This window comes from Gardnerella sp. KA01000 (assembly GCF_049244035.1).
Taxonomy (GTDB): Bacteria; Actinomycetota; Actinomycetes; order Actinomycetales; family Bifidobacteriaceae; genus Bifidobacterium; species Bifidobacterium leopoldii.
This window is the reverse complement of sequence record NZ_CP058367.1, coordinates 692,055-749,725: the sequence shown is the minus strand read 5'-3', so window position 1 is coordinate 749,725 and position 57,671 is coordinate 692,055. Positions and strand designations below refer to the sequence as shown.

Annotated in this window: 41 protein-coding genes, 5 tRNA genes, 1 pseudogene, 1 CRISPR repeat array and 1 riboswitch (1 of these 49 only partly in view); of the genes and pseudogenes, 38 read left to right on the top strand and 9 right to left on the bottom strand. The window is 38.2% G+C overall.

Annotation, left to right across the window (positions count from 1 at the left end; translation table 11 throughout):
- The 3 genes and pseudogenes from HXT58_RS02795 to HXT58_RS02785 all read right to left on the bottom strand — a co-directional run.
- Window positions 1–1,168: the 5' portion of a hypothetical protein gene (locus HXT58_RS02795; RefSeq protein ID WP_415705951.1), read on the bottom strand. The gene continues 281 nt to the left of window position 1, outside the view; only the first 1,168 of its 1,449 coding nucleotides appear in the window; its start codon is at window positions 1,166–1,168; its stop codon lies beyond the left edge, outside the window.
- Entirely contained in the window at window positions 1,165–2,178 is a 1,014-nt protein-coding gene (locus tag HXT58_RS02790; protein WP_421775654.1) for a hypothetical protein, read from the bottom strand. Before HXT58_RS02790 ends, HXT58_RS02795 begins: the two co-directional genes overlap by 4 nt.
- Before the next feature lie 271 nt (window positions 2,179–2,449).
- Window positions 2,450–3,187: pseudogene (locus tag HXT58_RS02785) on the bottom strand (type IIL restriction-modification enzyme MmeI); the annotation flags it as partial.
- A gap of 33 nt (window positions 3,188–3,220) precedes the next feature.
- Between HXT58_RS02785 and HXT58_RS02780 the strand changes: the two are divergent.
- Complete coding sequence (locus HXT58_RS02780; protein WP_415705955.1) at window positions 3,221–4,477, top strand: hypothetical protein; 1,257 nt, start codon at window positions 3,221–3,223, stop codon at window positions 4,475–4,477.
- 735 nt (window positions 4,478–5,212) lie between these two features.
- Here the strand turns inward: HXT58_RS02780 and HXT58_RS02775 are convergent.
- The 3 genes from HXT58_RS02775 to HXT58_RS02765 are packed head-to-tail and all read right to left on the bottom strand — an operon-like array spanning window position 5,213 to window position 5,828.
- Window positions 5,213–5,404 (bottom strand): type II toxin-antitoxin system death-on-curing family toxin, encoded by a 192-nt coding sequence (locus HXT58_RS02775; protein ID WP_231880199.1) that lies wholly within the window; start codon window positions 5,402–5,404, stop codon window positions 5,213–5,215.
- An 8-nt stretch (window positions 5,405–5,412) separates the two neighbouring features.
- Window positions 5,413–5,589: a Fic family protein gene (locus tag HXT58_RS02770; RefSeq protein ID WP_231880198.1), complete on the bottom strand. Its 177-nt coding sequence runs from the start codon at window positions 5,587–5,589 to the stop codon at window positions 5,413–5,415.
- Window positions 5,586–5,828 (bottom strand): prevent-host-death protein, encoded by a 243-nt coding sequence (locus HXT58_RS02765; RefSeq protein WP_004106718.1) that lies wholly within the window; start codon window positions 5,826–5,828, stop codon window positions 5,586–5,588. The genes HXT58_RS02770 and HXT58_RS02765 overlap by 4 nt, the downstream gene beginning before the upstream one ends.
- A gap of 253 nt (window positions 5,829–6,081) precedes the next feature.
- Here HXT58_RS02765 and HXT58_RS02760 point away from each other — a divergent pair, with 253 nt between their 5' ends.
- Entirely contained in the window at window positions 6,082–6,807 is a 726-nt protein-coding gene (locus tag HXT58_RS02760; RefSeq protein ID WP_004106712.1) for a MerR family transcriptional regulator, read from the top strand.
- A 354-nt stretch (window positions 6,808–7,161) separates the two neighbouring features.
- Here HXT58_RS02760 and HXT58_RS02755 read toward each other — a convergent pair whose 3' ends face one another.
- Window positions 7,162–9,351, bottom strand: coding sequence for a DNA/RNA helicase domain-containing protein (locus HXT58_RS02755; protein WP_174143345.1), 2,190 nt, complete (start codon window positions 9,349–9,351; stop codon window positions 7,162–7,164).
- A 167-nt stretch (window positions 9,352–9,518) separates the two neighbouring features.
- A complete protein-coding gene (locus HXT58_RS02750; RefSeq protein WP_004106708.1) occupies window positions 9,519–10,106 on the bottom strand; it encodes a hypothetical protein in 588 nt (195 codons plus the stop codon).
- Window positions 10,107–10,559: 453 nt separating this feature from the next.
- Here HXT58_RS02750 and HXT58_RS02745 point away from each other — a divergent pair, with 453 nt between their 5' ends.
- From HXT58_RS02745 to HXT58_RS02630, 24 genes are all read left to right on the top strand, one after another.
- The gene (locus HXT58_RS02745) at window positions 10,560–12,824 is read left to right on the top strand and encodes a KAP family P-loop NTPase fold protein (protein WP_415705958.1); all 2,265 of its coding nucleotides are present in this window, start codon (window positions 10,560–10,562) and stop codon (window positions 12,822–12,824) included.
- Window positions 12,825–13,380: 556 nt separating this feature from the next.
- Window positions 13,381–16,218: a CRISPR-associated helicase Cas3' gene (gene cas3, locus HXT58_RS02740; protein WP_410295880.1), complete on the top strand. Its 2,838-nt coding sequence runs from the start codon at window positions 13,381–13,383 to the stop codon at window positions 16,216–16,218.
- Window positions 16,219–16,223: 5 nt separating this feature from the next.
- Window positions 16,224–17,894: a type I-E CRISPR-associated protein Cse1/CasA gene (locus HXT58_RS02735; protein ID WP_410295881.1), complete on the top strand. Its 1,671-nt coding sequence runs from the start codon at window positions 16,224–16,226 to the stop codon at window positions 17,892–17,894.
- Between the two features lie 22 nt (window positions 17,895–17,916).
- Window positions 17,917–18,528, top strand: coding sequence for a type I-E CRISPR-associated protein Cse2/CasB (casB, locus tag HXT58_RS02730; protein WP_004106700.1), 612 nt, complete (start codon window positions 17,917–17,919; stop codon window positions 18,526–18,528).
- 106 nt (window positions 18,529–18,634) lie between these two features.
- A complete protein-coding gene (gene cas7e / locus HXT58_RS02725) occupies window positions 18,635–19,723 on the top strand; it encodes a type I-E CRISPR-associated protein Cas7/Cse4/CasC (RefSeq protein WP_410295882.1) in 1,089 nt (362 codons plus the stop codon).
- Window positions 19,724–19,781: 58 nt separating this feature from the next.
- Window positions 19,782–20,657 (top strand): type I-E CRISPR-associated protein Cas5/CasD, encoded by an 876-nt coding sequence (cas5e, locus tag HXT58_RS02720; protein WP_410295883.1) that lies wholly within the window; start codon window positions 19,782–19,784, stop codon window positions 20,655–20,657.
- Window positions 20,658–21,305, top strand: coding sequence for a type I-E CRISPR-associated protein Cas6/Cse3/CasE (cas6e, locus tag HXT58_RS02715; protein ID WP_174191559.1), 648 nt, complete (start codon window positions 20,658–20,660; stop codon window positions 21,303–21,305).
- A 36-nt stretch (window positions 21,306–21,341) separates the two neighbouring features.
- Window positions 21,342–22,283 (top strand): type I-E CRISPR-associated endonuclease Cas1e, encoded by a 942-nt coding sequence (gene cas1e / locus HXT58_RS02710; protein ID WP_004106692.1) that lies wholly within the window; start codon window positions 21,342–21,344, stop codon window positions 22,281–22,283.
- Between the two features lies 1 nt (window position 22,284).
- Window positions 22,285–23,364 carry a type I-E CRISPR-associated endoribonuclease Cas2e gene (cas2e, locus tag HXT58_RS02705; RefSeq protein ID WP_415705962.1) on the top strand — a complete coding sequence of 360 codons (1,080 nt, stop codon included), beginning with the start codon at window positions 22,285–22,287 and terminating at the stop codon, window positions 23,362–23,364.
- A 102-nt stretch (window positions 23,365–23,466) separates the two neighbouring features.
- Window positions 23,467–24,714: a CRISPR direct-repeat array (repeat unit 28 nt; unit sequence GTCTTTCCCGCATACGCGGGGGTGATCC).
- Window positions 24,715–25,306: 592 nt separating this feature from the next.
- On the top strand, window positions 25,307–25,612 hold the full coding sequence (locus HXT58_RS02700) for a hypothetical protein (protein ID WP_410295849.1): 306 nt from the start codon (window positions 25,307–25,309) through the stop codon (window positions 25,610–25,612).
- A gap of 601 nt (window positions 25,613–26,213) precedes the next feature.
- Window positions 26,214–26,286: transfer RNA gene (locus HXT58_RS02695), tRNA-Gly, on the top strand.
- Window positions 26,287–26,314: 28 nt separating this feature from the next.
- A tRNA-Cys gene (locus HXT58_RS02690) sits at window positions 26,315–26,385 on the top strand.
- 30 nt (window positions 26,386–26,415) lie between these two features.
- Window positions 26,416–26,487 (top strand) — tRNA-Val (locus HXT58_RS02685).
- A gap of 40 nt (window positions 26,488–26,527) precedes the next feature.
- Window positions 26,528–26,600 (top strand) — tRNA-Val (locus HXT58_RS02680).
- Window positions 26,601–26,841: 241 nt separating this feature from the next.
- A riboswitch (TPP riboswitch) is annotated at window positions 26,842–26,931 on the top strand.
- Between the two features lie 196 nt (window positions 26,932–27,127).
- Window positions 27,128–28,369 carry a hydantoinase/carbamoylase family amidase gene (locus HXT58_RS02675; protein ID WP_004574239.1) on the top strand — a complete coding sequence of 414 codons (1,242 nt, stop codon included), beginning with the start codon at window positions 27,128–27,130 and terminating at the stop codon, window positions 28,367–28,369.
- Window positions 28,370–28,682: 313 nt separating this feature from the next.
- Entirely contained in the window at window positions 28,683–30,167 is a 1,485-nt protein-coding gene (gene allW / locus HXT58_RS02670; protein ID WP_004574240.1) for an allantoin permease, read from the top strand.
- 1 nt (window position 30,168) lies between these two features.
- Window positions 30,169–31,545: an allantoinase AllB gene (gene allB, locus HXT58_RS02665; RefSeq protein WP_415685196.1), complete on the top strand. Its 1,377-nt coding sequence runs from the start codon at window positions 30,169–30,171 to the stop codon at window positions 31,543–31,545.
- A gap of 60 nt (window positions 31,546–31,605) precedes the next feature.
- A complete protein-coding gene (thiS, locus tag HXT58_RS02660; protein WP_004106666.1) occupies window positions 31,606–31,803 on the top strand; it encodes a sulfur carrier protein ThiS in 198 nt (65 codons plus the stop codon).
- The gene (gene thiF, locus HXT58_RS02655; protein ID WP_004106663.1) at window positions 31,804–32,427 is read left to right on the top strand and encodes a sulfur carrier protein ThiS adenylyltransferase ThiF; all 624 of its coding nucleotides are present in this window, start codon (window positions 31,804–31,806) and stop codon (window positions 32,425–32,427) included. It abuts the gene before it with no gap.
- The gene (locus tag HXT58_RS02650) at window positions 32,417–33,184 is read left to right on the top strand and encodes a thiazole synthase (RefSeq protein WP_004108959.1); all 768 of its coding nucleotides are present in this window, start codon (window positions 32,417–32,419) and stop codon (window positions 33,182–33,184) included. Before thiF ends, HXT58_RS02650 begins: the two co-directional genes overlap by 11 nt.
- A gap of 143 nt (window positions 33,185–33,327) precedes the next feature.
- A tRNA-Gly gene (locus HXT58_RS02645) sits at window positions 33,328–33,403 on the top strand.
- 174 nt (window positions 33,404–33,577) lie between these two features.
- Window positions 33,578–36,829, top strand: a complete 3,252-nt coding sequence (locus HXT58_RS02640) for a tetratricopeptide repeat protein (protein ID WP_101886048.1) — start codon at window positions 33,578–33,580, stop codon at window positions 36,827–36,829.
- 58 nt (window positions 36,830–36,887) lie between these two features.
- Window positions 36,888–39,656 (top strand): NAD-dependent DNA ligase LigA, encoded by a 2,769-nt coding sequence (gene ligA, locus HXT58_RS02635; protein ID WP_415706176.1) that lies wholly within the window; start codon window positions 36,888–36,890, stop codon window positions 39,654–39,656.
- Window positions 39,657–39,659: 3 nt separating this feature from the next.
- The gene (locus HXT58_RS02630) at window positions 39,660–40,787 is read left to right on the top strand and encodes an Mrp/NBP35 family ATP-binding protein (RefSeq protein ID WP_064340392.1); all 1,128 of its coding nucleotides are present in this window, start codon (window positions 39,660–39,662) and stop codon (window positions 40,785–40,787) included.
- A 91-nt stretch (window positions 40,788–40,878) separates the two neighbouring features.
- Here the strand turns inward: HXT58_RS02630 and HXT58_RS02625 are convergent, their stop codons facing one another.
- Window positions 40,879–42,249, bottom strand: coding sequence for a DUF349 domain-containing protein (locus HXT58_RS02625; RefSeq protein ID WP_004574246.1), 1,371 nt, complete (start codon window positions 42,247–42,249; stop codon window positions 40,879–40,881).
- A gap of 96 nt (window positions 42,250–42,345) precedes the next feature.
- On the opposite strand from HXT58_RS02625, the gene hisS reads away from it, so the two are divergent.
- From hisS to HXT58_RS02565, 12 genes are all read left to right on the top strand, one after another.
- Window positions 42,346–43,746 carry a histidine--tRNA ligase gene (gene hisS / locus HXT58_RS02620; RefSeq protein WP_004106651.1) on the top strand — a complete coding sequence of 467 codons (1,401 nt, stop codon included), beginning with the start codon at window positions 42,346–42,348 and terminating at the stop codon, window positions 43,744–43,746.
- Window positions 43,747–43,837: 91 nt separating this feature from the next.
- Window positions 43,838–45,634 carry an aspartate--tRNA ligase gene (gene aspS / locus HXT58_RS02615; protein ID WP_032842491.1) on the top strand — a complete coding sequence of 599 codons (1,797 nt, stop codon included), beginning with the start codon at window positions 43,838–43,840 and terminating at the stop codon, window positions 45,632–45,634.
- Between the two features lie 146 nt (window positions 45,635–45,780).
- Entirely contained in the window at window positions 45,781–46,593 is an 813-nt protein-coding gene (locus tag HXT58_RS02610) for an amino acid ABC transporter ATP-binding protein (RefSeq protein WP_004106646.1), read from the top strand.
- A 68-nt stretch (window positions 46,594–46,661) separates the two neighbouring features.
- Complete coding sequence (locus tag HXT58_RS02605) at window positions 46,662–47,495, top strand: glutamate ABC transporter substrate-binding protein (RefSeq protein ID WP_064340390.1); 834 nt, start codon at window positions 46,662–46,664, stop codon at window positions 47,493–47,495.
- A 1-nt stretch (window position 47,496) separates the two neighbouring features.
- Window positions 47,497–48,174, top strand: a complete 678-nt coding sequence (locus HXT58_RS02600) for an ABC transporter permease subunit (protein WP_004574250.1) — start codon at window positions 47,497–47,499, stop codon at window positions 48,172–48,174.
- Window positions 48,175–48,179: 5 nt separating this feature from the next.
- Entirely contained in the window at window positions 48,180–49,265 is a 1,086-nt protein-coding gene (locus HXT58_RS02595; RefSeq protein ID WP_004106637.1) for an amino acid ABC transporter permease, read from the top strand.
- A 208-nt stretch (window positions 49,266–49,473) separates the two neighbouring features.
- Window positions 49,474–50,913 carry a UTP--glucose-1-phosphate uridylyltransferase gene (locus tag HXT58_RS02590; protein WP_004106635.1) on the top strand — a complete coding sequence of 480 codons (1,440 nt, stop codon included), beginning with the start codon at window positions 49,474–49,476 and terminating at the stop codon, window positions 50,911–50,913.
- Window positions 50,914–51,205: 292 nt separating this feature from the next.
- Entirely contained in the window at window positions 51,206–53,125 is a 1,920-nt protein-coding gene (locus HXT58_RS02585; RefSeq protein WP_004106631.1) for a helix-turn-helix transcriptional regulator, read from the top strand.
- A gap of 2 nt (window positions 53,126–53,127) precedes the next feature.
- Window positions 53,128–53,469: a hypothetical protein gene (locus HXT58_RS02580; protein WP_032842489.1), complete on the top strand. Its 342-nt coding sequence runs from the start codon at window positions 53,128–53,130 to the stop codon at window positions 53,467–53,469.
- A 27-nt stretch (window positions 53,470–53,496) separates the two neighbouring features.
- Window positions 53,497–56,130, top strand: a complete 2,634-nt coding sequence (locus HXT58_RS02575) for a DEAD/DEAH box helicase (RefSeq protein WP_004106627.1) — start codon at window positions 53,497–53,499, stop codon at window positions 56,128–56,130.
- Window positions 56,131–56,239: 109 nt separating this feature from the next.
- Window positions 56,240–56,587: an RNA polymerase-binding protein RbpA gene (locus tag HXT58_RS02570; protein WP_004106625.1), complete on the top strand. Its 348-nt coding sequence runs from the start codon at window positions 56,240–56,242 to the stop codon at window positions 56,585–56,587.
- Complete coding sequence (locus HXT58_RS02565; protein ID WP_064340295.1) at window positions 56,580–57,314, top strand: HAD hydrolase-like protein; 735 nt, start codon at window positions 56,580–56,582, stop codon at window positions 57,312–57,314. Before HXT58_RS02570 ends, HXT58_RS02565 begins: the two co-directional genes overlap by 8 nt.
- Window positions 57,315–57,671 lie beyond the last annotated feature (357 nt).

Below are 57,671 nucleotides of genomic sequence, written 5' to 3'. Positions count from 1 at the left end.
TAAACAGATATGAATACACAACAGATTCGTTGTCTCCTACACCTAGTTCAGTAACATATTTAATCATGTTAGTATAAAGAGATTTTATAACACTTGTATTAGATTTCGTTTTCCTTGATATTTCATTACGAATGAATTTTAGTGTCTTCTCCAAGCACTTTATTTTTTTATCGACAGCACTAGCATCAATAGGAACAGAAGCAATACGTCTATCAAAAATATCAATCATACTTTCTGATTCGAAAAATGCTAGTTGCTCCGCTTCGTTGTTTTCTTCTTTTTGCAAATTTGCTAATTCATGCATTACAGATCGCAACTCGGAAGAAGTAATTTTACGCTTGGCTAATAGAAAATCTATTGTATCAGAGAGTCCAATGATGCTTTCAGAAGTAACAGGAAATATTGTACCATCTGGCAGCTGAATGATTAGCTTCATTTCAGACACATACTGTTTGACTCGTTTATTATCTGAAATGCTTTTATCAATTCTCCTAAGTTCGTGTTGAAGAGACTTTTGCTGCATCAGCAACTGCGCAATAACAGCCTCAGATTCTTCAGAATATGAATCAGATGCTACTGTGCCACTTTCTGCTATGATTTCTTCACGATATTTAGCTATACTGGACATTTGTCGATATTTTGAAAGTTCCTTAGAAAACTGTATTTCTTTACGAATCAAATCACTGCAATCGCAATCTGATAATCCACGGATCAGTTCTTCGATATTAAATCGAATACTTCCAATGGCAATGCCACGATTGAGAAGAGTCCATCCTTTTTCCTGGTCAGTATAAATTGCTCCAAGAATGTTATTTAGCACATCTGTATTTTCCGTTCCAAATATCATTTTATGCAAATCATGCAATTGGTCAGGCAGTATGTACGTTTTCTTCTCGTTAGCTACAGTTGCTTCGATATAATCGTTAGAGTAGCGAGATAAGATTATGTCGCCAATATTGTCTACCAAGATTTGAGAAACAACCTCGCAATGATCAAATCTCATATTTTTAGTACTAGGTACGTTATATCCCAAAGAGTATAGTACAAAGCGTAATAAGGTTGTTTTTCCTTTACTATTCTCTTCGCTGAAAACGAGATTTACACTATCTATAAAATTAAAAGTGCGCTCAAAGAGACCTTCTTTTATCCTAATAGATTGAATAATCACAGATTTACCCCCTTCTTAATCTTGCCAATGGTAATTCTTCGACGAATCACATTGTATAAAATAATTTTCGTAAGTCCTTCTAATGTTTGTGCATCAATGTTGCCTGACGAAAATTCTGATTTGTAATTTTCCCAATAATGATCTATAAAGTCTTTACACTTTTCCATTGGATTTTTTGTACTTTGAAACTGTATATAGTCATAAAGTATTTTTGTAAAGAACTCAATGCGCTCACAGCTGGAATTAATTATTCCGCTGTATAGATGAGAAATCTCTTCATATATTCCTATTTCAAATTGATTTAAAAAATCATCATCATCACAACGGCTAATATCTGTCTCACGCACCAAGATGGGCCATATAATATCTTTTTTTGACAACTCAATAGATGGATCTTTTTTTGAGCCATTGATGAAAAGGTCATCATGCCATACCTTAAGCAACCAGTTGCCAAGACCAGGTGATAGATTCGAATCAAGGCTACCGATAAAATCATTTACCGCTTGCGTAACTGCTTTATATCGTTCTACATCACCATCGGTCTCGAACGGAAATACTTGTATAGTGAATTTCTGTAAATCAAGAGGATTCTCTATGTTAGCAAGATAATCCTTCACTATTTTCTGTGCAGAGGGTGGCAAAGTAGAAAACGTTCTATGAGTAGAAAAACCACAAAAAATACTACTTGAACCTGAATCGTTGAAAGGATCATGAGAATTGGTTATAAAAATCAACTGCTGTACAGTAGTATTGCTCGCTCCTTCCGAAAGAGAGGTCAATGCCTTTTTAAGGTTTTCTCGGACATGAGAGAAATCACAGCTACTCTTTTCAACAGCCTTTGCTTGAGCGAGAATTTTCTGATTATTAGCTAATTTCAACTCAATATCTTCATTTTTGCTCTCAAGACGAATAGATTGTAACTCCTTGATGTTTTCCAGCATGAGGATAATTGCCGCATTCCTCTGAAAATCGAAGCCAAATAACACTGCATTAGCACGTCTGCTTTTCACTGCTGCAACACCTCCATATCAAATTATTACATATTGCCTATATCACTTGTTAAATAGAAACGAATGGATTTAATGGGTTATATAATAAAAGCTCTAGGTTTTTGCACCTAGAGCTTTTCCACCGACCGAGTACTCCCAATCCATTTGTTCTAATAGTCTATCATCATTAATCAAAAGCGGTTAATAATTTTTAAATTATCACTAAATATAAAGCCTGATTGTAGAAACTACAGATTTGTTTTTAGTTTTATGTGATTTACTTATATTAAATTCATTCCTTAGTCATGCGAATATAGGATTTGAAAAGAATTTCCAAACGCTCATCGTTATTAGAGCAAGGCTTTGTGGCACCAAAAGCAACGTCTACTATTTTATCTAGCTCATCATGAGCTTTGCGCAAATCTTGAGGCATGTATGTTGGGTCATATAAGTCTGCTAGTGATTGGCCTGGGTGATTCGCGCGCACTTTAAGTACGGCTTTGCCTGCTTCAATAACTTTTGCTCGCATATCACTTGTAAGCTCTGGAAGCGGAAGATTATTCCAAACGACTGTGTTGGAGAAGCGATTATCACTTTTTAATCTTCCACCAATTGCATCTTGCCAAGCCATAAACATAGAAGATTCTATAATTGCAAAATTTATACCATCCGAATCAGAGCACACATATATTTGATCTCCAGCAATGATATTTGGCTCATATAAATCGCATGTAGTATATTCTCTGCGATTGGTACATACACGTGGAATAGCTAGATAATTAGTTTGCGGCTGAGCCTGTTGACCAAATAACCATGCAGTTTTTGCCATAGCTTTTGTTGAACTAGCAGTGCTTATTTCACGCATTTGACGAACTTTTTCTATGCGTCGAGAGATGAATTTTGATTCACGCATTTCAGAAGGCTCAGCGTCTACTAGCCATAAACACCATCGTTCAATATTATTAATAAGTTCTTTACCCATGCGGAAAGGTCTCACATATTTAGCAGCAATAGGATCTTTCATTACTTGCACCATAATGATGTTTTGAAACTTTTTTGTACTATGCTGGATAATGCAAAATTTCGCCACGTTTTCTCTGACAATTATCCGTTGATTTTAATTGATGAATACCAAGATTCCTACAAACCGATTATCACACGTTTTATAAACTTTTTTATTGCAGAAGGAATAGGCCCACAATTTGGCTTTTTCGGAGATGCATGGCAAACTATTTACCAAACCAACAACGCTTGCGGTGCGATAGAGCACAGCAAGCTTCAGGAAATTAAAAAGGGTTCAAACTTTAGATCAGCTCCCAGAATTGTGAAGCTTTTAAATGATATTCGCCCAGATTTACCACAACAATCTGCAATAGATAATTTTGAAGGTGAAGTAGTTGTTGTGACTTGCGATGATTTTTCTGGAGAACGTCGAACAGAACGGACATTCAAAGACGATCTCCCCGCAGAAGAACTGAAATCCAGACTGTTCCAGCTTTCAGAACACATCAAGAAAAACGTGTCAAAGGATGAAAATATCAAAATTTTGATGATTACTCATAAGGTTCTTGCCACACAGCAAGGATATGAGCGTCTATTAGCCATTATTGATGATGGACTCCGAGATAAACAAGATCCATTTTTGCTATTCTTCATGAATACCGTTGAACCAATATATGAAGCACTCAGCACATCAAATATGCAACTTCTGTTTGATACGCTTGGAATCAGACGATATCCTATCACGAAAAAAGCTGATAAGATGAAATGGAAAGAGTTTGAGTCGCAGCTAAAGAAAGCTCGTAATGGCAGAGCCATTGATGTTATCAACACTATCGTAGAGACAAAGCTAGTGCCTATTCCATCATTGGTTGATGGATACTACCATCTATATTTCGATGCCCCTGATACAATCTATGGATTGGATGCAACAATCCAGGATGTTTTAGATTTAGATTACAGTCAATTTAAGGCGGCCATTGAATTTCTGTACCCTGAATCAGAGTTTTCGACAGAACATGGTGTTAAGGGCGAAGAATACGATAATGTTGTCTTCGTTATCAGTAAGGGATGGAACCAATATCAATTTGAGACTTATGCACCTATGATAACTGGGAAAGTTCCAATACCAGTAGGTAAAGAGGCATCATATGAACGAAATAGAAATTTGTTTTATGTATGCTGCTCAAGACCAAAGAAAAGATTATTTTTATTTGTTTCAATACCTCTTAATTCCACTTTTAGAAATTTTCTAATCGATATAGTTGGATTAGAAAATATTTATACATTTAATGAATATTTAGATAATAAAGCCAAATAAAATGTTGGTTTGAACAAATCTGAAAAGAAAGTTGTTTCTTTACTTATTGAAGATTCAGCTTCCACTTCAGATGAGCGAGCAATTTAAATTGGTTTAACAAAAAGAACCATAGAGCGAACATTTATTTCTTACAAAATGAAAAAGTCATCGAAAGAATCGGAACAAAACGTGATAGAAGATGGTTTGCAATAAAATAGGAAAATAATCCTCATAGATATATTTTATCTTGATGTTTACATGTGGGAGTTTGGACAAAAGTTCGTATGTCGAGAGTGTCGTATTGATGTCAAAGGCTGACTAGGTGGGTGCAAATTTGCCCTTATGCAGCAAGGCTTAGCGAGGACTATCGTTAAAAGGTTTAATGCGTGGCGGCTTTAAGCTGGGTTCTCGCGGTTTTTGAGCGTGATTTTGCTGTATGAGGGAAGATATCAACGCTCTAGGGTCGAGTGCACAGGATGTTAATGTACTTCGCTTGCGTTGAAAGCACACTGTGCTTTCAACTTTGAGCAAGCTCAGCGAATCGAAGTGCATTCGCGCACATTATGCAGCTCGAAATCATCGACTCGCACGCAGGTTAGCTGCGCTCACGTCTTCGCCACGCAGAAGCAGTGCTTTTGCCTTGAGTGGCTCAGCGCTCTGAATTACCTTTTCGCGCTACGCTCTAAGCGAAAAGGTAGGCTTTGCAGGTCAGACAGACTCTGACAAGTTCTAAAAATGCTCTCGAATGTGGGAGCATTATTCTTGGTGGTTTTCTATCCACTGATAAAGATCGCTTTCATTGGCTTGATTAGATGCGACTTTGAGGATGATATCGATCAAATCTTCATCATTGTAAGAAAGCGTGATGCCATTTAGAGCTAGAAAGATTAGCATGGTGTGGGTGCCAATACGCTTATTGCCATCAATAAAAGGGTGGTTTTTGATCAAACCAAAGGTTAGTCATGTGGATTTATCCAGTAGTGAAGGAAAAGTTCACTTTTATCAAAAGTCTGTAGTGGAGTCTTTAATGCAGAATCAAGCATTCCCTCATCACGAATACCTGAGGAACCACCGCTTGTTTCAATCAGAGCCTGGTGAAGTTTAATCACCTGTTCTCGTGTTAAATACTTCATTTAGCTAATTCCTCATAGACTTTTGTATTCTTTTTGATGAACATATCCGATAAAGCCATGACCTCATCATCAGCTGGAGCAGAAACCTCATCGGCTTTAGGGAACTCTAAAATCACATAGCGCGGAGAGTTGTTTTTTAGTATTACAGCCGAGCCGTATTTATCGACAAGACGAGCAACCTTTGAGAAGTTTTGATTGGCTTCAGAAATTGAAATCAGCGTATCTGTATTTACATTCATAACGATAGCCTCCTTTTAAGGGGATTGTGCCCTATATTTTAGGATGAATCAATCCTAAGTATTTCAAATCTACATCATAACTATTAACTCAGAAAAGATGTGATAGGTGTCAATCGGAACTCATGGTTTGCCGATTGAAGCTGTATAAATACAACAGTCTTAGGTTGAGCATTAGACGGCAACGCTAGCAAAAAATACTTGACTATGACATTGCGTAATACTTTATTCTAGTGATAAGTAAGGAGGTGAAATAGTGAAAACAGTGAATGAAGTCAGCAAGATAGCAGGAATTAGTATTCGTACTCTTCAGTATTACGACAAAATCGGTTTGTTAAAACCGTCTGCTTATTCGGAGTCAGGATATAGGTTGTATGGTGATGAGGATCTAAAGGTACTACAATCCATTTTGCTGTTTAAAGCTTTGGAATTTCCGCTCAAAGAAATTAAAGAAATAATAACCAGTGAGCATTTCGACAAAGATTTAGCGCTGGAACAACAAATCAAATTATTAATCCTGAAAAAAGAGCATTTGGAAAATTTAATTCTTTTTGCAAAGGGATTAAAAGCATTAGGAGGTAACTATATGAACTTTACAGCATTTGACACAAGCAAAATTGATGAGTATGCCAAACAGGCAAAAGAGTATTGGGGAGATACACCGGAATTCAAGGAATTTGAAGCTAAAGAAAAAAGGAGAAACAGCGAGGAAACAAAAATGCTCCATCAACAACTCATGCTGATTTTTGCAGAATTTGGCAAGGTAAAATCACAACCCAGCGATTCAGTTGAAGTTCAGGCTTTGGTAAAGAAACTGCAGGACTTTATTACAGCTAATTTCTATAAGTGCTCGAATGAGATTTTATCCGGACTTGGCAAGATGTATGCTTCCGGTGGTGATTTTACGAAAAATATAGATGCGTTTGCAGGCGAAGGGACATCAGTATTTGTCAACAAGGCAATCGAATATTATTGCAAGTAAGTTTTATAATCGAGTTATCGATTAAAAACACCTAATTAACTAATGTAGTGCTCCCAAAAGTTGGACCAAAAATCTAACTTTTGGGATCATTACAAAAAGGTGCTTTAATTTTCTACCAGAATAAAAAATTGTTTTGTAGAAAATAGATTCTCAAACCTTTTAACGATAGCTTTTCCTATCGTTAAAAAGTGTACCCAATATCCATAGTGTGCACTAAAGAGTGTAGTTTTGCAATACAGAATATCCAGGCGTAACTTTATACACTTTTTGCTTACCTACACACACAAACATTTTTCCAGGCAATTGTGGATAAAAGTTGCCAGAAGATTCTGTTACATAAGCAGGTAGCCCAAATTAATTTAATGAATTACGCTTGCAGTGAGCCTCTAATAACGCTTTTTCTAATTCCATATCGACAGCAAAAATGTAGAGTCCATTAACTCCGCGTTTAAGCAGCACATTAAGCTCATTTCTAAGATTATCAATTGAATAATCTAGCGCAATTTTCTTATTTGCTGATAAATCTTTAATGTGCCTCTTATTAGTTGCTTTATCGTTTCGACTATTTTCTGGGCAAAAAACAACTTTACCATTACGATATTGCACTGATGGACCAATTATTACACCAGCATAATTTAAATCAAATCCTTGAATAGTAAATGTGGATCCAATCTCATTTATAGTATGAGACTGTTCTGCCCATGATTTTTTTGATTCTTTTATTGAACGCGAATGCTTCGCGTGGTTTTGCGATGACAATTGATAATTCCAAGGATGGCTAAAAACCTTACCTTCTTTTTCCAAAATTTCCAACTCGTAACTACTAGCATTAGCATATTGACCAAGTCCAATATGCCATTTTCCATTGTTATCGCAATACAAATCTACATTCCAAGTACCATTTACCGAATTAGGATTATTCTTATTGCTCTTATACTCCCAATCGTATGTTGCAACAAGACGTGATAATCCGTGTCCATCACACCCCGAAGCTTTTTCTTCAGATTTAGACTTAATAGCATTAAATAGCTTAATGGGCGAATCAAATACTTTGAAATCAAAAGGTTTATTGTCAGTATTTGAATCTTCTTTTTTTGTTTCATAATTACGACATACTGGAAGAGTATCAATACAACCATTGTATACAAAATTTTTAATCCATTCGAGAACATTTTCATTAGCTCTCATACGCATCTGATTTTCAAGAATGAAACGACGGACACTCACACTTATTGAATCATTTAATAATAATTCTCCACAATCATCATCATTATTTTTGAAAGAATTCTTATCCTTGTAATCTGTTCCCAATAATTTTTCTAAATCTTCGGAATTCCAACGCTGGTTGCTTTGTAAAATTTGATTAGGATCAAAAGCTGCAATAACAACTCGAGACCTACATAAAATATCAGACAACATATTTGAACCAGAGTAAGCCTGATTAGCTTGTGTATTCAGCAAATGAGCCTCATCAATAAGAGCTACATCACAGCAACGTTTTGGTCTGTCAATAATGCCACGTCCTTGTTCTGTTTGTTCGCTAAAACGATTAATAAACTGGGAAGGCAGCATAACAAGTTCATCATTATTTTTTTGTAAACGTAATTTTGTTGCTATTTGATTGTATACATTCACTTGTTCTTTATGATTTACAATTATGCAAGCAGTTTTCCTACTATTAATAGTTGAAAATTGCTTATATTCATAATCATAATCTTCTTCGTCGTTTCCTTCTTCAATATCCTCATAATTGTATTGGAGTGATTGGTTTTTTATTTTGCTTAGCTTGTTACAAATTTTATAGAACAAATCACTAAGTAAAACTGTTTTTCCGGTACCAGCATCACCCTCTAATAAAATAAGCGTAGATGAATCAGAGTTACACTTATTTTTTGATTGTAGAGCTTCATTAACTATATCTATAACTTTGCTTTCAATACTCTTCTGTTCAGTAGTCAATTTATGAAACGGCGACGCTTTAAATAAAGCTGAGTCGCGAATAATTCCTTCTTCTGGGAATAAATCTGGATCCATGTCATGAAGCTGAACCCATATTCCAGAAAAAATACGTTCAAACTCTTCTTCAGGATAATATTCACCCTGAGGATTGGTTCTACGATTAGTAACTTCATTAATTGAATCGACGCTTAACAAGTACTGCATAAAGCGATTTTCAACATCTAGAGTAAGTGATTTATTAAAATGCTCATTAGCAATAATATACTGTTTTACTTTACCTTCAGACAGTTTCTCCCAATCATCTCTGATTTTAGTATCAGCATTCAGATGCTGTTTTGTTCTCTCCTCAATATTGTTAGTTTCACCAACATAGACTGTATATTTCTCGTATTCTTTTTTATGAACAATATAAACAGTTGGAAATTTCAGCAAGTAATGCTTCAAAACCTGAATAGTTTGGTTATCAAGATCACTTCTTTTATACTTTAGATTTTCATTAATGCTATGCTCTAGTTCATTATCTTTGAAAACCTTATAAGGTAAATCAACAATTATGGACTTAGGTGGAACAATAGCTTTCATCATGATTCAATGATAGCTATTTGACAAGAAATATTCCATTAATAAAAAACTACTAAGAGTGGCAAATTTACAAATGTTTTTTCGAATTGAATACTTTTATTTTAGCAGTATGAATTTTTGACTATAAAATTTAATTGTCGTATCAAAACTGTTTCCTTAACGCAACAATTTTAGCCATTGTATTTTTTCTTGTCTTTTAACACTGCACTCTTTATCCATCTTGGACATTTGCATTTATTACTAGCAATATTGAGTTTATGTTTATCTTTTATAAAATGGGGATTGATTTGAATAAAGTTGTCACCTCGTGGGCTAGTTGGAATTATTAAAGTCCAAAAATACATTCCTGAAATATTTGAGTATTGAAGAAGAAAACAATATTCATGAACAGTTAAACAATCATCTGGAATATATTGAATATCTTCTTTTTGGTTTTTAATTAAATTGGGTAAACTATCAATATACTTTAATTGGATGTAATCAAAGTTATTATCTAGAGAAAAATCTATTTTAAATAGCTGAATATCGGTTGCAGATTCCAGTCCTATATTTCGCACATACTGATTGTCTAGATTAAATTCAACATATGGAATTTTACTACTTTTAGATAATAAATATTGTTTTATTCTATCTAAACCCAAAAAACACAAAACAAAAGACATTAATGCAACAAATATATAGGATACTACTGAAGAAATAATATTACTTACCAAATTATCTAAGTTAACATTAATACATAATGACTGAATACTATTCAAAATATTCTCTCAATTCTTTAAAGTCTCATTTTATTTATATTACAATCTAAAATATTGATATTGCAATGAAGGCTGTAAAAGTACTTGATTAAGTTACGTAAACTATAAACCTATTGCTTTTATCATAGGAAAGATAGAAGTATTATAATATCGAAATGAATGGCGGTTAATATCTTCTGAACTCACATAGAAGAATCTGGAACGTCACTTTCTTCTTTTTATTGGCAGTATTGTAAAGCCATAACATAACACCCTTTATTTATTGATTTTCAATCCGCAATGCTATATCTTCCAGTTTGCGTTTTAAGGATAGCATTTTCAAAATCTTTGGCTTGTATCTCAATTTTTGAAACGCGTAATATGTAAGGATTAGCTAAAGAATAACTTGCATAAATAATTAGAATATAAATGGTTCTACGATATACTGCATTAAATAAGCAGAGGAGAAAGTATATGAGCTACGTTGCAGATAAACCTATTGAAAAAGCTGATGAAGATTTGTTGGGAAGATCTGATTTTGTGAAACAATTTGGAAAATCGATTTGTGAATATGATAGCAAAGATGGTCTTGTAATTGGCTTGTATGGAAAGTGGGGTAGCGGCAAGACATCTATTATTAATATGGCAATATCTGAGATTCCAGTAGATAAATCAGAGAAGAAAAAATGGTATTCAAAAGTATACAAAAGGATCAAAAAAATTTTTACTTCACAAAAAACTGAAGAAGAAGATCAATGTCATTATCCAATAATTATAAGATTTTCGCCATGGAATTATTCAGACAAGAACAATTTGATTAGTTTATTTTTCCATGAATTGAAGAATAAATTAGGTGTTGCTAAGGGAGAAGAGAATAAAGGGAAAATCGGAAAGGCTATAAGTCAATATTCCGATATTATTGACGTTTCATTACTTATTCCAGTAGTTGGGCCTGCAATCGCTCCTATATTGAAAACTACATTCAAAGCAGCAGGAGCTAAATTGATGGAAACTCCTAGTTTGAATGATGCTAAAGAAAAATTGTGTGAGGCGCTAGAAGATTTTAACCACAAAATAATTGTTTTTATCGATGATATAGATAGATTAACTACTCCTCAAATTAAAGATATTTTCCAATTGGTTAAGCAAGTAGGCGATTTTCCAAACATAATTTATGTCCTTACAATGGATAGGGAAATTGTTTGCAATGCTTTGTCTGAATATCACAATATTGACGGAGATGAATATTTAAAGAAAATTGTTCAAGTTTCTTTTGAAGTTCCTGAAATTGATAAGACAACAGTGCATGAAATATTAAGAGATCGCCTTAATGATATTGTTCATAAAAACAAAGATGAAGAAAAATTTGAAAATAACGAATATTTTGAAACAGTACTTGAAAACTGTGTAAATCCATATGTAAATAATATAAGGGATGTAAATAGATTACTTAATGCTTTCCGATTCAAATATGGCGCTTTATGGAAAGAAACATCATTTGTTGATTTATTAGCTATTACTGCAATTGAAATTTTCGAGCCTAAGCTATATGAATGGATTATTGATAATTCAATCTATGTATGTGGACCACAATCATATAACGATTTAAATAAATATGAAAAAAGAACTTATGAATACTATAAAAATGAATTCAAACAGTTAGGATTAAATTCAGAGTCATCTATACGAATGCTCAAATCGATGTTCCCTCATTTTGCTAGGTCTATTCATTACATTGGCGAATATTCTCATTCAGATGATTTGCAACTTTTAAGAGATAATCGCATCGCATCTGTTGAAAAATTTAGTTTATATTTTATGTTCGATATAGATAGAATTAAGGTTTCAAGAGAGGAAATTTATGATTGCTTGTATAAATATGATAAAAATCTTTTAATTAGTACTGTTACAAATATTAATTCACAAGGCAACCTTGACTATTTGTTAAGAAACATGGAGTCATTGTTTGATAAAGAACATTATGAGCGTTTTAAGTTCGTTGTATTTACGCTTATAAATTTGTATGGAGAATTTGTAAATAAAGCAACGGAAAGAAATATGATAGATAATATTTCTGATTCAGTAACTGAATTTGTACTCTATTTTATTCAAACATTAGACTCTGAATATAAACGTTATGAAATAATTTATTCTATTCTTAAAAATTCCAATAAATCTAATCTTGGACTTATTGCAACTATTCTTAATCAAGAAGAAATGGCATTTGGGAGATTTAATAATAAAACCGAGCGTAAGGATTTGCAATTAGTTAACTTAAAGCATTTAGAATATCTAGAAAAAATCTATATTGATAAAATTAAACTCATTGCAAAATCTGAAAATATGTTAAATACAGGAGTATTTAACATAGTATTTTATTTGTGGAAAAATCTTGATAAAGAAGGAGCTGAAAATTATGTTAAAAAACTATTTAACGATAAAGTGAGTAAACTTAAATTTATATGCACTAAAGCATATTTCTTCCGTGATTTGAATGGTTATGGATGGGATTTTAATTTAAAAAGTTACTCAAATTATATTTCTAGAGAAAATCTTTACAATGAAATTAAAGATTTCGCTAAAAATCATTTGTGCGAATTTACTAAAGAAGAGCAAATAAAATTAGCGTCGTTCGTATTGAATTATGAAAATAATAGTGACGACTTTAACCATGCGACTGAGCAAGAAGCATTGCAACTCATAGAAAAGTGGAAATCTGAAAGCAGCTTAGCAAAGTAATAAATCATATTGGGCACTAGCACACTGCAGTAGCACCCAATATTTTTTGTCGCTATCAACTAACCGGGAAATATTTAAAAAACACCTATACGCAAATATCAAAACTGTTTCCTTAACGCAACAATTTTGATACGCCTGTGTTTCTATTTTTGTGAATGACACTCTTCTTACGCATTAAACATCTACATCTACATCTGCTTTACTTTTGCAAGAGTTATACCACTTTGAACAATTTTAAATTTATACTACAAACGGATTAACTGAATGCGTACAAGATCTAGATTCAAGGAATCACAATAACAATGTTGTTGATGTATAATCGCTTTTGATAGAGTTTCCCGCATGCGCGGGTGTGATCCTTCTATGTTTCGTGTTCTATCGTCTTTCTCGCATCGGCGAGGCAATTACTTGAGCTTCAAATGCATGCAATACGTTTGAAGCTCAACTAGTTTAGTAATAAATATGCAACACAATCTTTCTTAAAGCGCTTATTGAGAGTATATTTGCCATTATTTAATAATCATTGTGGATTAGGAGAAATGGGAAGACGGTAATCATGAATTGTAATCATGTTGTTAATCCTGAATTATGGGGTAAAAAGAGAGAAGTTAATGGAGTAATGCAATGGCTTCCTCTTGCTCAACACCTTGAAGATACTGGAAATGTTATTGGCCAATTATGGGATCATTGGCTTAGCGATGGTCAGCGAAGATTGATTGAAGCCTCATTGAGCAAACATGTTGATGCAAAAAAGTTATCTCAATTTTTAGGATGCATACATGATATTGGTAAAGCTACTCCAGTTTTTCAGTTTCGAAAATCGTATTCAAATTCAGAAGATTTAGATATTGCGTTAAAAAATAAGTTAGCTACTGTTGGTTTTACAAATATCGATGATTTTATTAAAAAGGCAGAAGATTGCTCGAATAGTCATCACACTATAACTGGTCAAGCTATTCTTTCTAATGCTGGAGTCCCTGAAGGAATTTGTGCAATCGTTGGCGCTCATCATGGTAAGCCTTTAGATGATGATTTAGTTTATAAAAGTAACGAATCTGCGTATACTGACCATTATTATCAAAGTGAAACTGAAAGTGAAAATAGTAAATTATGGAAAAAATTGCAGAATGATATTTTGGATTGGGCTTTAGAAAGAAATGATTTTTCTAATGTGGACGATCTTCCAGAAATAAGTGAACCAGCACAAGTTTTGTTGTGTGGATTAGTAATTATGGCTGATTGGATTGCAAGCAATGAACACTATTTTCCGCTTATTCCAATAGAGAAAGATTTAATAGAAAACCAGGAAGAAAGATATAGAAAAGGCTGGGAAAAGTGGTTACAACATGGTTCTAAAGACGTATGGGAATCATTAAATTGTTGTAGCAATGTTTCGCAAATATACAAACATCGTTTTGGCTTCTTGCCGAATAGCATTCAGACAGCGTTGCACAATGTCATTTCTCATTGCAAAGAGCCTGGAATTTTTATTCTTGAATCTACAATGGGTTCAGGAAAAACAGAAGCTTCTTTGATTGCCGCTGAGCAATTAGCAAATCTAACCGGAAGAAGCGGAGTGTTCTTCGGTCTTCCTACTCAAGCAACTTCTAACGGAATGTTTAGGCGAGTTGAGGATTGGCTTAAAAGCGTGAATCGTGATTTTCAGGGTGAAATTGGTTTACGTTTAGTTCATGGTAAAGCTGAACTGAATGCAGATTATGCGCATTTACCGCATGGAATGCAAAATATGAATGATGGTTCTGAGAGTAGATCTAGTAATAATGATGTAAATAATAATGGAGTAATACTTAATGATTGGTTTACTGGGCGAAAAACCGCAATGTTGGATGATTTTGTGGTTGGTACAGTAGATCAATTTTTGTTAGCTTCGTTAAAGCAAAAACATCTTATGCTACGTCATTTGGGCTTAAGTAAAAAAGTTGTAATTATTGACGAAGTGCACGCTTATGACGCTTATATGAATAAGTATCTTGAAGAATCTCTTATTTGGATGGCAGCATACGGTGTTCCCGTAGTGTTACTTTCTGCTACTTTACCAGCCAAGCGTAGAAAAGAACTTATAAAAGCCTACATGTGTGGGTTATTTGGATTTAGTTGGAGAGAATGTGATAAATCTAATGTTGATTTTGAAACAAATAATTATCCTTTAATTACGTACAGTGATAAAAACTGTGTAAAACAAAAATTTATTGAAAATGATGCTAGTGATAATAGATCTGTTTCTGTAAGAAAAATAACAGATGATAACTTACATGAATCACTTGTTAGTGAGCTTAAATCTTTGTTAAATAATGGCGGTATTGCTGGGATTATAGTAAACACCGTTAAAAGAGCTCAAGAAATTTATAATGCATGCGTTGGTGAGTTTAGTGACGAAGAAGTTATGGTTATACATTCGCAATTTATTGCTACAGATAAAGTTAGAAAAGAACAACAGATTTGCAATATGATTGGCAAGAATGCTCATAGACCTGTTCGTGCAATAATTATCGGTACACAGGTATTGGAACAGTCTCTTGATGTTGATTTTGATGTTTTGTTTACTGATCTCGCACCTATAGATTTATTACTTCAGCGTACTGGTAGATTACACAGGCATACGATAGAACGTCCGGATTTTCTTAAAAAACCAATTTTATATGTGTTGGGAACCAGTGAGTGTTATGAATTTGATAAAGGTTCAGAGTCTATTTACAGCAAATATTTACTTATGAGAACTCAATACTATTTGCCAGATGTTATAAATATGCCTCAAGATATTTCTCGATTAGTGCAAATAGTTTATGGAGATAATCCTTTAGAGTTACAAGAAGATTTGAGATATGCGTATGTTTCTGCAAAAAGAGAACATGATTCAGTAAGAAATAGTAATGAAAGTGCCGCCAAAACATATAGAATTGAAAATCCAAAATCAGAAATCGGCAAAAAATCTATCGTCGGTTTATTGAAAAATTCAATTACAAATGAATCTGATGAATTTGCATGTGCTCAAGTTCGTAATAGCGGTGAATCTATAGAAGTTATTGCTGTGAAAAAAGTTGGATCTGGTTATGGGACTTTCCATGATTGTGAAGATATTTCGCAAAATATTGATGATTCAGAAGTTGCAATGAAACTTGCTCGAGAAACAGTAGGATTGCCGTGGATGTTTACATTAAACAGCAGTCGTGTTGATGAAACAATTAAAGAGTTAGAAAAAATACGCAAGCAAAAACAGTTCCAAAACTGGGATAATCAGACTTGGTTGCGAGGTTCTTTGGTACTTCTATTCGATAAAAATAACATTTGCGAATTTTCGAAATATAGAGTTGCTTATTCTGAAAAAAGTGGTATTGTATGTATTAAGAGTTCGGAAGAAGACAGAAAGGAATAAAAAAGGTGAGCAGATTTAATCTACTAGATGAGCCTTGGATTTCCGTCATTGTAGACGAAAAAGGCCACAATAAGCTCGTATCAATGACAGATGTGTTTAAGCATGCATCTGAATATAAAGCTCTTGCTGGCGATATGAAAACTCAGGACTTTGCATTGCTTCGTGTTTTGCTTGCTGCGCTTCATACTGTTTTTTCTAGGTACGATATTCAGGGAAATTCTCGTGAATTTGATTCAGGTGAAGATACTGAAGATGATTTCAATGAAGAAACAATGGATATTTGGCGCGAAGTTTGGAATTCAAAAAAGTTTCCAGATGCAGTTTTCAAATATTTAGAACAATGGCATGATCATTTCTACCTTTTTGATGACAAATATCCATTTTTCCAAGTACTTAAACAGGATATCGATAGTAAAAAGCTTGGCGGTAAATCTCCTAGTGAGATATCAGGTAAAAATATAAATCGATTGATTTCTGAAAGTAACAATAAAATAGCTGTATTTTCTCCAAAAGATAATGTTGATAACAACAAATCGTCACTTACTGAACCACAATTAGCAAGATGGATTATTACCTTACAGTCATACGCTGGATTAGCAGATAAGACCATGTTTGGTACGGAAAAATATAAAGCTTCTAAAGGTTGGCTTTTTGATCTCGGTGGCATTGAGATAATAGGAGCAAATTTATTTGAAACTCTTATGCTCAACTGCGTACTTGTTGACGAAATGCAATCTCCTGAGAAAAAGCAAAAGCCATGTTGGGAATATTCAGGAACAGAAAATATTGAAAATTCGTTTTACGATACATTTATTGACAATATTTCCCAGCTTTACACTCGCTGGAGTAGGGCAATATATATAAATCCTGATATTAGTGTTGACAAGCCAATATCGGTTTCTATAGTGAAACTTCCTGATATTAATCATAAAAATGCTTTTATTGAACCAATGACAGTATGGCAGTATAACAAGGAAGGTGAAAACAAGGATAAATACACTCCAAGGAAGCATAGAACAGAAGAAGCTATGTGGAGATCATTTGGACTACTTACATCGCAAGAATTATACGATGGTAGTGTAAAAAATCATAAACCAGGAATTATGGAATGGCTGAACGAAATTAAACATGATATTGCTGGTTCTTCTATTTCACTGCAAGCTGTAAGTATGAAAGATGATGGTAATGCTACATCTTGGGTTCCTACAGATGAAATATGCGATACTCTGTATATTGATGAAGTCGTAGTAACTGATAATGCTGACGATGGATGGGTATACAGAATTAACAATGAAGTTGAGTATACAAGATCTGCCATAGGATTCATTTACAAGCAATTTCTTCTCGACATATGTGAAATACGCAATAGAAATAAAGATGATGCAACTAAATATTCTGCTAGGTACATTAGTCAGGCTTATTTCTTAGTTAATCAACCGTTTAGAGAATGGTTATCAAATATTAAACCAAAAGATTCAATGAATGAACGTTGTACTCAATGGAGAAATACTTTGCATAACATACTCATAGATGAGGCAAAAGGGATGCTAGAAAATGCAACATTGCGCGATTTTACAGGTAGACCATCTGATCAAAGCGAGAAAGAATCTACAAAAAATATAATTACAGCTTACAACATTTTTACTAGTCGATTAAAAAAATTATCAGGAAAATAAAATACATAGAAAGGAGGCTATTATGGCTGAAAATCAAAGCAAATCTATTAAAGTATCAAGCGCTGTCAGTAAAATCATAAATCAATGTTTAAATGGCGCAGATATTGCATCAAGACGAGCTATGCTTGCTCAACTACGTCACACAATTGGTAAGCCATTAAGTCAGTCAGTAGAAATATGGCCATGGATATTAAGCAATGTGCCAGAAAGCTTCATCAATAAATATGGCGAAGTTAGCTACCAATTGCGAGCTGTTATAAACACTTTGCAAATATACGCATTGTACGAGCAAGGTGTTGCAGAAAAATCAAGTTATAAAGATTTGAATAAATCTGAAGATTCAGTAAATGAAAAATCTTATAACAATATGGGAACAGCTTTAAGATCACTAAGAAGTGATGAAGGCGTACGTGGAGCTATGGATAGACGCTTTAGTGTTATGATCACTGCAAGCGATTACGAAAGTTTTTACTACTACCTTCGTCAACTAGTTCGACTACTAAAAAGTAGAACAAAAGAAAATCAACAAGCAATTGATTATTCTAAACTAGCTCACGATTTATATTTGCTTCAGTTTGAAGATTCAGAAAAAGTAAGACTTTCTTGGGCACAAGAATACTATCGCTTCAGCTAGTAGCAATAACTTTTTAGCAACATCACATATTTTAAAAATTACATATTTCAAAAACAACGTTATTAAAAAATTCAAACAATTAACTAAAACTTAGAAAGGTAAAATCATGAACGCTCATTTATTCTTAGATATTCAAGCAATCCAAACTGTTCCACCATGCAATATTAATCGTGATGATGCAGGCAGCCCTAAAACTGCTCAATATGGCGGTGTAACTAGAACCAGAATAAGTTCTCAATGCTGGAAACACTCAATGCGCGAATACTTCAAAGAACACAGCGGAGAATCTAATGTTGGAATACGAAGCAAAAATATTGTTAAATACGTTGCCGATAAAATCATTACATTAAAACCAGAATTATCTGAACAAGAAGCATTAGATTTAGCAGATAAAACGTTAAATACTGTTGGAGTTAAAACTAAAACAGATAAGGGAGAAACAATTCCTACAGCAAAAGCTTTATTCTTCTTAGGCGAAACTCAAGCAAATTCTCTAGCTCAAGCAGCAATCAATAATGTTACTGACAAGAAGCAACTGCAAGAAATCTTGAAAGATAATCCACCTATCGATATTGCGTTATTTGGTCGCATGCTTGCAGACGATCCATCGCTTAATGAGGACGCTTCTTCGCAAGTTGCTCACGCAATTTCCACTCATGCTATTCGGACTGAATTTGATTACTATACTGCTGTTGATGACTTATCTACTGAGGATAATGCTGGAGCTGGAATGCTAGGCACAATAGAATATAATTCTTCAACGCTGTATCGTTATGCAAATGTTGCAGTACATGAATTTAGCCATCAGTTGAGTGATAACAAAGAATCTACAATTAATGCTCTTAGACTTTTTATTGAAGCTTTCGCTAATGCAATGCCTACTGGAAAAGCAAATACTTTTGCTAACCAAACTTTGCCGCAAATGCTGGTGGTAACTTTAAGAGATGACAGGCCAGTGAACTTAGTTAGTGCATTTGAAGATCCAGTAAAATCTAAAGACGGATATGTCTCAAAGTCTATAGATAAGCTATCTCAAGAATACGAAAAAGTTCAAAAATTCGTCCATAAGCCACTTGCATCATTCTACGTAACCATGGATTCTTCAAATGAGAATCTTAAATTAGGGGCGGAAGAGCAAAGTATGCAGCAATTACTGGATGATTTTTCTTCTAAAGTATCCGAATTTCTTCAGTAAATTTCTTAAAAAATAACACTTATTAGTTGATATTTAGTGTTTAACAGTTAGGAAGCTTATGAAAAGTTTATTACTGAAGTTTTCTGGACCGTTGCAATCATGGGGTACAGATTCGCATTTTGAAACTCGTCACACAGACTACTATCCATCTAAAAGTGCGGTAGTAGGTATGATTGCTGCAGCTTTTGGATATAGAAGAAGCGCAGATTGTGATGAGGAGATTGCAAAGCTTAATGATTTGGATTTTGCAGTACGAATAGATCAGCAAGGTAATTTGCTTAGAGATTATCATATTGCTGCAAAATATAAGCCTAATGGTGATTTTGAAAAAAATTACGTTACAAATCGTTACTATCTAGAAGATGCTATATTTCTTGTTGCAATAGGATCCGACAATGAGCAACTTATTCAAAGTATTAACGATGCGTTGCACTCGCCGTATTTTCAATCTAGTTTAGGTAGAAGATCGCTGCCTCCTACAGCTGATTTTATTCTAGGCGTAGAAGATTGCGGAGTAATTCAGGCTCTATTAACGCATGAGTGGCTTGCAAACAAGTGGTCTAAAAAAAGATTTAATACTTCTAGACTATCTGAAGTATCAGAGTCTTCGAATGAATCGCACAATGAGATATTTATATCCCTATACGCTGATTCTGATTTAGTAGATAAAGCTGCAGCAGAATTAGTTAAAGACGATACTAGCACTTATAAAATTCAGGAATCAGTTCGTAGATTGCGCAAGGATTTCGTTAATTCTTTCTCTAACAAGGAAAGAAAATTCGGATTCCGTTACGAGTCAAAAATGGAAATACCTATTAAGAGAATTCTCCACAATAATTCGGATTCGGAAGGTATTTCATCGGATAGTAAGCATGTGAAATCTACTAGAGATTTTATTGCTGAGCATGATGCTTTTTCTGGATTGGAGTCTTAAATGTCTTATTTAAGCAGAGTTGAAATTGATTATAAAAAGCCCTCATCATTGAGAGATCTTAAATCTGTCGGAGCTTTCCACAATTGGGTTGAGCAAAGTTTTCCCGACGAATGGGAGAATCATGAAAGAAGCCGAAAACTATGGAGAGTTGATGTTCTGCATGGAAAATATTACTTGCTTATCGTAAGTGATTCTGAACCAGATTTGCAACGTCTAGAGATGTATGGTGTTTCCGGAACAGCGTCAAGTAAAACTTATGATAAGTTTTTAGGCTCACTGATGAATGGCATGAGAATGCAATTTCGTGTGACGCTTAACCCTGTTGTTTCTATTTCTGATACTGCTGAAACTCGCACTACTAGAGGTAGGGTAGTACCACATGTTACTTATGATCAGCAGATGAATTTTTTGCTTAGTCGCGCACAAAAATTAGGTTTTTCGTTGAACGAAAATGAATTCGCTATTGTTGAACGCGGATATAGCTTATTTACAAAGTCAGAAAAACCTATTCGATTAAGTAAAGCTGTTTACCAAGGTATTTTAACAATTAGTGATGCAGACATCATGCGTAAAACACTGCTAGAAGGAATTGGTAAAAAGAAAGCATATGGCTTTGGAATGATGACAGTAATTCCTTTAAACAATTAAATGAATTACGCTATTTTTATTAAAGGCTGTAACAGTATGAAAAAGAAATTCGGTGCCAAAAAAGCTGAAATACCAGAGCTTCCACGTATAAGCGACAGAGTGAGTTTTATATATGTAGAGCATGCGAAAATTAATCGTCTTGATAGTGCTGTTACAGTCTTTGATGCAAATGGAACTATAAGAGTTCCTGCTGCAATGATTGGCGTTTTACTTTTAGGTCCTGGCACTGAGATTACTCACAGAGCTATGGAATTACTTGGAGATGTTGGCGCAAGCATAGTTTGGGTTGGCGAGCATGGTGTTCGCAATTACGCTCATGGTAGAGCATTGTCAAGAAGCTCAAGATTATTGGAAAAACAAGCAAAACTTGTTACTAATAGTAGATCAAGATTGAACGTTGCGAGAAAAATGTATCAAATGCGTTTCCCTAATGAAAATATATCGTCATATACTATGCAACAATTAAGAGGTAGAGAAGGAGCTCGCGTAAGAAGCATATATAGGGAGATGTCTAATAAATACAATGTCCAATGGAATGGTCGCGATTATAAAGTCGATGATTTTGAAAGTGGCACTGTCGTTAATCAAGCATTGTCTGTAGGTAATGTATGCCTTTACGGTTTAGTACATAGCATAATATCTGCTTTAGGTTTAGCACCTGGATTAGGTTTCGTGCATACCGGACATGATCTTTCTCTTGTATACGATATTGCAGACTTATATAAAGCTGAATTAACTATTCCTGCATCTTTTGAAATTGCTGCTCGGTGTGAATCCGACGATGACATTGAACAGTTAATGCGTTTGAAGATGCGCGATTGCTTCGCAAATTGCAACATAATGTCTCGTATCGTTAATGATATACAAAATCTTCTTGAAATCCCGATTGACAACCAAATTACTGTTGATGTAATACATCTTTGGGACGATAAGGAACATCTAGTAGCTTCTGGCGTAAATTACAGTGAGGTGAATTGATATGCCGTTAACTGTGATTACGATGACGAACTGTCCACTATCTTTAAGAGGTGATTTAACTAAGTGGATGCAAGAAATAGCATCAGGAGTTTACGTCGGCAATTTTAATAGTCGAGTTCGAGAAGAATTATGGAAGCGCATAGAAGACTGTGTTGGCAATGGTGCTGTAACAATGAGCTTTTCTTCTAGAAATGAAATTGGCTACGATTTTAAGACTATACATTCGCATCGTGAGGTGGTTTATTCGGATGGATTACCTCTGGTACGTATTCCAACAGTTGATACATTAGAAAACGATATTAAACATGGATTTAGCGATGCAGCACATTTTCATAATGCAAAGAAATTTTCAAATATAAGGCGTAAAAATATTAATACTCCTTCTAGCACAATTGAAAATAATCTTGCTAATGAAAATATTAGTTATCTAAGTTATGATAATGCTTCTCAAACTGCAAAATTTACTATGGATGATGAAGAGATAACTTGTACCGATTACTGGAAGGATTTTATAGATAAAATAGATAAAAATTTTGTTGTAATAGATTGCGAAACTACAGGTTTAAATAGCAAAGTTGATAAAATTATCGAAATTGGAGCCGTTAAGTTCATTGATGGGAAAATTGAAGAATTCCAGAAATTAATAAATATTAATTGCGATAGCGTTAGTAATTTTAACAAAAATAATTTTATTCCTAATGAAATTATTGAGCTAACTGGTATTACATCCAGCATGCTTGAATCTTATGGTGTCAGATTAGATTTAGCATTAAAAGAATTTATTGATTTTGTCGAAAAATTACCTGTACTTGGATATAACGTACAATTTGATATGTCATTTTTAAATTCTGCTTTATCTTCATTAGATGAAAGATTTGATCATTCTCTTTCAATTAACAAAATTTTTGATATTTCTCGTTTTGTAAAGAAAGAAAAGAAATTTTTAAAAAACTACCAATTAAAAACAGTGCTGCACGAATACAACATTGCTGAATCTGTTCCACATAGAGCTCTTCTGGATGCTAGACTAACAGCGCATCTTGTTTTTAATTTGACAGAATTGTTAAAATTTCTTGCATAATAGTAGAATTGAAAGTGATGCGCAATAATGATAGCTTTGAAAAGTAAATAATTTTTGCTGTTTAATCTTGGAAAAATAGCTATTTTATTGGGATTTTTAAGTGTCTTTCCCGCATACGCGGGGGTGATCCCTGGTCGTAACGCGTGGACTGACGCTTATGACGGTCTTTCCCGCATACGCGGGGGTGATCCCTGAGCTAGTAGAAAAAATAGCGGCAACAATTAGTCTTTCCCGCATACGCGGGGGTGATCCTGAGGCTAAGAACACGTTTGATGGCGTTGTGCAGTCTTTCCCGCATACGCGGGGGTGATCCCTTTCCAAATTGTTGAGTAAATGGGGGGTATAAGTCTTTCCCGCATACGCGGGGGTGATCCCATGGGTTAAAGGAGGTTCTGTGGCTCAGACTAGTCTTTCCCGCATACGCGGGGGTGATCCTCAGCATAAGCAAAGGAAACGAAGGCTACTACAGTCTTTCCCGCATACGCGGGGGTGATCCTATCATTCACGCGTCCTATAAGGTCACGAACGTGTCTTTCCCGCATACGCGGGGGTGATCCCTTAATCCCGGAACCTTTACCTTTATACTCATCGTCTTTCCCGCATACGCGGGGGTGATCCCTCATACTATAGGGAGACGCTGGAAAAGATTTTGTCTTTCCCGCATACGCGGGGGTGATCCCGACATTAAACACATGCGTGCTTTATGCAAGCAGTCTTTCCCGCATACGCGGGGGTGATCCCGACATTAAACACATGCGTGCTTTATGCAAGCAGTCTTTCCCGCATACGCGGGGGTGATCCCGACATTAAACACATGCGTGCTTTATGCAAGCAGTCTTTCCCGCATACGCGGGGGTGATCCCGACATTAAACACATGCGTGCATTGTGCAAAAGGTCTTTCCCGCATACGCGGGGGTGATCCTAGGTGTGTCGTTTGGTGTGTCGTTTGTGTGTCGTCTTTCCCGCATACGCGGGGGTGATCCCTTCATGCATGTAAAATTTGATGTAGACGAAAGGTCTTTCCCGCATACGCGGGGGTGATCCTATTGCTATTTTATAGAAGATGTTAAGCAGGTTGTCTTTCCCGCATACGCGGGGGTGATCCTACGCGCTGTCTTGCACATAGATAATAGGATTAGTCTTTCCCGCATACGCGGGGGTGATCCCATTGCGTATTTCGTAGCTGATGTTTTCAAGGCGTCTTTCCCGCATACGCGGGGGTGATCCTACTTTTGGCTGGCTTGTCAACAGGAACATGGGGTCTTTCCCGCATACGCGGGGGTGATCCCGTCTACGAGTTCGCGTGCATAAATGTCAACCCGTCTTTCCCGCATACGCGGGGGTGATTCTACACAGCGGTAATCCTTGAAGCGCACTAAGTAAATAAAAAGTCCCGAACAGCCGAAGTGTCCAGGACTCACTATCCACTATACTGCAGGCTCATTATGAAATTAGATGCGATATTATCAGCCATACTCTCACTCGTTATTATCGCTGGAATATGGTGTCATTTTTCGCCTTGGCTCATACTCTTTCCCGCATACGCGGGAGTGACCCCATTTTAACTATTATCATTATGATTTGGTTAGATTTCCGCCACGATAATAAGCGCAAGTAAAAAACGGGGGTTCCAACCAATGATGCTGGCTAGAACCCCTAGCCTTCAATCTTTGCACACGATTATGAGTAGAGCAAGAGTATTAGGTATTATTTCGGCAATATGCGCTATTACCGCATACGCTGAGGTGATCCTATAAATATTGTGATACGATATAACCAACGTGGGGATCTCGGCAACCAGCTTTCAAGACTGGAACATTAGTCTGAGGAGCACCCCACATTTTTCAGTTTTTGCAACGATTGAGAGAGAAAATAAAAAAGTGTGGAGCGTTAATACAGCATTCCCAGTTGTGGAAAATAAGAAGGGGGAGTGAGAAGCTGATGAACATGCAGAAAATTTATTATGACATGGCTGAAAAACTTCGTCCCTATGCTGAGCCATACATGAATGAAGATTGCAAAGAAGCAGCTAGTAATGCTACATGCGCAGGAGAGCCTTATGAAGCGTTAGCAGATTACTTAAGTTTTGTAAGTTTTGCATGGGAGCAGCAAGATACTCCTCGCAAACTTATTATTGAAGCATACAATCTTATCGACGATGACTATCTTGATTCATATAACGAAATGGCAGATAAACTAGGGATTCCACGTCGCCAACATTCTGCAGATTACGACGAAGATGAATAAATCTTATATTAAAAAACACTTAAAATGAAAATTGCGAGGGAACCCCTCGACTAACAATCTGACGTAAACGGCAGCTGCGAGGCCCTCGCGTTATGTTCATTATAGCTTTATTTTTTATAATATCCAATGTACCAAAGGATTCAATAAATACTATTGTTCAAAAACGTTTATCTAGGGAAGATACAAAGCTAAATTGCGTTTGCATAATAGAAAACGGGAAAATTAACTATTACAAAAGAGCTGGTGATTCCCCCAAACCTACCCCGTGAAGGGTCAAGGGTAAGGGGGAGCCCCAGCTCTCAATTCGATTCTATCATATGAGCACCTTCCTTATGTGCAAAGGTTACTCATATTGTTGTTATTGTTTGGCTAGATTTATCATAAGCAATAATCGCATGTATCAAAACTGTTTCCTTAACGCAACAATTTTGATACACCTTCGCCGAATAGAATATATGACACACCAACAGACACGCTGAAAAACACGCCAAATAGCACACCAAACGACACGCCAAAATAGGCGAGGGCTTGCATTTGAGAATATTTCGGGTATAGTAGTTACTCGTGCTTCGGCGCTGACATTGTTCAGTAAAGTTGCATTGCGGACATAGCTTAGTTGGTAAAGCGCAACCTTGCCAAGGTTGAGACCGCGGGTTCGAGTCCCGTTGTCCGCTCTAGGTCCGATGAGTTATTCGACCTTACGGTGGGTTAGCCAAGCGGTTAGGCAGCGGCCTGCAAAGCCGTATAGATGAGTTCGACTCTCGTACCCACCTCGATTAAGCTTCAAGCTTAATAAACAACCTGGGCGGTTGGCGCAGTGGTAGCGCACTTCCCTGACACGGAAGGGGTCACAAGTTCGAACCTTGTATCGCCCACTCGAAAGGATTGCCTTTCACGCATAATTAAAAAAATTTTGGGTGATTGGCGCAGCGGCTAGCGCACTTCCTTCACACGGAAGGGGTCATAGGTTCGATTCCTATATCACCCACAATATGTTCGCAGTGTAGAAGCACTGCGTTTTTGTTATATGGCTATTTTTTATTTCCTAACTTACATATGAAAATTTTTGGCAGCCGAACATACATGCAACCACAAATGGAAACAATATCTCATATCAACCAGCCAACCAGTCAACCAAGCAAGCAACCAATCATTTCTTCACAGAAACACACATGCAAATGTTCATTTTGAGTTCATTTAATATCGTGCTATACTCATCCGAGTACAAGTGAAAATTGCAGGGGTACTGGAAACAGTTGAGAAACACCCTTTGAACCTGTTTTGTTAAGACATGCGTAGGGAGCAATTACAATAAGTGATTTCTTTCTGTCACGATTTTCGTGACATCTTGCGTTGCCACAAAGTAGTAGCAATTACACGAGTATCAACTAAACAATTAAAAAAAAAGATTTAAAAAACAATTAAAAACTAAAAACCAAACACCAAAACCAAAAAAAATATCCGCCTGAATGTCACTTTTGGGAAAACTTGCACAAGTGAGGAGGAATACTGCACATGATTGATAGCAGCATAAGTGCTGAAACTATAGAATCGGCCATAAGCTGGCTTGCAGGATTCACAGAAAAACCAGGAGAACAAGGAGTTACTCGACCTCTTTACACAAAATCTTGGAAACAGGCTCTTTTTGCTCTTCGTCAACGATTTGAAAAACTCGGTATGACTGTAGAATTCGACCAAGTTGGAAACCTAATTGCAACTGTTGAAGGATGCGAAAAACCAGAAAGCATAATAGCTTGTGGATCGCATATTGACACAGTTTCAAGAGGAGGTCGTTTTGACGGCCAACTTGGAATAGTTGCAGCCTATTTAGCAATTAAGAATTTACTTACTAGATATGGAAAGCCAAAGAAAAGTCTTCGCATTATCTGCTTAGCAGAAGAGGAAGGCTCACGTTTCCCATACGTATTCTGGGGTTCAAAGAATTTCTTCGGACTAGCCCAAAAAGAGGACGTAGAAAATATTTGCGACAGCGAAGGTGTTCCTTTCGAAACAGCAATGCGTGAAGCTGGGTTCAATTATCAAACAACTCAACCTAAGTTCGCAAATCTTGAAGCCTGGATTGAGCTACACATTGAGCAGGGACCAACGCTTTACAGCAATCACGAAGATTTAGGTATTATCACTAGCATTGCTGGTCAGCATCGTTGGGATATTCATCTTAAAGGCGTACAAAATCACGCTGGCACAACAATGATGTCCTACAGGCACGATGCAGTAGATTGCATGTCTCATATAATCGCCAAAAATCTTGACAAAGCTAAGCAAGCAGGCGACCCACTGGTGCTTACTTTCGGTAGAATCAGCGTAGTTCCAAATCAAGTAAATATTGTTCCTGGAGAAGTTACTTTTTCAATGAACTGCCGTCATACAGATAAAGCTTTTCTTGATAAATTCTTGCAGGAACTCGACGAGGATATTCACGAAACTGCCAAGTCTTATGGCATTACAGCGCAGATCGATAAGTGGATGTCTGACGATCCTACACCACTTAGCGACGATATTATTAATCTTTTGAAAGATCAAGCTAATAAGCAAGGTTATGCATACAGAGTCATGCATTCAGGTGCTGGTCAAGATACGCAAATTTTTGCTCCGTTTGTAAAATCCGGAATGATTTTCGTTCCTTCAAAAGATGGTATTAGTCACGCTCCAGAAGAGTACACAGATCCACAAGACGCTGTTCACGGAGTAAAGCTTTTAAGAGATGCTCTGCATAGTTTGGCTTATGAGGACTAACTAAAAAAAAACCAACTAAAAATATAACGAAAACCAAACGAAAATCAAAAAATAGAAATTTAGGAAGGACGCAAAAGGCATATACGATGCAAACTTCACTGCTTAATTAATCGCAGCGAAGAAAAGTGAATATCGAATGAGAGTACAACGCTTATTCACGAATAAGAGGCTGATACGAAGGGGCGCACCACCACGGGTACGAAATCCTTTCGTATCTTTTTTTATTTTTGAGCAAAGTTGCGATTATTACTTTCAAAAAACTCAAAACACAAAAAAGAATCAAATTACAAACAAGAAAAGTAAGGAGGTGCGCATGCAAATTAGTAAACTGCTACAAGACGAGCCAGTAGCTAGTAAAAACTTGGAATGTTACCGCGAGCGCGGCTACACCAACGAAGATTTACTGCCAAAGCCGCAAGAAAAACGCACAATGAGCGCTCTTAATTTCTGCACTTTGTGGATGCAGTCTGTACACAATATTCCTAATTATGCTGCAGTTGGCGCATTCCTTTTAATGGGATACTCTCCAATTTACGTAATGATTGGTATCATGCTTGGCGCAATTCTTACAGCAATTGTCATGGTTGCTAACGGTGTTGTAGGTTCCAAATACGGCATACCGTTTTCTATGCATTTGCGCGCAACATACGGAAAAGCAGGCGCTCAACTACCAGGATTCCTCAGGGGAGTAGTTGCTGCAATATGCTGGTATGGAATTCAAACATATATAGGTGCGAAAGCTTTAGAGATTCTAGTTGGCAAAATTTGCCCTGAGTTTCTTACTTTTGGAAACAAAATACCATTTGTTGGTTCGCACATACCTATTATTATTTCCTTCGCAATATTTTGGTTGCTTAATTTGGCGATTGGTTTAGGCGGAGGAAAGACTCTTAATAAGCTAACTGTAGTATTAAGCCCACTTATTTACGTTGTTTTTGGTTGCATGAGCGTATGGGCTATTAGCTGTGCTGGTGGGTTATCTGCAATCATGCAATATCATGCTACTGTTCAAGCGCCAACTAATTACGGTCTCGGGCTTTTCATGATGATGGTTGTAAATTCTGTACTGGGCGTTTGGGCTGCTCCTGCCGTTTCTATTGCTGATTTTACGCAAAACGCAAAGTCAACTATGGCTCAACTAAAAGGTCAAATTGCTAGCTTCTTGCTAAGTTACGCGCTTTTTGCCTTTACAAGCGTAGTTATTTTAGTGGGCGGATCGCTTTTTTACCATGAAACTATTACAGATGTTCTTGTTATCATAAACAAGTGGGATAATCTTCCTGCAATTGCAATAGCTACTGGGTTGCTTCTACTTACTACAGTTTGTACAAATGCTACTGGCAATATTGTTCCTGCAGCATACCAGCTAACTGCTTTAGCTCCGCGATTTGTAAATTATAAGCGTGGAGTGGTTATTGCAGCTCTTGTAAGCACTGTGTTAATGCCGTGGAAGTTTATGGCTAATATTACAGGCTTTTTGAATCTTATTGGCATGCTTTTAGGCCCTATTGCAGGTGTTCTACTTGCCGACTATTACGTAGTAAAGCGCACGCATATTGATCTTGATCAAATTTATTACGATACAAATAGCTCGTCAAAATCTGCCTATTCTGGAACTAACTGGATATCTTATACTTCTACGATACTTGGGCTTTTATTTGCTCTTTCCGGGCAGATAATTCCTCTACTTTCACCGCTTACTCAAATCTCATGGATTGTGGGATGCGCTGTAGGCTTCGTGTGTCAAATATTACTATCAAAAGTTTTTCAGCCAACAATGGCTAAAGAAAGGAAATAATATGAACTACGATGTAGTAATCACAAACGGTTTGGTTGTATTCGATAATGAAGCAACTAAAGCCGATATAGCAATTAAAGACGGCAAGTTTGCCGCTTTTGGAAGCAACTTTACAGCCGATAAAACTATTGACGCAACTGATTTAATAGTTGTTCCTGGAAAAGTTGATTCTCATGTTCATATTAACGCTCCAGGCGGCGGCGTTCGCGACGATTGGGAAGGTTTTGTAACAGCAACTTCTGCCGGCGCAAAAGGCGGTATTACTACAATGCTGCAAATGCCTTGCAATCAGATTCCTGCTACTACTGATGGAAAATCATTTGAAGCAGTGCTTAAAGAAGCCGACGGAAAGCTCAAGGTTGATGTTGGTCAAACTGGTGGCTTGGAACCACAAAACCTCAATGGCGGAATATGCGAGCAAGATAAGCAGGGTGTCGTTAATTACAAAGCATTCCTCGGCACTACTGGCGACAAGGATTTGCAAGTTGATTTGTATAATTGCGACGATTATTCCCTCTACACCGGTATGCAGCAGATTGCAAAAACCGGCAAAATTTTGATTATGCATTGCGAAAACGCTCCTATTACAGACCAGCTTGGAAAGAAAGCTCATCAAATGGGAGCTAGAAAGCTTTCTGAGTTCGTAGCAACCAGACCTGTTTTCACTGAAGTTGAAGCTATTGAGCGCGCTTGTCTTTTTGCTAAAGAAACTGGATGCAGAATTCATATTGTTCATGTTTCTTCACCGGAAGGCGCTCAAGCTGTTGCTGACGCTCGTAAGAATGGCGTAGACGTAAGCTGCGAAACTTGCAACCATTACCTATATTTCGACACTTCTGAGCTTGACGAGATTGGAAATATCGCTAAGTGCACTCCGCCAATTCGTGACAAGGAAAACCAGAATGGCTTGTGGGAAAAGGTTTTTGACGGTTCTATTAACTTCATTGTTTCCGACCATTCGCCAGCTCCTTTGAGTTTGAAGCAAACTGATGATGCTTTCACAGCTTGGGGTGGTATTGGTAGCGTTCAAAACGATGTTGATGTGTTCTTTGATGAAGCTGTGCAAAAGCGCGGAATGTCATTAACTCAATTTGTGGCATTGAATTCTAGCAATTCTGCAAAACGCTTCGATTTGAAAGGAAAAGGCAGCATACGTTTGGGTTATGACGCAGATCTTGCATTCATTAAACCAAATGCTCCTTATGTTCTTAAAGCTGAGGATCTTGAGTATCGAAACAAGTTCAGCCCATACGTTGGTCGCACTATTGGCTGCCAGGTGGTAAGAACTTTGCTTCGCGGCGAAGAAATTTACAGCAAAGAAAACGGAGTTTGCGAAGACTTTAAGGGCAAGTTTATTCTTCATCCTGCTAAGGCTTAGATAGAATATTTAAACGTAATATTCAAAACTTAAAGCATATTCTACAGAAAGGAGGTAAGTGTGCTGAAACTTAATCACGATACTGTGGATTATGTTGAGAACGAGAATTTACTTGAACTACTTAAGCGCGAAGGTTACGACAGTACTTTTGTTGCAATAGAAGTTGATGGTGAATTAGTAAAACGCAAAGATTTTGAAACTTTCATAGTTAAAGATAACGCAAAAATTGAAGTATTTAGCATTATGGGAGGAGGATGAATGGAAAGTGACGATATTCGCGCAAAAGTTCTTAAACGTCAGCTAAAGGAAGATAATGATTTGTTTGCTCAACAATCAGTTTCAATACTTGGCTGCGGCGGTTTGGGATCAAATATTGCGTTAATGCTTGCGCGAGCCGGCGTAAAAAAGTTGTACATTTACGATTTTGACAGTATCGAGTATTCGAATTTAAACCGTCAAAATTATACGATTAACGAAATTGGACAACACAAAGTATCTGCTACTAAAGCGCGGCTTAATGAAACTTTGCCGTACGTTGAAGTAGAAGCTTTCGTGCAAAAAGTTACGCCGGAATCGTTAGATGAGATTGCTGAGCGCTCCGACTTGTTTATTGAAGCATTCGACAATCGCGAATCGAAAGCAATGGTTCTTGACTATTTCATGAATCATCCTAACAAATATGTTATTACCGCTTCTGGCTTATCTGGACTAGGAGATATTAAGAACGTAAAAATTAAGCATCTTTCAAACGTGTGCTTAGTAGGTGATTTTAAGTCTTCTCCTGAAGAAGGCTTGTATTTGCCTTATGTTTCGATTATCGCAAGTTTAGAAGCGTTAGAAGCGTTGAAATGGATAAAAAATGGAGGAAATTATGGAGAATGAAGATTATTTAGAATTAGGTGGTAAGAAGTTTACTTCTCGATACATTTTGGGTTCTGGAAAGTATTCTGAGGAGCTTATTGATGCCGCAGTAAATAGTGCTAAAGCTGAAATGATTACTGTAGCAATTCGCTATAGCGAGAAAGCTGCAGGAATTTTAAAGCATATTCCAGAAGGCGTTACTATTTTGCCTAATACTAGCGGATGCGTAACTGTAGAGGAAGCAGTTAACACTGCACATATTGCTCGCGAAATGGGTTGCGGAAACTTCATCAAGCTTGAGATTATTCCTGATCGCAAGTATTTGTTACCAAACAATGAAGCTACTTTGCAAGCAACAAAGATTTTGGCTGACGAAGGCTTTACTGTTCTTCCTTACATGTATCCAGATTTGTACTTTGCTAAGGCAATGCGCGACGCTGGCGCTGCCGCAATTATGCCTCTCGGCTCTTTGATTGGCTCTAACAAGGGTCTTGAAACTAAGAAGTTTATTCAGCTTATTATCGACGAAATCGATCTTCCTGTTATTGTCGATGCCGGCATTGGCGTTCCAAGCCAGGCTGCTGAAGCAATGGAAATGGGTGCTGCAGCTGTAATGGCAAATACTGGAGTTGCTACTGCAAACGATATTGTGCTTATGGCTAAAGCTTTCAAGCTTGGTATTGAGGCAGGCCGCGCAGCTTATCTTGCAGGCCCTGGTCGAGTGCTTGAAAAGGGTGCAACACCATCTTCTCCAAAGCGCGATGACGAAAGCAAGTAAGCAAACAAATAAAATAAGTCTTCAACTTAAAACACTGAAAATCTGAAACAAGTAAGCCTTACAAGTACAGCCAGTACTTGTAAGGCTTGCGACATACCTAATTTGCACTTTTTATGAAAATGATATAAGGTATTCACTTGTTTGCGGACATAGCTTAGTTGGTAAAGCGCAACCTTGCCAAGGTTGAGACCGCGGGTTCGAGTCCCGTTGTCCGCTCCATTTGAAAATAAAATATCCACAATTCTGCAACATTCACACATCGAACATGCGTTTCCTATATACTACTTATATACTGAACTATGATGTGACGAGTGCAGTCAGCGCATAAGATTAAATGCTGAATGCTTACGAACGCAACTTGCATTATGTCAACGACTTGAAAGAATGGGGATTATGGCTGAAGACGTGCAATCTACCGAGCAGACACACTCTAAAGAAGATCGTATGTCAATCATGTCAGACGCTATTGATTCCTTATGGCAACAAGGCGAAATTACTTCCATTCCTACTTTTTCTAAACACCGTATTTTTCGTGATTTTCCAGGACTTCCAGCAAATACCCAACTAGCTTGGTTTAAAATCCCTGGGAAACTATTTGGAATTGCACTAGGTTTATGCAAAGATGATGGAAAACATTTTCGTCAACTTGCAATCGCAGACAAAGATGGGAGAGTTTACACAGGAGATAAAGTAACTCCTGTAGAAGCAATTGAGCGCATACCACAATTGTCATTTATTGAGCAAGGGTCTTTTAATCTATATAACAAAACTAGATTCTATGGATCTAAGCAAATACAAGCATCACATAACTTTACAAAACAACTACAAAGCGTATTTAAAAATTTACGAAAAAAGAAAGTAAATAAGAATACTTCAAGCTCATACGCAAAACAAAACATTAACGATAAGCCTTTTGTCTATGGCGATGTTGTTATGCAAGTTTCTTTAGATGATGGCTTGCATCAAGTTGCTTCATGGATTTGCTTAAACAATGGAAAGCATAAAAAATATACTATTGAAGGCACACGCGTATCGTTGAGTGACGATTTTAGATGCAATCTTTCATATGAAGACGCTATTGCTACAGTATTTTTTGCGACTTTTTTTGTGCCAGATTTGCACCAATCATTAGTTGGTTTTGGATATTTTCACGTATTACACCGCTTGCATACAGAAGCTCCTCTTGGCGCAATAAGAAGAAGCGTTTCCGATATTAAAACTGCGCGCAAAGAAGGTTTTAGAGTTTCCGGTTTGGAAGAATACTACGAACGCGTCATGCGCGACGTTGGAGCATTAGAGCAAACTCACAGTCTAGAAGCAGTCCATGCAGCGGAAAGATTACACTTACAACCTGCACAGAAAACTTCAGCACATTACTTGATTTGGGATGATTCATTAGAGCCTTCTGCAGCTTTGAAAGTGTTGCGCATTGAAGGTGCATTAAACAGACTACAAGCAATTTATCAATGCATTCAAGCAAACGCATCGCAAGGTGGTAAAAGTTTAGAAGATAATATTACTTGCGAGCGCATTTGTGCTATCGATAACTCATTTATTGAAGATCCAGCTTTTATTGCTAGCGAAGATTTAGGAATGCAAAGTTTCGGAGATCCTACGCAAGATGACTGTATTCGCCCATTAATGCATTTATGGCGCAAAGCTCGCAAGTGCCAACAGTCTGCATCGTATTTAAAACAGACTGAAGCAGGAGAGTGGTTGTATCGCCAATCTTTAGCTGAACTTATTCGTAGCTTGTATTTACCGTTCCGTTTTGATGCAGATTTTCGCTCTAATTTAGGAGATGGGAAAGTTGCATTAGCTTTTACAGCAACAGGATCATCACTAATGCCAAGAAGTATCTACGATACTCATAAAAATAAGTGGCATGAGTATAGCGATAGCGAAAAGTCCAATATTTCAGTAAATTACAATTTGAGAATTGGAATTATGCTTGCAACTCTCGCTTTTGGTATTAGCGATAAAATACAGCAAGTTTCTATTAGACTTGACTCTATAGGTTTAGAAGAAATGGTTGCTGCACAAGATAGCGCTATTAGCAATCTACTAAATCGTACGCTAAGAGCACTAAATAGAATTGATAACAATAGTACGCACGAAAAAGGTGAGCCAAAAGATGGAGACATTCATGGTGACCCTTCTAAGTTGCAAGATTTGCAACACCTACCGTTTGCTGATGTTGTAGAAGCTGCGCAATCATTAGTAGATGAGCATAGTGATGATTTAACAAGCGCGATGGAAGTCGGAAACAATGAAAACAACGCAAACAACACAAATAACACAAATCCTTTAGCAGCATTTAGCGAACCGCCAGAAGTGCGAACTTTAATGACCGTCACTTTCGAACGTGACAATTTCGTAAAACATATTCGCTCGCACGGATTACAAAATCCTATAGAATTCTACAAAAAATCTAACGCGCGTATAAGCTTAAACGAAAATTGCAAGCTTAACACTGTAGAACCATCATTCGATTTGCATGACACTTGCTTCTCGCCTAACGGCGCACAGGAAGAGCCAGAGTTTTCAGACACACTATTTAACGAAGAACAAGAAGAAATACTCGGAACAGAACATGCTAAAGGTCTTTCTATACAACGAGAAGACTTGCTACAGCAAGCAGTCGCCGATTTTCATCATATTGCTTCACAACCATTGCTAACAACAGCTGAAAAAGCTCGTGAAGCAATGAATATCATCGAACAAATTGGCGACCCAGAGCTTAACAACCAAGCAGATATAGTAACTCGTTCACTTATTGACGAAACTACAATACCGGAACTTCATTTCAAAGCATCTCAAAATATAAGAGATATGCGCATACACGCCCAAGAACAACTCATAGAGGGCGACATTAAACAAGCATTAGAATCTTATGAGAACAATATTGCAAAATTTGACACCATGTTCACAATAGATAATGCTGTGCCACGTTACTTTAATTCATATGCAGAACGAGTAGTGTACAACCGCTTATTCGCAACACCAGACGAGCAAACACTACTTATTCCAGACGGATTATTCTACGCCCACATGGAATTAGCAGATTTGCTCTCACAACTACATCAATATGATGCGGCGTTAAAACATTTAAACACAATGGTTTCATACGCTCCAACATACGCATTATCGCATTTGCGACTTGCAGCAGCATTATCGCAACAAGAAGATTGGACGTCAACAGTAGCAGCATGTCTAAACGCACTTCGAGTCGCATTAGACAAAGACGACGCAGCATTCGCATACTATAGATTAGCTTATGCAGCTTGGATGCAAGACAAGTTCACTCTGGCAGCAAGCGCTTACCGAATGGCAGACTATTTAGCTCCAGGAAGAATAGAACCGCTACAAATGGAACTAGAAGAATTATTATCACGAATGCGCTCGCAGTGTTATAAAGCTCCTACTAGTATGGATGATGTTAGACATTGCTTTATGAGTGACGATATTCCTGTCTGGCCTAATATTGAAGCAAATCATATTATTGGAAAAGCCGCAAAGCTAACTGTTGACGATGGAATGTTTGTAATTGCAAGAACTTTGTGCGTAGCGCATATTCGAATGTCACTGAATGACGATTGTGAAGGTGCAGTACAATCACAGTTCTTACGTTCATTAAATGCGTAAATGGTAAGTGACATAATCTATATAAAGCAACAGCTGATTTGAAGGGGGTTTCATGAGTATGGCTCACGATGATATCGAGTCAAAAAACGCACAATGGACTCTTTTTGACGATTTTGACGAGCAAAATGAGACTCATGAAAATACGCAAAAAACAGATACGTGGATTGCTCAACTTCAGCCAACAGACACTGATGCGTTGGCTCTTGGAAACTTGCAGCCAGCGACGCTTACTATAGAGCAAGCTGCGAAACTTTGGGCAAAATTGGCAGCTTGGGCACAATCTGATCAAATTGCTTATTACGTAGAAGATTCTCCGACTAGTTCAGACGCAGCATATGATGCAAGAATGCGAGCGCTAAGCGCTTTAGAAGCTGCCTTCCCAACTTTAGATACTCCTCAATCCCCAACACATCGCGTAGGTGGAACTTTTTCTAACGATTTTACTTCTGTAAAGCATCCGTCTCGAATGATGAGTTTGGATGATGTATTTTCAATTGAAGAATTACACGATTGGTATAACAGCGTAATTCGCGATTTACAATGGGATGAGTCTAAACCTCTTCCTATGACTTGCGAAGTAAAAATTGATGGTCTTGCTTTAAATCTTATTTATCGCAACGGTACTCTTGAACAAGGTCTTACTAGAGGCGACGGCGTAACTGGCGAAGATATTACATTAAACGTAAGAACGATTGAAGCAATACCAACACAGCTTCATTCTGACAATCCTGACGATATTCCTGAGTTCGTGGAAATTCGTGGCGAAGTTTTTATGAAATGGGAAGACTTTAGAAAATTAAATGATGAACAAGAAAATGCTGGACGAGTTGCTTTTGCAAACCCTCGTAACGCTGCAGCTGGCTCTTTGCGCCAAAAAGACCCACGAATTACAGCCACGCGTCGATTAAGCTTTTTTGCACACGGACTAGGTGAGCTTCGTTGGAAAGAAAATACAAGCCATAACAATAGTGAAACAAAATTTAATCAGTCTGACGCATATAAGCTCTATCAACAGTGGGGAATACCTGTTTCTCCGTACACAAGAAAAGTCACAAATTTTTCTGAAATAGAAGAAATGATTGACTATTACGGAGAGCATAGGGCAAATATTTTGCACGCTTTAGACGGCATAGTTGTAAAAGTTGATGACAGAGCATTACAGCATCAACTAGGAGCTACTTCTAGAGCTCCACGATGGGCTATTGCATACAAGTATCCTCCTGAAGAAGTTAATACTTATTTGAAGGATATTATTGTCCAGGTTGGAAGAACTGGAAGAGTAACTCCTGTAGCTGTTCTTGAACCTGTTACTGTAGCAGGATCGACAATTTCTCGCACAACTCTTCATAATGCTTACGAAGTTGAACATAAAGGTGTGCTAATTGGCGATACTGTCGTAGTTCGTAAAGCTGGGGATGTTATTCCAGAATTAGTCGGACCGGTACTTAAAGCTAGGGAAGGGCGAGAAAATGAACTTAGAAAGTTTGTTATGCCAGAATACTGCCCATCTTGTGGAACTAAGCTAGCTCCTGCAAAAGAGGGAGATAAAGACATTCGTTGCCCAAATGTAGAAAACTGCCCAGCTCAACTTACAGAACGAATAATTCACTTGGCTTCCAGACAAGCTTTTGATATTGAAAATTTGGGCGATAACGCTGCGCTAGCTCTTACAAATCCTGAGGATTGCAGACCTACAACTGCAGAAGTTTACTGCCCAGATATGGATAAAATTATAATTCAGCGAGGCGCAACTCAACAACCATATATACCGTCACCAGATTTAACGCTACCTGAACCACAAACTCCAGTACTTAGAAATGAAGCTGGATTATTTAGTATTACTGCCGACGATTTGCAAAATGTAATGGTTTGGAAAGAAATTCCTCTTGTTGAAGAGTGGAAAGAAGTTAGTAAAGACGGTAGCTTTAAAAAGCGTACACGCAAAATAGGCGGATCTGGTCTTTGGCATCAAGTTAGAGCATTTTGGACTCGCACAATCGAAGCAAAGTTATCTACAAATTACGAAGCAGAAGGAACTCCCAAAAAAACTACTTCACCAAACGAACAATGGGATCCTCAATATCCTAAATTCCAAGTTCCAATTGACGCTAAAGTGGTACTTTGGAAAAATAAGCGCATTACTAGAAATGCTAAAACTAGCGACAACGCTAAAGAAACAATAAATGTGCCATGGTATACAAGACCTTCTGAAACTACTCGTAGTATGCTTGAAGAAATAGCTCAAAAAGGCAAAAATGCAGCACTGTGGCGAGTTTTGGTTGCTTTATCTATTCGTAGACTAGGTCCACCAACTGCACGTCTTATAGCGGCAAATTTTGAATCTTTAGACAATATTTCCAAAGCATCTATTGAAGAACTTACACAAATTGATGGAGTTGGTCCTGAAATTGCGCAAGCAGTATACAACTGGTTCCAACAAGCTAAAGACCCTACTAATTGGCAATTTGAAGTATTAAAATCGTGGCAAGAAGCAGGTGTAGTAGGGAAAGTTGAAGCATCATCTTTCGCTCAAACATTAGTAGGTAAAACAATAGTTGTTACAGGATCTTTGCAAGGATTTACAAGAGACAGCGCAAAAGAAGCTATAGTCTCAAGAGGCGGCAAAGCATCAGGATCAGTAAGCAAGAACACATATTGCGTTATTCTAGGCGAAAATGCAGGATCCAAGGCAACTAAAGCGCAAGAACTTGGCATCCCTATGCTTAACGAACAACAGTTTAATACTCTTTTAAAAACTGGGAACTTAGAAGAAATACTACAAATTGCAAATAATACTGTTCCAAATCTCATTGCTGAGGAATCATAACGCATGAATACAAGTGAACTCGAAAAACAAGTTTACGATTTGCTGGGTAGCGTTATTGATCCAGAATTAGGTCGCTCTGTTACCGAATTAAATATGGTAACCGGAGTGCATGTGATAAAGAAAGCTGAAACCATTGATACAACAAAGTTTGCTTATGATGTAGAGATAAATCTTGAACTTACTGTGCCAAATTGCCCTCTTGCAGAAGTAATTACAGGACGAGTTCAAGAAGCTATATCTAAATATCCTCAAGCAATACTCATACCGCACGTTAACGCTACTGCAATGAGTAAAACTAAATTAGAAAAGTTGGTTGCAGATTTAAAAGCTGAACGCAAAGAAAATCCATTTAATAAAGCTGGCACTCGCACGAGAATTTTTGCTATAGCTTCTGGGAAAGGCGGAGTTGGAAAATCTTCTATAACTGCTAATTTAGCTGCAACTTTTGCAGCATTAGGTTACGATACTGCAGCTATTGACGCCGATATTTACGGCTTTTCTTTACCGCGAATGTTTGGAGTTAATTCTCAACCAACAAATTTAAACGGAATGCTTATGCCTGTAGTTGCTTGGGGAGTAAAGCTTATTTCTATTGGAATGTTTGCTGGAACTGATCGTGCTATTTTGTGGAGAGGACCACGATTACAACGTTCTTTAGAGCAGTTTCTTTCAGATGTTTGGTGGGGCAACCCTGATGTTTTACTTCTTGATTTAGCTCCAGGCACAGGAGATATGGCATTAGCTGTAGCGCAATCCTTACCAAACGTAGAGCTTGTTGTAGTAACAACTCCACAGCCTAGCGCATCAGATGTAGCAGTTAGGTCAGGTCTTATGGCTTTGCAAATTCCTGTAAAAGTTCGCGGAGTTGTTGAGAACATGAGCTGGTTTGAAAATAACGGCGAGCGCTTAGAATTATTTGGTTCAGGAGGAGGAAGGAGAGTAAGCGAACAACTTTGTAACGCTCTTGACACTAATGTGCCTCTTTTAGCTCAACTTCCTTTAGATCCTGCGCTTAGAGAAACTGGTGAAGCAGGGAGACCTGCTGTTCTAACCGAAGATGGAAAATTGGCAGATTCTAATTTAGCTAATACTTTTATTCATTTAGCTAAATCTTTAATAAAAAACTCTTAAAGCAAATAAAGCTTAAAATACAGCCGAAAAAATAAGTATGGGGTTGCTTAAAATCAAGCGACCCCATACTTTTAGTTAGTTATAAAACTAATTATTTAACAGCGTTCAACCACTGCTCTTTAGTAGCCTTTTCAGCTTCCAACTTAGCTTTACGCTTATTATCGGTTTCCTTAGCAATAGCAGCGTTAAGCTCTTCTAGTTGTGCTTCCAACTGTAAAGCAAAACTGGACTTACGAGCGTTAGCTTCAGGATCAGCCTCACGCCAAGCAGCTTCTTCAACAGCCTTAATCTTTTTATCAACGTCGTTTAAGCGAGACTCAATACGACGCATATCTTCACGAGGAACGAAACCAATAGCATCCCATTCTTCCTGAATCTGAGACAAAGCCTTACGAGCTTTCTTAGCAGCTTCTTCATTTTCTACTGGCAACAAAGCCTCTGCTTTTACGAGCAAAGCTTCCTTCTTAGCAAGATTTTCGTGTTCTCCAGCATTAACCTTTTCACGGTCATTTTGACGAGCATGATAGAAAGCATCAGCAGCTTCGCGGAACTTAGCCCACAAAGCATCATCGTGCTGGCGGCCAGCATTGCCAGCTTTCTTCCAACGATCCATCAAAGCATTGAACTTCATAGAAGTTTCACGCCAATCTTTTGAATCTTTTAAGCTTTCAGCTTCTGCAATAATAGCTTCCTTAAGCTGCTTAGCAGTATTACGCACGTGCTCACGTTCTTTAACCCAAGAATTGCGAGCCTGAGAGAATGCAGAACGAGCCTTTGAAAAACGCTGCCACAAAGCATCGGCATCAGACTTATTCAAGTGAATAGTAGTACGCTGATGCTCCTGCCATTCGTCAAATAAAGCACGTAGCTTATCGTTTAATTCACGCCAATTAGTAGATTCATTCATTTGCGCTACTAACAATTCTGCACGTTCTACAATATTTGTACGCTCTTTCAAAGCTTTTTCCAGAGCTTCTTTTCGAGCTTTAGCGATTGCTTCCTTCTTTTCATTACCTTTTGCAGTCAATTCGGCGTGTCGCGCACGTAAAGCAGCAATATCGCCTACGGCAGCAGGATTTTCCAATTCAGCTTTCAAAGTATTAAGCGTTTCGTCAATTTCTTTTGCTTTTACATTGGAAGCTTCTAAGCGCTTAGCAAAAAGATCAAGCTTAATCTTCAAATCAAGATAACGGTGAATATAGAAAGTCAACGCTTCTTCAGGAGTGCCAGTGGAGTATTGACCAACCTCACGCTCAGCACCGTTTTCAGTAACGTAAACAGTGCCATTTTCATCAACACGGCCAAAGGTTTTTGCGGCTTTAATATCCTCTTCACTATAAGAAATGGTTGGTGCTTGAGCAACAACACGAGTCTTATGCGCGAAGCTTGCTGGAGATGGAGCAACTGGCTTTGGCGCGGTAGTAGTTTTAGTAGTTTCTTCAGGTTTAGTCTGTTCGGTCACGGGACGACTCCTTACAGCAGATGCACGGTAACATTGTTACGAATAAGTATGACGGTAAGCCATGATTTTTCCGCAACACCACCTATTATAGTGGACATGGTACAAGGCTCATCAATATCGGGTTTCCCTGAATGGCTTCCTAGTGAACGCGCTGTTGAACAGCAAGTAATTGACACACTAAGAGAAGTGTTTGAACTCAACGGTTTTATTGGAATTGAAACGCGTGCAGTAGAACAGGGTTCAAGCTTATTAAAAAAAGGCGAAACCAGTAAAGAAATTTATTTATTATCGCGTTTACAAGAAGTTGGTCACGAATCCGACACTCCTGTAGAAGAACGCATTGGTTTACATTTCGATTTAACAGTTCCACTCAGCCGTTACGTCGTTGAGCATACTGGTGATTTGACGTTCCCATTTAAGCGCTGGCAAATGCAAAAAGTTTGGCGAGGGGAGCGTCCACAAGAAGGTCGTTTCCGTGAGTTTGTTCAAGCAGATATCGATGTCGTAGGAAATGGCGAATTACCTTCACACTACGAAGTTGAACTTCCACTTGTCATGGTTGAAGCTCTTGAGCGTTTACGTAAGTTCGGTCTTCCTAAGGCAACTGTTCATGCTAACAATCGAAAGCTTTCTGAAGGTTTTTATCGCGGTATTGGATTAAGCGATATCGAGGGAGTTCTTCGAGAAATCGATAAACTAGACAAAATTGGCGCTGAAGAAGTATCCAAGCTTTTGGTAAAAGAATGCGGCGCTACGGCTTCTCAAGCTGATGCATGCTTAGAATTAGCTGAACTTACTGCCGAAACAGGAGATGAGTTGAAGTCTCGTTTCGACGAATTATGCGATAAGCATAATATTTCTCGAAGTGATGATAACGAGTCTTACGTTTTAGCTTCTCAAGGTGTTGAAACTCTTGCGATGATTGTAGACGAAGCAGCACGTATTCGCCCAGGCGCTGTTGTTGCTGATTTGAAGATTGCTCGTGGACTTGACTACTATACTGGTTCTGTTTACGAAACTTTCCTTGATAATGCAGCATCTCTTGGTTCAATTTGCTCTGGTGGACGTTACGATAATTTAGTTTCACAGGGCAAGAAGAAGTATCCAGGCGTAGGACTTTCAATTGGCATGTCTCGACTGCTTTCTTATATGCTTCACACTGCAGGAGCTACTGTTTCTCGAGTTTCTCCTGCTGCAGTACTTGTTGCAGTGTGGAATGAAGAAGATCGTCCTGCATGCAATGCTATTGCTAAAACTTTACGAGATCGAGGCATTGCAGCAGATGTTGCTCCTAGCGCAGCAAAGCTTGGTAAGCAAATAAAATATGCTGACAAGCTCGGCATTCCTTATGTGTGGTTCCCTGCTGATAGCACTGAATCAGAGTCATCTCACGATGAAGTAAAAAATATTATTACTGGCGAACAGGAAACCGCGGATGCCACGTCTTGGCAACCGGATACTGTTTATGCCCGGCAGACAGTTTCTTGCGCTAAATAATGTTCTTGCAAATTTGCTTGAATATTGCGCGCAAAATCATGTCAATAGAAACAAATGAATATATCAATTAGATTGTAGAGGAAGTGGACTTATGAGCCAGACGGCGTATCGCACACATCATGCCGTTGAAGTGACTGAAGAATTAGTCGGGCAAAAAGTAACCATCGCTGGTTGGGTTGATCGTCGCCGCGATCATGGTGGAGTTGCCTTTGTTGATGTCCGTGATAACACAGGCTTAGTGCAAGTTGTTATTTACGATGAAGAAACTGCACGACCATTGCGTAGTGAATTCGTTGTGCAAGTGACCGGCGAAGTTCGCTTGCGTCCAGATGGCAACGAAAACGATCATTTAGCAACCGGCAAAATTGAGATTGTTGCAGAAACTGTTACTATTCTCGCAAAGTCAGACGCTTTGCCATTCCAGGTTTCAACAGCTTTGGAAAACGAGTCCGAGAACAAGCTTCCAAGCGAAGATGTTCGTTTGAAGTATCGTTACCTTGATTTGCGTCGCCCATCTATGCAGCGCAATTTGAAGCTTCGCTCTGATATGGCTAAGGCTGCCCGCCATGCTTTGGAAGACATGAACTTTACTGAAGTTGAAACACCAACTTTCATTAAGTCAACTCCTGAAGGTGCTCGCGACTTCGTTGTTCCAGCACGATTGGTTCCAGGCTCTTGGTACGCACTTCCACAGTCTCCTCAGCTTCTAAAGCAGTTGCTCATGGTTTCTGGCGTCGAGCGCTACTATCAGCTTGCTCGTTGCTATCGCGACGAAGACTTCCGTGCGGATCGTCAGCCTGAGTTCACTCAGCTTGATATGGAAATGAGCTTTGCAAGCCAGGAAGATGTTATGGCTATGGCAGAGCGCGTTATTGCTGCTATTTGGAAGGAAGCTGGTCACGAGATTGCTCTTCCTTTGCCTCGTATTACTTGGCAGGAAGCAATGGATAAGTATGGTTCCGATAAGCCTGATTTGCGTTTTGGAAACCCACTTATTGAGTTGACTGACTACTTTAAGAACACTCCATTCCGCGTGTTCCAAGCTTCATACGTTGGCGCTGTGCTCTTTAAGGGCGGTGCTGCAACTCCTCGCCGTCAGTTTGACGCTTGGCAGGATTGGGCTAAGCAGCGTGGAGCTAAGGGATTGGCTTACGTTGTGTTTGGTGAAGATGGCGAGTTAAAGGGTCCTGTTGCTAAGAATCTTAGTGAAGAAGAGCGCGCAGGTCTTAAGGAAGCTGTTGGAGCAGAAGATGGCGATGCAGTGTTCTTCGCAGCAGGCTCCCGCGAGTCTTCGCAGCTTTTGCTCGGTGCTGTTCGTGTAGAGCTTGCTAGCCGCGCAGGATTGCTTCACCCAGATGAGTTTGCTTTCACTTGGGTTGTTGACTTCCCACTGTTCAAGCGCACTGATGATCCAGATGATGACGACGTTGCTGTTGGTCACTCAAAGTGGACTTCTATGCACCATCCATTCACAATGCCATCTGCTGATTGGATCGATAAGTTTGATAAAGATCCAGAGCACGCTATGAGCGATTCTTACGATATCGTGTGCAACGGTAACGAAATGGGCGGCGGATCCGTTCGTATTCACCGCGACGATATTCAAGATCGTGTGCTTAACGTTCTTGGAATCGATAAGGCTGAAGCTGACGAAAAGTTCGGCTTCTTGCTTGAAGCTTTCAAGTATGGTGCTCCACCTCACGCTGGTATTGCTTTGGGTTGGGATCGTACTGCTGCAATTTTGGCAGGCGCAAGCTCAATCCGCGACGTAATTGCATTCCCTAAGGCTGGCGGCGGTAGGGATCCTCTAACCGGCGCTCCTGCTCCGATTTCTGACGAGCAGCGTGCTGAAACTGGCGTTGATTACGATCCAGAAGAAAACGAGTAAATAGAAATACTTGTAAAAAGTGTTATTGATAAGCCGTTGATTGTTGATTTTATGATTACAATTAACGGCTTTTTTGTAACGTAAGAGTTACAAAACGTAACGATAGTGATAAATAGCCGTAACACAGGTTAGCTAAACTTCTTGTTATGGATAAGCAAGTATCAAAGTCAAATCCAAACGCCGAGGATATGACTAATCGCACTATTTCAGTGCAAAAAGCGGCAAATCCCCTCGTAGAACTAAGTCATGTCGAAAAGCATTATGGAAAACTTCATGTGCTTAAAGACATCAATCTGACTGTTAATAAAGGCGAAGTACTAGTTATTATCGGTCCATCTGGTTCTGGTAAATCGACAATGTGTCGCACAATTAACCGTCTCGAAACTATTGATTCAGGTGACATACGTATTGACGGTGAGCCACTTCCTCAAGAAGGAAAAGAACTTGCAGCTTTGCGAGCAGAAGTTGGTATGGTATTCCAGTCCTTTAATCTTTTCGCTAACAAGACTATTTTGGAAAATGTTATTCTTGCTCCAATGAAAGTGCGCCATATGGATCAGCAAAGTGCTGAATCTCTTGCTATGGAATTGCTTACTCGAGTCGGAGTTGATAATCAAGCAAATAAAATGCCTTCACAACTTTCCGGCGGTCAGCAGCAGCGTGTTGCAATTGCTCGAGCTCTTGCTATGCAGCCAAAAGTTATGCTTTTTGATGAACCTACATCTGCACTAGATCCGGAAATGGTTAATGAAGTTCTTGATGTCATGGTTGAACTTGCAAAAGAAGGCATGACTATGATTTGTGTTACCCACGAAATGGGATTTGCACGCAAGGCAGCTGACAGAATTGTATTTATGGCAGATGGTCAAATTCTTGAACAAGGCACTCCTGAAGAATTCTTTGAACATCCAAAAACTGATCGTGCAAAAGATTTCCTTTCCAAGATTCTTACGCATTAATCTGCTTTTTGTTTTATCTTTCAGTAAAATTCTGAAACTTTAAAACAGTTCTTATGAAGGGAAAAGATATGAAAATATTACAAAATCGCATTTTTCGTGCGATACTAGCGATGCTTTGTACCATATGTTGCGTTATGCCACTTACAGCGTGCGATCGTAGCGATGGTAAAAAAGTCATACGCATCGGTATTAAATTCGATCAGCCAGGCATCGGCTTCAAAAAATCAGGAACTTACGTTGGATTCGACGTTGATGTTGCAAAGTATGTTGCTAAAAAGCTTGGCTATTCCGAAGATCAGATTGTGTGGAAAGAATCACCATCAAAACAACGCGAAACGATGCTCCAAAATGGCGATGTTGATATGATTGTAGCCTCATACTCTATTACGGATGCTCGTAAAAAAATGGTGACATTTGCAGGACCATATTTTATTGCTGGCCAGGATTTACTAGTTCGAAAAGATGAGCATAAAGTAAGCGGTCCAAATGATTTGGACGGAAAGCGTTTATGCTCAGTTTCAGGCTCAACATCTGCAATTGCTATTAAGGAGCGTTACTCTTCAAAGGTACAGCTTATGCAACAGCCTGGTTATGCAGAATGTGCAACTGCATTATTCTCAGGAATTGTAGATGCTGTAACTACCGACGACATTATTCTTGCTGGTTTAGCAACCGCTTCTCGAGGTCGTTTAAAGCTTGTAAACAAGCCATTTACCGCAGAATATTACGGAATTGGCATTAAAAAAGGAAATACAGGCTTAGCTAAGAAAATTAACACAGCCTTAAAAGACATGATTCGTAACGGATCATGGAAAAGAGCTCTAGACGACAATTTACGAGGCACTGGCTTTAAGCCAAACGCAAAGTATAATCCGCCAATTCCTCAAGAAGGAGAGAAGTAATATGCAAGATTTTATGCAGCTATTTACCTCCTACAATATTCCAGGAGCATTCTTGGTTAATATTGAAATAACTTTATGGAGTGTACTTTTTTCATCAATTATTGGCGTAATTCTTGTTACTATGCGCATTTGCCCTGTTTCATCATTACGCATGATTGCTACAGTTTATGTTGAATTGTTTAAAAACATGCCACTTACCATCATTATGGTTTTTATGGTTTTAGGCGTTTACGCTCAGCTTAAGATAGGATTCTCCTCAATTTTTGAAGTGAATTTCTTCTGGCTGGCAATTGCTGGATTGTCGCTTTATACTGCAGCATTTGTTTGCGAATCTTTGAGATCTGGTCTTAATACAGTGCCTGTTGGCCAAGCAGAAGCTTGCCGCGCTCTTGGATTAAATTTCTTCCAATCTGCAACACAAGTAATTCTTCCACAAACTTTCTGCGGTTCAGTAGCACCATTAGGTAATACTTTTATTGCTTTGCTTAAGAATTCTACAGTTGCTGCTGCAGCATCAGTTGCCACAGAGACTTCAACAATGATGAGCGAAATGATTGAGAAACATGCAGATTTGATTGTTCCAATCTTCTTAATTTTCGCTTGCGGATACATTATGCTCATCATTCCTATCGGCATTTTGACTACTTATTTGTCAAATAAACTTGCTGTGAGAAGGTGATAACAATGGCTAAACAACGTGAACAATCATTATTATTTGATGCTCCAGGTCCAAAAGCTCTTAAGAAAATTCGCATAGCTAATATTATTGCCGGTTGCATTTTTGTTATTTGCATTATTGCTATTCTCGTTCGTTTGAGCAATCCTCCAGAGGGAGAAAACCAACTTTCTTGGACACTTTGGAATCCTGCACTCGAATCTGAAGCCTGGGTTGATTTTTATCTTCCTGGATTATGGATGACACTAAAGGCATCGTTACTTGCAGTAGTTGGTTCTATTGTATTTGGCTTATTCTTCGGACTTTGCCGTTTACTACCTAATTTTATTATTCGTAGTATTTCCGCAATAGTAGTAGAATTTTGCCGTGCAGTACCAGTATTGATGCTTATGATTTTCTTGTGGAGAGCATTCGCACTTTCTGGTATGAAAGAATCATCATACTGGGCTGTTGTTTTGGCACTGATTATGTATAACGGTTCTGTTGTTGCAGAACTTGTTAGATCTGGTGTTGGCAACTTGCCAAACGGTCAAAGAGAAGCTTCGCTTGCATTAGGATTGAGCGAATACCAATCATTGACACAAATTGAAATGCCTCAAGCAATTATTGCTATGATGCCTGCAGCAGTAACTCAGCTTGTAGTTGTTTTGAAGGATACTGCACTTGGTTCAATTATTATGTACACTGATTTGCTTCAGGAATCGCGTCGACTCGGATCAATGTACTTTAATATTTTGCAAACATTAAGCGTTGCAGCAGTAATATATTTCCTTATTTGCTTGGCATTGTCTTGGTTTGCACAATGGTTGCCATCGCACTTGAAGAATCGAACTGCCGCTCCAACAGAACCAGAGCCTGTTGCTCCAATTGCTATTATGGATCCTTCTAATGTGAACCAAATAGCAGTTGCTAGCGAAGTTAAAGAGCTTCCTTATGGTGGTACTCCACGTAAGTATCACGTACATCATCGCGGTACAAACGCTTCTATTCACCATTGGCGTCACACTCGTTACTTGCAAGGCTATGACGAGCATCATCTAAAAACTGGAGATGAACCGGAAGAAAATGATGACAACAATGCAGAAAATAACTAAATTTCATATTTAGTGGTGTTTAGTAGCAAATTTCTCATAAGCGCAGTCAGTATTTATTATTGGCTGCGCTTATTATTTTCTATCTTGCAATTTCTAACTTTGGTAGAATCATAATAGTATTTCAAAATAACCGTTAAAAGCAATATTTGCGCAGCGACGCACAAATCGCTAAACTATTAAGGTCACATGCATACGAGGAGGCTTTTACATGGATGACGCGTTTGAGTTGTCCGCTGCAAAGATGCGCGAACAAGGCATGAGCGAAATTGCTATTGAACAATTTAAACACTTATATAATGCTTGGAATTTAGATAAATCAGGGGATAAGCCTGCGGAGTTTATTCGCGAGAGCACGGTTGAGCCTATTAAAAGCGTTCCAACTTTCCACGAAATTTACGAAACTATTGATCACGACAAAGCTGTTAACGCATTTGCAAAAACTGCTTTTATTAAATTAAATGGCGGTTTGGGAACATCTATGGGCTTGTCTTGCGCAAAATCTTTACTACCAGTTCGTAGGCATAAAGCTCGCCAAATGCGCTTTATTGATATTATTATTGGACAAGTTCTTACAGCTCGTCAGCGATTAGGAGTTAATCTTCCGCTTATTTTCATGAATTCTTTCCGCACATCTCACGACACTTTGCAAGTACTAAAGCGCAATCGCAAGTTTGTGCAAGACAATATTCCTGTAGAAATTATTCAACATCAAGAACCAAAATTAGTAGAGGAAACTGGAGAACCAGTTTCTCACAAGGAAGATCGATCTCTTGAATGGTGCCCTCCAGGTCACGGCGATATTTTTTCAACTCTGTGGGAATCTGATTTATTGCATACTCTTAAAGAAAATGGAATTGAGTATTTGTTTATTTCAAATTCTGACAATTTAGGTGCTAGACCGTCGCGCACTCTTGCTCAACATTTTGAAAATACTGGCGCACCTATCATGATTGAGGTTGCGAAGCGAACGCAAGCAGATCGTAAGGGCGGTCACATTGTTAGGGACGCGCAAACAGGAAGACTAATACTACGAGAAATGACACAGGTTCATCCTGAGGATCGTAGAAGCGCACAAAGCATTAAAAAACATCCATACTTCAACACAAATAATATTTGGGTTCGTGTAGATGCTCTAGAAAAAAAGTTAAAAGAGCACAAAGGAATTTTGCCTTTGCCTGTTATTTTTAATCACAAAACTGTTGACCCAACTGACGAAAGCAGCACACCAGTAGTGCAATTAGAAACAGCAATGGGCGCAATAGCTTCACTTTTTGATGACGCAATTTGCGTAGAAGTTGATCGCATGCGTTTCTTGCCTGTTAAAACAACCAATGACTTATTTATTATGCGATCAGATAGATTCCATCTTACTGATTCATATGAAATGGAAGATGGTAACTATATATTTCCTGATATTGATTTGGATCCACGTTATTACAAAAACATCAATGATTTCAATGAAAGATTCCCATATTCTGTTCCAGCTTTAGCTGCTGCAAAATCAGTAACTATTAGGGGTGATTGGACATTTGGAAATCAAGTTTCAATGTTTGCTGACGCTGTTTTAGAAGATACAGGAGAACCAAGTTATGTGCCGAACGGAGAATTCGTGGGACCGCAAGGAATTGAACCAGACTCTTGGGTTTAAAGCAGATTTCTTGCAAATATGCGATTTTTATTGATAGTAAATAAGATTATCTATAAAAAAGTTATATGGCGTGTCGCGAAAAAATGGCGTATTTTCAACGTTGTTGATGTTCGTGTGAATAAAAAATACATAATTATTAGAAGTTTTTTAAAAAATGTCCACACGTACCGCAAAACACCATTAAAATAGAAAAGGTGTGCGCAGTATTGCAACACAAGTTTTGCTGCATTTCGTAGTCGCTTGTATGCAAGGCGCATAAGTAAATTGATACAAACATGATACGTGAGGACTAATGGTAGAAGGAAGCAACGGAAGGCGACGTTTTTCCGACAAATGGGGCAAACACGAGTTAGATGTACTCGCTGTATTGTCTTCCGCATTCCCGCAATGGCTGACTTCGCGTCAAATTGCACAGCGCGTAAAGGCATATGCAGATTCGTACGGTGAGCTTGCAGATCAAGCAGCTAAAGCAGCATTCGCAAAACAATTCCAGCGAGATCGCGCAAAGCTTGCTGCTATGGGTATTGCAATCGAATCTAGGCAGCCAGAATATTCTTCAAAGTCCGAAGGTCAAGACTTTGCGTCTTATCGTTTGCAATTAGGCGATGAACCTCGCGTACGTTTACGCTTCGACCAATCTGAATTACCAGTTTTAGCTGCAGCAAATTATCTTGCTCGTTCAATGTCTATTTCTTCTCTTGATTCAGGTCAACACGAGCAACAGCGCACTTCTCGCACTGCTCCTAGAGTTCCACAAACTCCTATTCCTGGCTTAGGCTTAGATTCAATCGCACCTGGTCTTGGAACACAAATGCTACCTGATTCATTGGTAAAAGTTATTGATTCTCGCAGATTTGCCGCAACTGTGGATGTCGATGGTGAACATTTAAACGTTGCTTATACTGATGCTGACGACTTAGCGATGTTTGTGCTAGAACATCCTGGATCTAGCGTAGTAAGCCCTCAAGAAGCAGTTGATGCTTTCCATCGCCGTTTGCACGCAGCAGTTAATTTTGCTCAATGTGACGAAAATGAGCAAAAAGACGAAGAAGATGCTATACAAGAAGCGCAAAATATTGAAGAACAAAATAGCGACACTGATAAATCGCATACCAAAAAAGGCTCTTCATTCCAAACTGGAAGTGAAGTAGATCGTAGGCTTCGATTGATGCTTTTCTTGTCTGCTCATCTTGGAGAGGAATTCCCATTAGACGAGCTTGCTGAGCGTTTTATTGGTAGACCAAAAAGCGATGATGAACTTCGTCGATTTGTTACAATTCTTCACAAGGATATAAATACTCTTACTACTGTTTCTGACGATGGGGAAATGGCCGGAAGCCAATTCTTTGATATAGATTGGACTCTTCTTGAGAACGAGGGAATTGTTTCTGCTACTAACTCTTTAGGATTGGAAAGACTTGCTGGAATTTCACAGCAATATTTGAGCATGCTTACTGCGTCTGCTAATTATTTGGCACATTCCTTGCTTTTGCCTATTGAACAGCGCACACAAGCTGAATCCTTGTATAAACGTCTTCGCCGTCATGTTCTTCCTGGTCAAACTCCATGGCTGAGTTTAACAGGTTACGAAATTGAGCCTCGAAATTGTTCTATTGTTCGCAGTGCTATTAACTCTGGATCTTTGCTAGATATGGAATACACTGACGGGGCAGGACGTATTCGTCGCAAGATTGTTGCACCGTCGAAGATTTACGTTGATGAAGGCGTTTACTATGTTGCAGTGTGGACTGATGTAGAGCAGCAAACACCAGAAGATAAACGTGAATTTGTTGCTAAAGATACGACAATTAATAAAGCGAATGGATTGCCTCGCATTTGGCAAGTTCTTCGCGTAGCACGTATTGAACGTGCAGAAGTTGTAGAGCCTGTATCTCAAGTTGAAATTCCAGATGTGCCAGTTAGTGAACTTCGTAAATGGTGCTTTGATAACGGAACTGAAACTTGCTTTATTACCGATGAAACAGAATTGAACTTTTTGAAGAATCTTTCTGGAGCCACTATGGAAACTTGTGGCAGCGGAGTAAAAGTCCATCTTACTGTTTCTTCTGATTCATGGTTCGTTGCTTTTTGCATTGCTCACGCACGTCATATTACAGCTGTTGCTCCTGAAACATTGCGCAGTATGATTATTGCTCGCGCTCAACGTGAATTAAGCGTTAATCACGCTGATAATGCGAATACAGAGGAATAACAATGCCTTGGTGGATTTGGCTACTCATAACAGTTTTTATGCTGCTCATGGTAGCGCTAGGAGTTGCTATTGTCGTTTTAAGCGCAATAAAAATAGCTAGGGTCTGCTTTGGCATTTCCGAAGACGTTTCTTCTAGATTTGAACGTTTGCATGAACCAAATAAAGAAGATAATGAAAATCCTCGAGATCCATTATTTACACTTCCTATTAAAGATGCAACGAATCGATATGAGCGAACGCACGCAAAAGTTATTGAGCGTCATCAAAAAATTCGCGAAAATCACCGTAAAATATGGCAGCATTGGGATAAAAAATCTCTTCGCGAAGAAGACATTCAGCTATAGCATATAAGAAAGCGACTAATACTTTTTATGTCTCATTTATCACATAAAAAAGACTGCAAAAATAAATCAAGCAATCCAACTGACTGCAATGAGAATGATGTAGTATTATCTCCTTCACAACGTTTCGCAGCTTTTAAAAATACAATGAAGCACGAGCGTTCAATGGCATCTAAATTTGAGCGTTCTTTGTCTTTTGAACTTGATGATTTTCAACTTGAAGCTATTGATGCACTAGAAAATGGCAATAATGTTTTAGTTGCTGCTCCTACTGGAGCTGGTAAAACTGTTGTTGCGGATTTTGCTGTATTTCTTGCGCAAAATCGTAATGTAAAAGCTTTTTACACAACGCCTATTAAAGCTTTAAGTAATCAAAAATATCACGATTTCTGCGAACAGTACGGCTCAGACAGAGTAGGGTTATTAACTGGCGATACTTCTGTAAATCCTGAAGCAGACATTGTTGTAATGACTACTGAAGTTTTAAGAAATATGCTTTACGAGCATTCGATTACGTTGCAATCTTTAGGGTTTGTCGTTCTTGACGAAATTCATTATCTTGCAGATAAATTCCGCGGAGCTGTGTGGGAAGAAGTTATTATTCACCTTCCAAAATCGGTGAAAATTATTGGGTTGTCTGCAACTGTTTCAAATGTTGAAGATTTTTCTGCATGGCTAGAATCAGTGCGTGGAGAAACTCATTTGGTTGTCGACGAACACAGACCCGTGCCTTTAGAAAGACATGTTGTTATTCAAGAGGATTCTGCAACTGAGCCTGAGTTACTCGATTTATACGACCATGACAATAATGGAAACGTAACTAAGCGCGTTAACCCTGCATTGACTAGGAAACTTAATGAATTTGAGTACCGCGCTCGTCGCCGTAAAGAATCTTACAGCGATAGCAAATACCGTTACAGAAAAGGTAAGAAGCACAGTGCTAACGGGGGAGTTGCACAGTTAGATAAATGCGCGAAACGACATACTCCTCGTCGCTGGGCTGTTATTGACGAATTAGATTACCTAGGAATGCTGCCAGGAATTTATTTTATATTCTCTCGTTCCGGTTGCGATCAAGCTGTTCAACAATGTTTAAACGCAGGATTAATACTTACATCTGATGAAGAAATGTACGAAATACGTAAAATTGTCGACAGTATGGTTGCAAATCAACTTTCTAAAGAAGATTTACACGCTTTAAGCTTTGAGCGTTTTCGTTTTGCTCTCGAACAAGGATTTGCAGCACATCATGCCGGTATGATTGCGTTATTCCGTCACATTGTTGAAACGCTATTTGAACGCGGACTTATTAAAGTTGTTTTTGCAACAGAAACACTTGCTTTAGGCTTAAATATGCCAGCTCGAAGCGTTGTTGTAGAAAAGCTAGTAAAATTTGACGGTACTGGGCATGTACCTCTTACACCTGGAGAATTTACGCAACTTACAGGTCGTGCTGGAAGACGTGGAATTGACGATATTGGTTACGCAATTCTTGTAGATCATGCTGATTTTGTTCCTCAACAGGCTGCAGCGCTTTCTAGTAAACGCGTATACCCACTACATTCCAGCTTCGTTCCTACGTTTAATATGGCAGTTAATTTGCTGAACTCAAGCGATGCAGATACTGCTCGAACAACACTAGATCGTTCTTTTGCTCAATGGGAAGCTAATGCTTCTGCTGAACGTTTACATAATCGCATGAACGAACTTGAAACAGCTCTTAAAGGCTATGAAGAAGCATTCCACTGCGAACATGGGGATTTTGCTGAATTCTTACAATTACGTATGAAGCTTAAAGAAGCTCAACACGATCAACGCCGTAAACTGAAACATACTTTATTCCACACAGATGCAGAGCGCACAGCAGCGTTTAAAGCGTTGGATGATGTTATTGCAAATCTTAGAGAAGCTGAGCGAACGCATCCGTGTGCAGGTTGTGCAGATATTCAACAACATTTGCGTTGGGGCTACCATTGGATTAGAGAACATAAGGAACTTGATCAAGTACGTGAACGCTACGAATCTCGTACTGGTTCTGTTGCTAGAACTTTTGACCATATTTGTGACGTATTGTACAGTTTGGATTATTTACAATCTGAAGATTCTTCACAAAACCAAATTTTGCACCTTACTGAGCGCGGTCAATTGTTAAGAAGGTTGTATAACGAACTAGACATTGTATTTGCTGAAGCTATTTGCGAAGGAATTTTTAATAATCTTTCACCGCTTGAATTATTATCGTGCTTGTCTGCATTAGTTTATGAATCTAGAGGACCTGCAGGGGGAGAACCTAGACGATATCCAGGCGGCAAGGATGGCGCGATATTTAATACAGTATTGCGAATGAAAGAATTATTTATGCGTACTAGCGCATTATGCGCAGACGCTCATTTGCCAGCGTTAAGACCGCTTGAATTTGGTGCTGTAGATATTATGTATGATTGGGCTAATGGTGCTGATCTAGCTGAAATTTTGCGCAATACTGACAGCACTGGAGGAGATTTCGTGCGTCAAGCTAAACGTCTTATTGATTTACTTACTCAACTTTTCGCAGCAGGAGAATATTTACAATCTATAGATGGCGTAGATAAAAATCTTTCTTCGTGCGCTTATGAAGCTGCAAAACTATTAAACCGTGGAGTTGTTGCATACTCAGATGTATAAGTATGAGCATATACAAATAAAACGCATGTATTTTGTATATATAAATCGTTTTTATATATATAGTCCGTGCAATTCGGTAATTTTATAAAGTACTACACAAGGAGATACTATGGCAGAACGCAGTTTACGCGGTATGAGCATTGGTGCGAAATCATTAGAATCTGACGATAATGTAGATTTCGCGGCACGAAATGATGTTGTGTATGTGTGCCCAAAGGGACATCGCACGATTCTTCCTTTTGCTCAAGGCGCAGAAATTCCTGAAGAGTGGGAATGCCGCTGCGGCACGATTGCACATCGCGAAGGCGACGATGATCGTCCAGATGATGATTTCAACAAGCCTTCTAGAACGCATTGGGATATGCTGCTTGAACGTCGTAGTGAAGAAGAATTAAAAACTTTACTAGACAAACGTCTAAAAATGCATCATGAGGGCTGGATTCCTGACTATGAGTGAATTCTCGGTGACTTCAGGATGCACTAGTCGTCGCATTATTCTGCTTGATCTTGATGGCACATTAACAAAGTCAGATGCTGGTATTATTACTTGCGCAAAGCTTGCATTGAAAGAATTGAAACAGTCTATTCCGGACGATGCTGAAATGCATCGTTTTATAGGTCCTTCAATTTTAGAATCTCTTCAACGCAATAATGTGCCTGAATCGCTGCTAGCAAAGGGACTTGCTACGTATCGCAAGTATTATTCTGAAGTAGCAACTTTTGATGATCCAAATAATCCTGGTAAAAAGATTCCAGGATGCCTACTTAACAAAGTATACGATGGAATACTTGAGCAACTCACAAAACTTCGTGAAGCTGGATATTATTTAGCAACCGCATCTTGCAAGCCAGAATATCAAGTAAAGCCTATTTGCGATTATTTTGGTTTAACGAAGTATCTTGACGGAATTTATGGCGCTAGCAAAGATATGTCGCGCATTAGCAAAACTCAAGTTATTCGTTATGTTTTTGATGAGATTGATTACAATCCAGAAAAAGGCGACAGAGCTTTGATGGTTGGAGACCGCTGGACTGATGCCGACGGAGCAAAAGATTGCGGCTTGGATTGCTTGGGATGCGCTTGGGGCTATGCTGAGCCTGGCGAGCTTGAAGCACACGGATCTTACAGAATTATTGATAACGTAAGCGAATTAAGCACTGCAATTTGCGAATATTTCGCTTAATCTAATCAGAATTTTTGTCGTAACGGCTTTTTCTTTACACCCTCGTAAAGTTTCGGTCGTTTTTTGGCGGGAAAACGGCTTTTTCTTTACATACATGCACAGTTTCTGTCGGTTGAGCTTATTATTTGACTAGATTTACTTGATATTTATCCGATAATGTACGTTATGTCAAATTAGAGATAAACAATCAAACACAACCAACAAAATCTCAACTACTATCAAATAATATCCCTATTGATACTTCTTACTAAATAATCTAAGACTTGCAGCTTCGGTACGCACAAAATAGCATGACAAAAATATTGACAAAAATAAGCGCGATAATAATCACATATGACGCAATCAGCGTTGATCTCA

What these genes read in the sequence shown, in the direction of transcription:
- HXT58_RS02585 (WP_004106631.1), top strand. Translation starts at nt 51,206, where the DNA reads ATGGTAGAAGGAAGCAACGGAAGGCGACGTTTTTCCGACAAATGGGGC.
- cas6e (WP_174191559.1), top strand. Translation starts at nt 20,658, where the DNA reads ATGTCTTATTTAAGCAGAGTTGAAATTGATTATAAAAAGCCCTCATCA.
- HXT58_RS02570 (WP_004106625.1), top strand. Translation starts at nt 56,240, where the DNA reads ATGGCAGAACGCAGTTTACGCGGTATGAGCATTGGTGCGAAATCATTA.
- HXT58_RS02640 (WP_101886048.1), top strand. Translation starts at nt 33,578, where the DNA reads ATGGCTGAAGACGTGCAATCTACCGAGCAGACACACTCTAAAGAAGAT.
- HXT58_RS02630 (WP_064340392.1), top strand. Translation starts at nt 39,660, where the DNA reads ATGAATACAAGTGAACTCGAAAAACAAGTTTACGATTTGCTGGGTAGC.
- HXT58_RS02580 (WP_032842489.1), top strand. Translation starts at nt 53,128, where the DNA reads ATGCCTTGGTGGATTTGGCTACTCATAACAGTTTTTATGCTGCTCATG.
- hisS (WP_004106651.1), top strand. Translation starts at nt 42,346, where the DNA reads ATGGTACAAGGCTCATCAATATCGGGTTTCCCTGAATGGCTTCCTAGT.
- HXT58_RS02600 (WP_004574250.1), top strand. Translation starts at nt 47,497, where the DNA reads ATGCAAGATTTTATGCAGCTATTTACCTCCTACAATATTCCAGGAGCA.
- cas7e (WP_410295882.1), top strand. Translation starts at nt 18,635, where the DNA reads ATGAACGCTCATTTATTCTTAGATATTCAAGCAATCCAAACTGTTCCA.
- HXT58_RS02765 (WP_004106718.1), bottom strand. Translation starts at nt 5,828, where the DNA reads ATGAATGTAAATACAGATACGCTGATTTCAATTTCTGAAGCCAATCAA.
- HXT58_RS02745 (WP_415705958.1), top strand. Translation starts at nt 10,560, where the DNA reads ATGAGCTACGTTGCAGATAAACCTATTGAAAAAGCTGATGAAGATTTG.
- cas2e (WP_415705962.1), top strand. Translation starts at nt 22,285, where the DNA reads ATGCCGTTAACTGTGATTACGATGACGAACTGTCCACTATCTTTAAGA.
- HXT58_RS02650 (WP_004108959.1), top strand. Translation starts at nt 32,417, where the DNA reads ATGGAGAATGAAGATTATTTAGAATTAGGTGGTAAGAAGTTTACTTCT.
- allB (WP_415685196.1), top strand. Translation starts at nt 30,169, where the DNA reads ATGAACTACGATGTAGTAATCACAAACGGTTTGGTTGTATTCGATAAT.
- cas1e (WP_004106692.1), top strand. Translation starts at nt 21,342, where the DNA reads ATGAAAAAGAAATTCGGTGCCAAAAAAGCTGAAATACCAGAGCTTCCA.
- HXT58_RS02565 (WP_064340295.1), top strand. Translation starts at nt 56,580, where the DNA reads ATGAGTGAATTCTCGGTGACTTCAGGATGCACTAGTCGTCGCATTATT.
- HXT58_RS02590 (WP_004106635.1), top strand. Translation starts at nt 49,474, where the DNA reads ATGGATGACGCGTTTGAGTTGTCCGCTGCAAAGATGCGCGAACAAGGC.
- thiF (WP_004106663.1), top strand. Translation starts at nt 31,804, where the DNA reads ATGGAAAGTGACGATATTCGCGCAAAAGTTCTTAAACGTCAGCTAAAG.
- HXT58_RS02770 (WP_231880198.1), bottom strand. Translation starts at nt 5,589, where the DNA reads ATGAAGTATTTAACACGAGAACAGGTGATTAAACTTCACCAGGCTCTG.
- HXT58_RS02605 (WP_064340390.1), top strand. Translation starts at nt 46,662, where the DNA reads ATGAAAATATTACAAAATCGCATTTTTCGTGCGATACTAGCGATGCTT.
- HXT58_RS02755 (WP_174143345.1), bottom strand. Translation starts at nt 9,351, where the DNA reads ATGATGAAAGCTATTGTTCCACCTAAGTCCATAATTGTTGATTTACCT.
- aspS (WP_032842491.1), top strand. Translation starts at nt 43,838, where the DNA reads ATGAGCCAGACGGCGTATCGCACACATCATGCCGTTGAAGTGACTGAA.
- HXT58_RS02780 (WP_415705955.1), top strand. Translation starts at nt 3,221, where the DNA reads ATGCTGGATAATGCAAAATTTCGCCACGTTTTCTCTGACAATTATCCG.
- allW (WP_004574240.1), top strand. Translation starts at nt 28,683, where the DNA reads ATGCAAATTAGTAAACTGCTACAAGACGAGCCAGTAGCTAGTAAAAAC.
- ligA (WP_415706176.1), top strand. Translation starts at nt 36,888, where the DNA reads ATGGCTCACGATGATATCGAGTCAAAAAACGCACAATGGACTCTTTTT.
- HXT58_RS02610 (WP_004106646.1), top strand. Translation starts at nt 45,781, where the DNA reads ATGGATAAGCAAGTATCAAAGTCAAATCCAAACGCCGAGGATATGACT.
- HXT58_RS02700 (WP_410295849.1), top strand. Translation starts at nt 25,307, where the DNA reads ATGAACATGCAGAAAATTTATTATGACATGGCTGAAAAACTTCGTCCC.
- cas3 (WP_410295880.1), top strand. Translation starts at nt 13,381, where the DNA reads ATGAATTGTAATCATGTTGTTAATCCTGAATTATGGGGTAAAAAGAGA.
- cas5e (WP_410295883.1), top strand. Translation starts at nt 19,782, where the DNA reads ATGAAAAGTTTATTACTGAAGTTTTCTGGACCGTTGCAATCATGGGGT.
- HXT58_RS02675 (WP_004574239.1), top strand. Translation starts at nt 27,128, where the DNA reads ATGATTGATAGCAGCATAAGTGCTGAAACTATAGAATCGGCCATAAGC.
- HXT58_RS02595 (WP_004106637.1), top strand. Translation starts at nt 48,180, where the DNA reads ATGGCTAAACAACGTGAACAATCATTATTATTTGATGCTCCAGGTCCA.
- casB (WP_004106700.1), top strand. Translation starts at nt 17,917, where the DNA reads ATGGCTGAAAATCAAAGCAAATCTATTAAAGTATCAAGCGCTGTCAGT.
- HXT58_RS02575 (WP_004106627.1), top strand. Translation starts at nt 53,497, where the DNA reads ATGTCTCATTTATCACATAAAAAAGACTGCAAAAATAAATCAAGCAAT.